Genomic DNA, 44,893 nt, shown 5'->3' on the forward strand with positions numbered 1-44,893 from the left:
GCCTCCTTCATGACGTCCGTCATGGTAGCCCAGTCCGGCACGACCAGTGTGAAGTCGCGTTCGCCGCGCTCGTAGGACGGCACCGGCCGGAAGCCCTGGGCCAGCAGCAGCGCCTCGGCGCCGGTGTTCCCGGCCTGCACGGTGGCGCGCACGGTCCAGCCCGGCCAGCGCCCGGACGCCCACAGCCACCGGCTCAGCGCGCTGGCGATCCCCTGCCGCTGCCACGCGTCGGCGACGAGGATCCCGACCTCCGCCTCTCCCGGGGTCACCGAGACGAAGTTGAGCAGCCCCACCGGAGCGCCGCCGCGCCAAGCCAGCAACGCGACACCGGATGGCGGTCCGGCGAGCAGAAACTGCTGGTAGCGCTGGAAAACGTCGGCCGGATGGGCGGGTCCGCCCATCATGAACCGGCGCCGGAGACTGTCCGGCGAGCAGGCCGCGACCAACGCGGCGACACACTCACGGTCCGCGACCTCTATGACAGTGGTCATAGATCCATGAGACCACAGCGACACGAAAAACACCATGACCGTCGTCATAGACCACCGCGGCGGTTCGCCCCGAAGGCGCGCGGGTAAGTTGCCGTGGCCGCGCTCCCTCCCGCGAAAGGCGTCCGATGATGCAGCTCTACGCCGAACGGCCGATCCGCCGCACCGCCCAGCTCGTCAGCGACCTGCTGGCCGTGCTGCTCGTCGTCCTCGCGGTGTGGCTGGGGACCTCGGTGTACGACCAGGTCATGAAGCTGCGCGCGCCCGGGGACGGGCTCGTCGACGCGGGCACCGGCCTGCGCGGCACGTTCGATTCGGCCGCGAACTCCGCCGACGGGATCCCGCTCGTCGGGGACGCGCTCGCGAGGGCCCTGCACGGCGGTTCGGACGTCGGGACCAAGCTCACGGACGCGGGCCGCTGGCAGATCGAGGCCGTCGAGAACCTCGCGTGGTGGATGGCGGCGATCATCATCGCGGTGCCGGTGCTCGCGCTCGTGGTCACCTGGCTGCCGCTGCGCTGGCACTACACCCGCCGCGCCACGGCGGCCGCGCGGCTGCGGGCCCTCGGCGACGAAGGACTGGACCTCCTGGCCCTGCGGGCACTGGCCACGCAGCCGTTGGGCCGCCTGGCTTCGGTGGGCGCGCCGGCCACCGGCTGGCGGGAGCGCGACCGGGACGTCATCGGGAAACTGGCGGGGCACGAACTGGCCCGCCACGGCCTCGCGTCCTGAGCCGGAGGTCGTCCCGCCGGAGCTCAGGACACCGGCGGGAAGACCTCCGCACTCCGTGGGCTGACGGACGTGGGACTCAGCCGACGGAGGGGCCCATCCCCAGGGACTGCGGCGTGCTGGCGTCGGGCGAAGGCTGGTGCAGACCTTCGTCCAGCGGGCCGAACTCGGTCATCAGCGCCGGGCTGCCGCCCCACGGGGTCTGTTCCTCGGCGATCAGCGAGTTCGTCGTGAGCAGCAGGCCCGCGACCGACGCGCCGTTCTGCACCGCCGAGCGGCACACCCGCAGCGGGTCGACGACGCCGAGCGCGATCATGTCCCCGTAGCGGTCGTGCAAGGCGTCGAAGCCCTCGTCGTCGCCGAGTTCCCGGGTGCGCGCGACGATTTCGTGGGCCGGGTGGCCCGCGTTGTGCGCGATCAGGAACGCCGGCTCGGCCAGCGCGCGCCGCACGATCTCGACCCCGATCGCCTGATCACCGGACAGCCCCAGGTCCTCCAGGGCTTTTTCGGCGTGCAGCAGCGCCGCTCCCCCGCCGGCCACGATGCCTTCGGCCATCGCCGCGCGGGTCGCCGACAACGCGTCTTCGACGCGGTGCTGCAGTTCCTTCAGCTCGGCCGGCGTGGCCGCGCCGACGCGGACGACCGCGACCTTGCCGGTCAGGGCGCCGATGCGTTCGGTCAGGACGTCCTCGTCGACGCCGAACTGCGCGCGTTCCAGCTCCGCTCGCAGCTGGCCGACCCGGAAGTCCACCGCCGCGGCGGACCCCGCGCCGCCGACGATCGTCGTCCGGTTCTCGGTGACCCGGACCTGCTTGGCCCGGCCGAGGTGCTCCAGCGTCATCGTTTCCATGGTGAACCCGGACTGCCGCGAGAGCACCGCGCCGCCGACGATCGCGGCCAGGTCCTCCAGCTTGTGCAGCCGCCGGTCGCCGAAGCCCGGCGCGCGGACCGCCACCGACTGGAAGGTGCCGTTCAGGTGGTTGTGCACCAGCATGGACAGCGCCGTGCCCTCGACCGTCTCGCCGATCACCACCAGCGGCCGGGGCGCGCGCATCACCTTGTCCAGCAACGGCATCAGCTGCTGCACCTTGGTGATCTTCTCCGCGCACATCAGGATGTACGGGTCGTCGAGCACCGCTTCCAGCCGCCCCGGGTCGGTGACCAGGTACGGCGAGAGATAGCCGTTGTCGAATTCGAACCCTTCGACGAACTCGACGTCCATCCCGATCGACGGTGACTCCTCGACCGTCACCACCCCGCCGTCGCCGACGGTGTGCAGGGCCTTGGCGATGACCGCGCCCACGGCGTCGTCGTCGTTGGCCGAGATCGCCGCGACCCGCGCGTAGTCCTGTTCGGACACCACCGGGTGCGCCCGCTTCTCCAGGTGCGCCACCAGCAGCCCGACGGCGTGGTCGATGCCGCGCTTGACCAGCACCGGGTTGCCGCCGGCCGTGATCGCCCGCATGCCTTCGCGGACGATCGCCTGGGCCAGCACGGTGGCCGTGGTGGTGCCGTCGCCGACGACGTCGTTGGTCTTGATCGCCGCTTCCTTGACCAGCTGCGCGCCCATGTTCTCGAACTGGTTCTTGAGGTGGATCTCGCGGGCGATGGTGACGCCGTCGTTGGTGACCACCGGCGAGCCGGTGATCTTCTCGATGATCACGTTGCGGCCTTTGGGGCCCAACGTGGACTTGACCGCTTCGGCCAGCTTGTCGACGCCCGCCAGCAGCAGGTCGCGGGCGTCCGGGCCGAACCGCAGTTCCTTCGCCATGTGCGGTGCTCCTAGGGGGTGAGGATGGCCCGGCCGCGCACGCGCCCGGCGTCGAGGTCGGCCAGCGCGTCGAGCGCGGCGTCCAGCGGGTACTTCTTCGTGTGGAGGGTGACCTTCCCGGCCTGCGCCAGGACCATCAGCTCGGCCAGGTCGTTGTAGGTGCCCACGAGGTTGCCGATGACGTTGCGCTCGGTGGAGATGATGTCGATCGTCGGGATTTCGATGTTCGAGCCGTAGCCGATGACGAAGTGCGACCCGGCGCGGCGGGTCATCGCGAAGGCGTCCTGCTGGGCGCCCTGCTCGGCGACGAAGTCAAGGACGACCTCGGCGCCGTTGCCGTCCGTCAGGTCGAGTACCGCCTCGACGTGTTTCCCGTCGGCCAGCACGGTGTCGTCGGCACCCAGGGTCGACGCCAGCTCGAGAGCGTCGGCGTTGCGGTCGACCACGATCACGCGGGCGGCGGTCAACGCGCGAAGCGACTGGATGCCGATGTGCCCGAGGCCGCCGGCGCCGTTGACGACGCAGGTCGTGCCCGGGTACAGCCGCGGGACGGCCTTGCGCACCGCGTGGTAGGCGGTAATGCCCGCGTCGGCCAGCGCGGCGACGTCGGACGGCTGCGTCGCCGGGTCGAGCTTGATGCACGCCCGCGCCGACGTCAGCAGGTACTCCGCCATCCCGCCGTCGGCGTTGATGCCCGGGAACGTGCTGTTCGGGCAGTGCATGTCGTCGCCGGCGCGGCAGGCGTGGCACAGCCCGCACGTCGGCGTCGGGTGCAGGATGACCGTGTCGCCGGGCTCGACGTTCGTCACCGCCGGACCGACCTCGTGCACCCAGCCCGCGTTCTCGTGCCCGATCGTGTAGGGCAGGGTGACGCCGGACTTCTCCGCCCACTGCTCTTCGATGATGTGCAGGTCGGTGCGGCACACGCCGGCGCCGCCGATCTTGACCACGACGTCGAAGGGCCCGGTGGCGCGCGGCTCCGGAACGTCCTCGAGCACCGGGTTCTTGTGGTACTCCTGCAGCCGCACGGCCTTCATCCCGTGCCCTCCTCGTCGCTGGTCAGGGCGTACCGCGCGCGCAGCATGCCGCGGCAGACGCCCGAGTTGGCCTCCATGCTCGTGCGGGTCAGCCGTGCGAAGGCGAGGTGCCGCTTCGCGTCGGCCGCGGACACCGCCGTCCCCGTCGCCGGGTCGAGCAGCAGCGGGTCGCCGTCCCCGGCGGGCAGGCCGAGCTCGCGGCGGCGGGCCCGCAGGCGGTCGAGGTCCGGGCCCGGCGGGACTTCGCCGAGCGTCAGCGATTGCGGGTCCCGGCCCAGGGCCCGGCAGACGCGGTCGGTACCGGCGAGCACGGCCTTGCGGACGAAGTCGTACCGCAGCGTGTCGAGCTCGTCGACGGCCTCACCCTCGAACGACGCGACGAACCCCTGCCGGGCCGCCACCCCGCGGTTGATGACGTCGGACGCGAAGTGGTCGTCGAGGCGGATGTCGAGCCCGGTCAGGCCCGGCACCCCGGCCACGGCGTCGTAGGCGTCCGCCACCATGAGGAACGCGAAGTTCGGCGCGCAGAAGTACGTCGGCAGCCGCAGCCGGACGACGGCGTGGCCCGCGTCGCCCACCTCGCAGCGGGCCACGAACCCGAGGTCGGTGAGGGGTTCGTCCAGCTCGGGATCCCGGACGGTACCCAGCGCCGCCCACACGGCGGCGCGGGCGCCGGTCGCCAGCGTGGTCACGGGTTCGGCACGCCGACGGGCTCGACGTCCTTCGGGTCCGCGAGCTTCAGCTCGTCCGGGACGTCGATGCCGTAGAGCCGCGCGGCGTTCAGCCCGAGGATCTTCTTCTTCTGGTCGACGGTCAGCGGCGGGAAGTCCGACAGCTCGTCGTCGGCGGGCATGTTCCAGTCGACGAAGCCCTCGACCTGCCACTTCGGCTCCCAGATCGCGTAGTCCGCGCCGAAGATCAGCTTGTCCTCGCCGAGCCAGAACATCAGCTCGCCCATGACTTTCGCGAAGAACTTCGGCCGGGCGTGCATCAGGCCGCCGACGACGACGGCGAGCCCCGCGTAGACGTTGCGCTCCTGGGTGGCCATGAAGCAGAAGTCCTCGATGCGCGGCAGGCCGACGTGCTCGACGATGAAGTTCAGTCCCTGGAAGCTCGTGGCCACCTGGTCCACATCGGACACGTCGAAGGCGTCCTTGTCCAGCGGCCAGATGGTCGGTCCCTTGTGGACGTGGACGTTGGTGACGCCGAGTTCTTCGCACTTCTCGAGATAGCGAGCCGCTTCGGGGTCCTTCAGGCTCCAGCCGCGGGAGTCGCCGAGCCACTCGGCCGTGTAGAGCTTGACGCCCTTGCAGTTGTAGCGCTTGACGCGTTCCTCGAAAGCCTTCATTCCCGCGTCGCCTTCCCGCGGGTCGAAGGTCGTGTTGACGAGGAACTGGCCCGGGTGCTTCTCGGCCAGCGCGCCGTCGTTCTCGGTCGTGTTGAAGCCCGTCTTGTACCACTGCCGCAGGTTGGTCGGCTGGAAGATGGCCTGGTCGACGTGCCCGGCCTCGAACAGGTCGTGCATCATCAGTTCCTCGGAGTACTTCTGGAACCGGTCGATCGGCCAGTGCGTCTCCTTCGGGCCGAGCCCCTGGTAGGCGTGGAAGCACTCAATCCAGCCCTTGGCGTATTCCTCCTGGCCCTCCACCCAGTTGTCCGGGCTCGCGTCCCAGAAGTGGGTGTGGGCGTCCACCACGAAGTATTTTTCGCCGTCTTTTTCGTACATCTTCTGATCCTCCTGAGCGGGATCGAGTGCTTTCGCTTACTTGATCGGCTTCAGATCGAAGTCGAGGTATTCGGCCGCGTCTTCGGGGTTGGCGAACATGATCGTGCGGTCGTCTTCGTGGATCATCCGCCCGTAGTGGGTGGACATGCTCTCCTCGAACTCGGCCGCGTTGAACCAGCCTTCTTCCTCGCCGGCGGCCTCGTCGACCTCGGCGTAGACCAGGTCCGTCCGGCCCTTCGCGTCGACGCGGATCATCGACGGCAACGGCGTCACGGTCACGTTGTCCTTGGTGGCCATGACTTCCGCGATGATCGCGCCGACCTGGTTGTTCATCAGGGTGAACCCGCACATGTTCGACGCGGTGTTGTCGGCCTTGAACGGGCTTTCCGCGGTTTTGAAGACAGTCACCGGCTCAGCTCCTCGGGTGCCTTGAGGCCCAATTCGGACAGGACGCCGGCGAACCGGCTCTTGACGCGGTCGAGACCGTCCTCGAACCGGATCGGCTTGGCGTCGGGCTGCGACCACAGCGGCTGCAGCGCCCGGGCAGCGGCGATGCACCGCGGCACCCAGTCCTCGAGCCACTTCTGCAGCAGCGCCTTGTTGTGGCCGGCGAACTCCTTGTCGTTGATCAGCAGGTGGTACAGCTGCTTGGTGTAGCGGAGGTCGCGTTCGGAGAAGTCGAACTCCTCGGCGCCGATCAGCGTCGGGGTGACGAAGTCGCCGTTGGCCGGCGCGGCCTGCTGCACCAGGTTGCTGCGGAACAGTTCGCCGACGAGTGGCTCGAAGACGACGTTCGCGGCGAAGATCGCTTCGCCCCAGTCCCAGATTCCGGTCAGCTGCTCGGCGGTCTCCCGCACGCCCTGCCAGGCCGGGTCCTCGTTCCAGGTCGACACGTGGGCGGTGCCGTCGAAGCCCTCGATCTCCTCGGTGAGCGTCAGGTTGTACAGCGCCAGGTCCTGCGCCGCGCGGATGCGGTGCATGCTGTTCACCGAGATCGCGTTGTTGTGCATGTTCGTCGGGCCGCGGCGGTTGGCGTTGGCGAACAGGTACAGGCCGAGCCCGTGGTCGACGTGCATCCAGGCGCCCACGTGCTTGGCGACGAAGTCGACCCAGTTCCGGTTCCACTGCTCGAACGCCTTGGCCTGGCGGGCCGCGTCGATGTTCTGGTTGAGCTGGCGCACGACGTTCGCGTTGTAGCGGTAGAGGGTGAGCTCCCACTCCTCGTTGGGGTCGCGGAACTCGTGCCAGCCGTGGGCGGGCCAGTCGTAGCCCTTGCCGCCGGAGCCCGGGCCGCGTTCGGGCAGCGGCCGGTCGGAGCCCCACGCCTTCAGCGCCGTCCACTCCAGCGGGTAGCCGCCCTGGCCGTCGGCGAAGGCGTAGAGCCAGCCCTGGGACAGGTAGTGCCGCGGGTCGGGCTGGACCTCGACGGTGACGTCCTCGTAGTGGCTCTGCTTGCGCTTGGCGGGGGTGAAGTAGTTGTACTGGCGGGCGGTGGAGTCCGGGAAGACCTTCGCGCCCGCTTCGGCGTCGGTGAACGCCGGCTTCGGCACGCTGCGTTCATGGGTGGCTGTCATGGGTTCCTTACCCTTCGCCCGTGGTGGTGAACTTGTCGTAGAAGACGCGCTTGCCGTCGACACCGAGCGCGGGCAGCAGCTCCAGCGCCGCCTCGACCATCGGCGGTGGCCCGCAGACGTAGGCATCGGCACCGGTGAAGTCGAGGCCGGCGCGGCGCAGGACGTCGGTCACGAACCCGGTTTCGCCGTCCCAGCCGTCGTCACCCGGCTCGGAAAGCGCCGGCACGTACCGGAAGCCGGGCAGCTTCGCTTCCAGCTCCCGCAGTTCCGCCTCGAAGCAGAGGTCGCGGCGGCGGCGGGCGCCGTAGTAGAAGGTCGCCTTCCGGTCGAGGCCGCGCTCGGCCATGGACCGCAGCAGCGACAGGATCGGCGCCATCCCGGCCCCGCCGCCGACGAAGACGAGGTCCTTGCCCGGGTTGTCCCGGAGGGTGAATACCCCGAACGGGCCGGTCACCCGGAGCCGGTCGCCGACCGCGACCCGCGTGTCGAGGAACCGGGAGAACAGCCCGTCCGGGTAGATCTTGATGACGAACTCCAGGAACCCGTCGCGGGCCGAGGTGTTGGCCATCGAGAACGACCGCGTCTCCTCGGTGCCCGGGATCGCGAAGTCCAGGTACTGGCCGGGGAAGAACTTCAAGTCCCGGTCCAGCCGCACGACCAGGTGCCGGAGGTCGTGCGTGACGTTTTCGTTCGCGACGACCTCGGCCGTGGCCTCCTGGATCGGCAGGCCGGACTGGATCATCTCCTCGTCGTAGTTGAGCAGCTCGATCGTCAGGTCTTCGTAGGCGTGGGCCCGGCACAGCAGCGTGAAGCCTTCCTCCTTCTCGTAGTCGGGGAGCGCGAAGGTCGAGTACCGGTCGTGTTCGACGTCGTCGCCGTCGAGGAGGAACGACTTGCAGGCCGCGCACTGTCCTTCCTTGCAGCCGTGCATGAGCATGACACCCTGCTCGGCGGCGGCGCGCAGGATCGTCTGGTCCTCGGCGACGTCGATTTCGATCCCGACCGGCTCGAACCGGACGCGGTGCTTTTCGCTCATGCCCGGCCCTTCCCGGGCACTTTCACGTGAAAGTGCCCACCTGGGGGCGGCACTTTCACGTGAAAGTGCCGCCCGTTCTCGTCAGGCCTGTGGTGCCGGGCGCCCGGCAGGGCCCTGGCGGTTGTAGTCGGCGACGAAGGCGGCGCGCTGCTCGGCGGTCATCCGGTTGAGCAGCACGTTCGGCGACTGCACCTCCGGCATCCGGCGCAGGTGGTCGAGCGTCCACATCTTCTTCGGGTCGAGGTCCAGGTGCGGCTGGGCGACCATGGTCTTGCCGTCGTCGCGGACGAAACCCATGTCGGAGACGACGTCGGCCCAGTTCCAGCCGTGGTAGAGCGTCTCCCACTCGCGGGCGCCGACCAGCTGGCCCATGTTCGGGGTGCTGCGGCCCTGGTAGGTGGGCCGGAACGCCTCGGCGTCGGTCCAGCGGCACGTCTCCGAGCAGTACGTCCGGTGCTGGCCGTCGACCTCGTCGACCACCATGTCCTCGCGGATGAGGCACGGCACCATGCAGGTCCAGCAGCGGTGCGGGTACACGTAATCGACGTCCTCGGCGACGATCGGGTGGTGCCCGTTCGGCGTCGCGAGGCGGTTGTAGTTCTCCCACCACTTGCCGTACTTGTCGTACCAGCCCGGGTACTTGTACTCGAACCACTCGAAGTCTTCGTCGGTCATCGGGTCGATGCGCCAGTAGTTGGCGAGCCACCCGGTGGCGAAGAACTGCGCGACTTCGTGGACGTAGCCCTTGTTCCAGATCCGGTTCCAGGCTTCTTCGATGAGGTCGTGCGGGATGACCAGGCCGTACTTCTCGAGCGGGACCAGGTACGAACGGTAGTAGTCGTCGTAGATCCAGCGGCGCCACATCTCCGCGTAGCTTTCGCGGTCCTTGCGGCGGTCCTTGGTGCCGTATTCGATGAACGTGCCGATCGCGGCGTCGACGACGGCGTGGTTGTTCCACCACGCGTACCGCAGGTCGCGTTCGAGCAGCTGGTGGTTGCTCTCGTCCGACAACGCCATCAGCAGGGTCGCGTAGCCGTTGCTGATGTGGCGGGATTCGTCGGACTGCACCGAGTGGAACACAGTGGGCAGCAGGTAGTCGCCGTTCGCGGCGGCTTCGGCGGGCATGGCGACGAACAGCGTGTTCGTGAACGCCGTTTCCGCCACGATGGTCAGGTAGATGCTCGCCGCCGTGATGGCGTCCCCGGTGATGAAGCCTTCGGCGAACTGGCGGCCGATCGTGCCGCAGTAGTCGTTCTGGAAGTTGCGCAGGCTCGAGTTGAAGCCGGCCGGGTCGATGTAGTTCTGCATGTACAGGCGCTTGAGGTTCTGCTGGATCGTCGAGTGCCGGACCTCGTCGATCATCTGGATCGCCTGGCCGTTGTGCAGTTCCGGGTTCGGGACCGTGCGGAACAGCAGCGGCATCGCCCGGGCCGCGGAGATCTCCGGCAGCGGGATGATGGACAGGAACAGTTTCTGCCACTCCAGCCAGCGTTCCTGGACCTGGCGGAACATGTTGCCGCGGATCGCGCCGTCTTCGGCGCCGTAGACCCGGTGGTCCTTTTCCTCCTGCATCGGGAAGTAGGAGCGGAGGACCTGCTTCAGCGGGTCCTTCTTCTTGGCCTTGCGGAAGGTGTAGTCGGTGCCGTAGTGCGAAACCGGGGTGTGGTAGGCCGGTTCCCACGAAAGTTCCTGGATCTTCTGGTGGGCTTTCGCCACACTCTGGCGACTCATGGATCACTCCTTATCTCCTGAGCTCGCCGCCCAGGGCGTCCTGCGTTCCCCATTAGGGGGGCACCGGCGCGCGGCGCGGGTCTCAATCTGAGACAGAACCGCTGTTCAGGGCGCTTCGCCGGCGTCGAGCATCCGGGCGCGCAGGCCGGCCAGCTCGTCGTGGATCCCCGCCTGCACGCGCGCGTCGCCCTCGACGGTGGGGACGATCCCGAAGGCGCGCAGCAGGGCGGCGGCGGGCTCGCCCGGGTGACCCTGCGCGCCCAGCGTCGGGTGCAGGCCCTGCTCGGCCAGGTGCGAGAAGACCAGGTTGACGATCGTCCAGGGGTTGTACGTCTCGGCGGCCATGACCTCATCGCACCGCCGCCGCGGCAGCGGGAACGTCTCAATTTGAGACACCGGCGCGGGCCCGGCGCGCTTACGCTGGAGGGGCGGCACAACGGGTGTGCCCGCACCCACGTGGGCCGCGGGGAACTGGAGGTCACGTGGACGAGATGGCGCCCGGCACCCTGCTCGCCGACGGCGAGCTCGCCCGCACCCGGGTGCGTTTCCTGACCGCCGAACCGGTGCCGGCGGGCGTGGTCCGGCAGACGATCCTCGCCTCGTGGCGGCGGTCGCGGGAGTTCCGGGTCGAAGCCGACCGCATCGACCCGCTCTACCTCGGCGGCCAGAACCCCGACAGCCCGCTGGTCCGCGGCGCCGAGCCGGTGCTGCACAAGCTGGCCGAGCAGTTCGAGGGCCAGCCGATCAGCCTCATCCTCACCGACGCGAGCGGCGTCGTGCTCACCCAGCAGACCGGCGACGCCGACCTGGCCCGGCACCTGGAGCGCGTCGAACTGGTCCCCGGATTCAGCTACGGCGAGCAGTCCGTCGGGACGAACGGCATCGGCACCGCGCTGGAGGACGGCCGCCCGACGACGGTGTTCGGCCACGAGCACTACGCCGAGCACCTGGAGAACCTGGCGTGCGCGGGTGTGCCGATCCACCACCCGATCTCGGGCAAGAAGGTCGGCGCGGTCGACCTCACCTGCTGGTACAAGGACGCGGGCGGCCTGCTCGTCGCGCTGGCCCGCTCGACGGCCGAGCAGATCCGCCAGGCCCTGCTGCGGCACAGCGACCTGCGGGAGATGATGCTCTTCCAGGCCTACCTGCAGACCTGCCGCCGGTGGACGGGCATCGTGCTGGCGTTCAACGAAGACATCGTGATGATGAACGACCGGGCCCGGCAGCTGCTCGATCCGGCCGACCAGTCCGTGCTGCTCGGCCACGCCACCGAAGCGCTGGCCGAAGGACGCCGGACCCCGGCGACGCTGTCCCTCTCCAGCGGGCTGCGCGTCCGGGTTCTCTGCCGCCGCGTCGCGGGCCGGCGCGAGACCGAGACCGCGGGCGGCGTGCTGTCGGTGAAGCTGATCGAAGCCGAAGAGACCCTCGCCGCACCGACGCCGATGCTGCCGATGTACCTGCCGGGCGTGGTCGGCTCGGCCCCGCTGTGGCTGCGCTGCGGGCACGACCTCGACACCGGCCACCGGCGCGGCGAGTGGGTCGCGCTGGAAGGCGAGCCCGGGACCGGCAAGCTGACCCTGGCGAAGGGCCTGCACCAGCGCCACCACCCGGCGGCCCGGCTGCTCACCGTCGACGCGGCGGTCGGCTCGGACTGGGCCGCGCTGCCGCGCGAACACGCCGAAGCCCCCATCCGGACGCTGGTGATCCGGCACGCCGACCGCCTGACGGCCCCGGCGGCGAACGCGCTGGCGGCGGTCCTGCGAACCCTGCGCGAGGACGCCGCCGCGCCGTGGGTGGTGCTCACGCTCGTCCCGGAGGCCGAGACCGAGCCGGCGCTGGCCGAGCTGCTGAAGTCCTTCCCCCGGACGGTGCGGGTGCCGCCGCTGCGCCACCACGTCGAGGACCTCGCGGAGCTGGTTCCGCTCGTGCTGAGCAAGCTCGGCTACGGCGGCAGGCTGACGTGTTCGGCCGCGGCGCTGCACCTGCTGATGCGGGCGGAGTGGCCGGGCAACACCGGCCAGCTGCACCAGGTGCTGCGCAAGGTGGCCCAGCGCCGCCGCGCGGGCACCATCCGTCCCGGCGACCTCCCGGCGGAGTTCCACGCGGTGACGCGGCGGCCGCTGAACCGCTTCGAGTCGATCGAGCGGGACGCCATCGTGCGGTGCCTGGAAGACGCGGACGGCAACAAGGTCCGGGCGGCGAAGCTGCTGGGCATCTCACGGGCGACGATCTACCGCAAGATCCACGAATACGGCATCGTGCCGCCGGCCCGCTAGGACCGTGTCACTTCGCCGGCGGGTTCACCGCCGCCGCGACGTCGGCGATCGTCTTCGCGTCGACCAGCCCGGTGTCCTCCAGGACCGTCATGTGGTCGAGGACGGTCTGGTTCGCCTGCGTCGCGTGCCGCCGGATGACGTCGTTCTGCGTGCCGGCGCGGACTTCGGCGATGGTCGCGAAGATCTTGCCGTGCGACTCCCGGAGCAGGTTCGCGAACAGCTTGTCGAACTCCAGGCCCTGGGCGTCGGTCAGCCGGCGGACCCAGCCCTGCTGCTCGGCGCTGGCCTGGTCCGGCAGCGTCACGCCCAGCATCTTCGCGTCCTCGCGAACGAGCTGGTCGAGGTGCGAGTGCCCGTCCAGCAGGTGCAGCCCGGCCCGCTTCACGGCCTCGCTGCTGGCCCGGGTCTGCGCCAGGTCGCCCGCGGGGATCTCCCAGAGCCCGGCTTGGCGGACCTTGACCAGGAACGTCTTGTCGAGCTCGGTGACCGGACCGGCGCCCGCCACGTCGTTCGTGGCCGCGGCCTGGGCGGCGGAACCCAGCTGCATGCCGGCCATGTTGTGTGCCGGGACCTGCGCCTGCGTCGAGCCGGGCGCGGTCTGGGCACTCGCGTTCAGCACCATGACCGAGCCCACGCCGACCACGGCGAGCGTGGCCACGACGACCAGTGCGGTCCGGGCCTTCGCCCGGCCCGTCATGCCACGGTGATCCGGCATGGTTCCTCCTTCTGACGACAGTCCGTACGGGGTACACGGACGCCGTCGCGGGGCGGTTCAGCGAAATCCGGAGGAATTTTCTTGTGCGGCAAGGGATTCAGCGGAAAAACACGCCGATGGCACACGAAAGAGGAGAAGGCGGCCGAGCCGGCCGGATACTCCGGCGAGGCCGGGGATGTCCATCTTGACCGATGCTCTTGCGGTTGGCAAGTATTGCGGCATGCAACCCCTCGAAGACGCGGTCCCGGGCGCCGACCCGGACGTGGCCGCCCTCGACGGCCTCACCGTGGTGCTGGTCGGGATCGCCTGGGAATGCGCGCACGCGGCGCCGCCGGAGGTGTCGTTCCCGCAGACGCGGCTGCTGCTGATCCTCGACCGTCTCGGCCGGGTCCCGAGTTCGCAGCTGGCGGCGGCGATGGGCGTCAACGCGTCGTCGGTGACGCGGCTGGCCGACCGCCTCGAAGCCCTCGGTTACGTGGCCCGCGGCCGCAGCCCCGGCAACCGCAGCGTCGTCACGCTCGAGGTGACCGGGGCCGGGCACGAGATCGTGGCGCGGATGCTCGAACAGCGGCACGCCGCACTGGGGGCGTTGCTGGACAAGCTGCCGCCGTCGCAGCGCAAGGCCGCGGGCAAGGCGGCCCGGCAGCTGCTGCACGCGGCCGCCACGATCCCCGCGCTCGGCCCGGCGGCGCTGTGAGTGCCACCCTGGACGGCATGCCGACCCGGTGGACGTGCCCGCGCTGCGACCGCGAGTTCGCGCGCGCCCGCCAAGGCCACACCTGCGTCCCCGGCGGCACGGTCGAGGAGACGTTCGCGGGCAAGCCGCCGTGGCAGCGCGAGGTCTACGACGCCGTCCTCGGGCACCTGCGCACCCTCGGCGACGTCCACGAAGACGCGGTCAAGGTCGGCGTGTTCCTCAAGCGGGAGCGCAAGTTCGCCGAACTGCGTCCCCGCTCCCGCGACGTGCTGGTGTACCTGTGGTTGCCCAGCCCCGTCGAAACGGCCCGCATCGCCCCGGCGAGCTGGGCGAGCGGGCCGCGCGTCGGGCACAAGCTGAGCCTGCGTGCCGTGTCCGATGTGGACGACGAAGTCCGCGGCTGGCTGACCGCGGCCTTCGCCGTCTCCTGAGCGCGGGTGGTCAGGCGGCCGGGCCCGTCCAGCCGTCGGGCACGTGGCCGAGGCGGACCCGCTGCGGGTGGTCGCCGACCGGCACCGAGAGGAGCTTGCGCCCGGTCGCGAAGTCGATCGCGGTCACCTGGTCGGCGCCGGCCTCCGAGATCACGCAGGCGCTGCCGTCACCGCTCACCGTCGCCCAGTACGGCTTCACCGCGGGCACCAGCGTGCCCTGCTGCAGCGACGCGCGGTCGACGACCGTGGCGTAGTCGTCCATGGTCCCGGCGACGCAGAGCTTGGTCCCCGCCGGGTTCATCGACATGCCGTGGTGGCGCGAGTCGTTGACGAAGGTCTTGCGGTCGTCGCTGGTGGCCGGGTTCTTCGGCAGTTCCTTGACCCGCGTGATCTTGTCGGTCGCGACGTCGTATTCGGCGAAACCGTTGAAGAACGACACCTGGAAGTACAGCTTCGACCCGTCCGGGGTGAACGCCACCGGCCGCACGGCGTCGGAGAGGTCGCTGCGCCCGAACGCGTCGAGCCGCTGCCGCATGTCGATCACCTTGACCTGGCGGAACGTGGCGGCGTCGACCACGGTGATCCGCCGGTCCCCCTTGGTGAAGTCCCAGCCCGGGTCGTCGAGGTCGGTGTTGACCTCGCCGATCGACATGTTCCACAGGTACCGGCCGCCGTCGGTGAACACGTTCTCGTGCGGCTTGTCCCCGGTCGCGAAGGAGCCGACCTGCTGGCCGGTGACGATGTCCAGCACGTGCACGGTGTTGGACGTCGAGGCGGAGACGGCGACGCGGCGCCCGTCCGGCGAGACCGCCATGTGGTCGGCGCGGAAGCCCGACACCGGGAAGCGCCAGTTGATCCGGCCGGTGGTGAGGTTGATCGAGACGACGTCGGCGAAGCTGGGCCGCGACGCCACCACCGAACCGCCGTCCGGCGTGGTGTACATGTCGTCGACGAACTGGTCGTGCCCTTCGCCGGGCCCGTTGCGGATGCCGAGGAAGAAGGCGAGCTTGATCGGGTTGAGGTAGATCTCCGTCAGGCGTGCATCCTTGTCGGGGATGATGTTCACCCGGCCGATGCGGGTGAAGGAGCCCCGGGACTGGATGACGTCCGCCGTGCCTTCCCAGTTGTTGCCGACGAACATCACCTCCCGCAGGGCCGCCGCGGCGCCGGTCGCCGGCACCGCGGCGCCGGTCGCCAGCAGGGCGACGGAGGCGGTGAGGCAGGCCAGGCGCGAGAGGTACGAGCGTTTCCGACGAACCGGGGAATTGCGCACGGGAGACACCTTTCGGCACTGAAGGGTGTGGCGATGGATTTCGCGGAGGAACGGGGTTACTGTCCGGTATCGTCACGATAACCGGCCACCGGAGCCGCTCCGGTAGGGCCGCTCGCCCAACACCGCGGCGCGGTGTTGTGGCGTTGCCACAACGGGGAGGGTGCCGTGCCGGCCTCGCCACTGCTCCGGCAGGTGCTCGACGCGATGGCCGCGGACGAGACCGTGCTGGACGAGCTGGTGAAGGCCGCGCGGAGCCAGTCGCCCGCCGTCGCGCGGCTGCCGGAGGCGGAGAACCGGCGGCACGTCCAGTTCCTGCTGTCGGCCGCGCTGCGCGCCACGACGAACCCCGACACCGCCGACTACACCACCGCCGAGGCGCTCGGCGCCGACCGCGCGGCGCAGGGCGTCCCGCTCACCGACCTGCTGCGCGGGGTCCAGGCCGGCCGCACGCTCGCGGCCCGCTTCGCCGTCGAACGCGCACGGGCCGCGGGCCTGGCCGACGACGTCATCCTCGAAACCGTCCTCGACGCCGAGCGCTACACCGGCGCGCTGGAACGGCACATCGTCAAGGGCTACCACGCGGCCGAGCTCCAGCTGTCGCGCACGGTGCGCGACGCCCGGACCCAGCTGCTGCGCACCCTGCTGCTCGCCGGGGACCCACCGGCACCGGACGAGGTGCGGCAGGCGGGGCTGCGTCCCGACGGCCGGTACTCGTGCGTGGTGTCCGACGTCAGCGACCCGGCGCGGGCGCGCACGCTCGAACAGGCGCTGCTGGAGTTCGGCGGGGTGTACGGGCTGGTCGAAGGCAGGCTCACCGGCCTGGCGGCGCGCCCGCCCGCCGGGATCGCGCTCGCCGACGGCGTCCGGCTGGTCGTCGCGCCCCCGGCCGCCCTGCCCCGGCTGCGGGAGGTGCACCGGCTCGGCACGGCGGCGGCGCGGATCGCCGGGCCCGGCTACCACGACCTCACCGAGCTGGCGGGCGAAATCGCGCTGGCAGCCCAGCCGCTGCTCGCCGAGCTGCTCACGACCGGCCTGCTCGGCGCGCTCGATCGCGGGAACGCGTTCCACCGCGAGCTGGCCGCGACGGCGCTGGCCTACCTCGACCACGGCCACCGCTTGCGCCCGACGGCCGAAGCGCTGCACCTGCACCCGAACACCGTCCGCTACCGCCTCGACCGGCTGGCCGAGCTCACCCCGGTGGCACTGGCCGAGAACAGCGGCGGCGGCGTGCTCGACTCCGTGCGGTCGTGGTGGGCGTTGCGCCACTGGCTCGACGGCACCTGACAACACCGCCGGTGATCGATAAGGTCACCCGCATGGCTGAACTCCGCCGCTTGCCCGCGACCACGTCCACGTCCACCGGAGAATGCGTTTTCTGCGCGATCGGGACGGGCCAGGCGCCGGCGGCCTTCGTCCACGAGGACGACGACTTCGTCGCGATCGTCGACCTGCGCCCGGTGACGACCGGTCACCTCCTGGTGCTCCCCCGCGCCCACCACGCGGACCTGGCTTCGCTCCCGTCCGCGGCGGGCGAGCGGATGTTCGCGATCGCCCAGCAACTGGCGGCGGCCCTGCGGCGCACGGACCTGAAGTGCGAAGGGATCAACCTGTTCCTGGCCGACGGCAAGGCGGCGGGCCAGGAGATCCCCCACGTCCACCTGCACGTGATCCCCCGGTTCGCCGGCGACGGCTTCGTGCTGGACGCCGACTGGCGGGTGCGATCGCGGGAGGAGCTGGTCGAGGTCGCGGCGAAGGTCCGGGCGGCGCTTTAGGCGCTGTTTCAGGCTTTGTGCAGCTTGTCCGGGTGGTGCACGGCGGTCTTCCCGGACTTCTCGCTGCGGACGAGGTACTGCGGGTTGTCGGGTGAGGCCTTGACGTCGCGCTTGCCCGCGTGCGTGTCCTCGGTGATCTTTTCCTCGACCGTGCCGACCGAGGATTGGTTGCCCGCGTCCCAGCGGACGCGGTCGCCCTTCTTGAATTCTTCGCTCATGGCGGCCCGAGTACCCGTGATCATCGCGGGTACGCGCCCCGGATGGACGACGACGAAACGCGCCGCGAATTCGGGCCGGCACAAGGACGGCGAATCGATCGGGCACCAATCCGGCCGGCACATCGCCGAGATCCTGCGGAAGAAGCCGGGCGCTAGGCGTAGTCCTTCAGCACCAACGCGTTAGCCGCTTCCCGGATCGGGCGGGCCATCTGCTCCAGCACGCGGTTGCGGCCCGGCAGGTACGGCATCAGCTTGATCATCCGGGTGTTGAACCACGCGAAGGCCCGTGACTGCGGGATGATCCCGCGCAACGCCGTCTTCGCCAGCGCCTGGTTCTTCTCGATGAACGGCCGCATCGAGGCTTCGTACCGGGACAACGCCGTGGCGAAGCCGTCCGAAGCGGCCAGTTCGCCCGCCAGGACGTACGCGCCCGCCAGGGCCAGGCTGGTGCCCTGCCCCGACGCCGGTGACGGGCAGTACCCCGCGTCGCCGAGCAATGTCACCCGGCCGGCCGACAAGTGCTCCATGACGATCTGGCAGACCGGGTCGAAGTAGAAGTCGTCCGCCTCGCGCATCGCCGCCAGCAGCGCGGGAATCTCCCAGCCCAGGCCCGCGAACCGGTCCGCCACCAAGGCCTTCTGGCCTTCGACGTCCCGCCGGTCGTACGACAACGGCGGCGCTGTGAACCAGAACGCCGCCTTCGCGTCGTCCGCGCGGGCCGTGCTGTAGACGTTGACCATCTTGCCCGGGGCCGCCGAGTGCAGCAGCTCCCAGCGGTCCAGCCGCTGCGTGTTGGGCACCGTCGAGATCGAGATGTAGGCGTCGAACCGGCGCAGGTGGTCCTCCTCCGGGCCGAACGCGAGCGCGCGGACGCCGGAGTGCAGGCCGTCGGCGCCGACGACCAGGTCGAACCGGCGGGGCGCGCCGTGGGCGAACGTCACCTCGACGCCGTCGGGACGCTGGTCGAGCCCGGTGATCCAGTCGCCGAAGACGTACTCGGTGTTCGCGCGGGTGGCGTCGTGGAGGATCCGGGCGAGGTCGCCGCGCAGGATCTCGGTGTCGTCGCCGTGGCGGAAGCCGAACGTGTCCGCGTCGAGGGTGGCCAGCTGCTTGCCGCGCTTGTTCACGAACGCCGCGCCCCGCATGTCGGTGGCCGCCGCGTGGACCGTCTCCAGCAGGCCCATCCGGCGGACGACGTCGACCGCGACCCCGCGGATGTCGACCTTGTAGCCGCCTTCGCGCAGGCTCGGGGCGCGCTCGACGACGGTGGCGCGGAAGCCGTGGTGGTGCAGCCACCAGGCAAGGGCGGGGCCGGCAATGCTAGCGCCCGAGATCAGGATGTGTTTTGTCATGCCCCGAAGCTTCGGCGCGGCCGCCGACCGTTCACGAACCGAGCGCGAACCGCCGCTGACCGGCCTCCTCGACGGCCTGCTCGGGCGGCAGTTCGCGGCCGCGGCCGAACGCCTCGGCGTAGGCCCCGGCGCCGAGACGCGCCCGGACGCGGTCCGCCACCCCGGCGACGTCGGCGTCGCCGGTGACGGGCGCCCCGCGCAGCCCGACCGCCACGCCGAGCAGGAACGCCGCCCGCTCGTCTTCGTCCCGCCCGGCGAGGACCCCGGCCAGTCCTTCGATCGCCTGGGCCGCACCGGGCAGGTTCGCGTGTTCGAGCGCCGTGGCGAGCGCTTCCTGGTGCAGCTCGGCCGCCTCGTCCAGGCGGCCCTCGGCGGCCGCCGTCCAGCCGGAGCCGGTGTGGAGCCGGATCCGCGTCTCGCCGCCGGTCACCGGGTCCGTGGCCAGGCCGAGTGCCGAGGAGTACCAGCGCCGCGCCGCGGCCAGGTCGCCGGCGCGCCGCGCGATCTCGCCCAGCCCGCCGCGGGCCCGGGCGACCGTCAGCGGCGTGCCCGCGGCGCGCGCCTGCGCGGCGGCGGCTTCGTAGTCGGCTTTGGCGGCTTCGGCGTCCCCGGCCCGGAGCACGCCGTCGGCGCGGCGGCAGAGCAGTTCGGCGGCGTCGCCGACGGCGCCGAGCTCGCCGGCCAGCCGCACGGATTCGTCCATCAGCTCGCGGAACCGCCCGTGGTCGCCGCGCCAGTCCGCGAACTCCGCGAGCTTCTCCAGCGTGCTCGCCTCGCCCCAGCGGTCGCCGAGGGCGCGGAACGCGGCCAGTGACGCCGAAAAGTGCGCTTCGGCTTCGGCGATCCGCCCGCGGTACTGCGCACCGAGGCCGTCGCCGATCCCCGCGAACGCCCGCGACCACGCGTCCTCGCCGATCAGCGCGGCCAGCCGTTCGCCGTCTTCGGCCTTGGTGCGGGGCGAAAACGCCCACAGCAGGAAGAGGTACGGGTACCGCAGCGGCCCGTCGAGCCGCCGCAGGATCGGCTCGATCGCCACGTCGGTGTCCGACGCCTGGATGGCGCACAGGACGTATTCCTCGGCCAGCCCCGGCGGCGGCTCGGGGCCGACGGCGGCGAGCACGGTGTCCGCGATCGGCGTCGCCTCGCTCCGCAGGCCGCGCAGCCACCAGTACCAGGACAGCGCGGCCATCAGCCGCAGCGCGGTTCCCGGGTCTTCGCCGGCGCTCCAGCGCAGGGCCGCGTGCAGGTCGGCGTGTTCGGCGGTCAGCTCGGCCAAGGCCGTCAGCTGATCGGCGCCGCGCAGCTTCGGCTCGTGCGCGCACGCGAAGTCCAGGAAGTACTTCGCGTGCGCCGCGCGCCGGTCGTCGCCCTGCTCGGCGCAGAACGCGCGGATGGTCTCCAGCATCCGGTAGCGGCCGCCGCCGAACTGGACGAAGGACTTCTCGACGAGGCCGGTGAGCACGGCGTCGGAGCCAGCGCAGACGCGTTCGACGGCGGCCGGTCGCGCGCCGCCGGCGAACACCGCGAACCGGCCGGCCAGCCGCTGTTCCGCCGGGTCCAGGAGGTCCCAGCTCCACTCGACCACGCCGCGCAGGGTCCGGTGCCGCGGCTCGGCGGTGCGGTCCCCGCGCGAGAGCAGGCCGAACCGGTCGCCGAGCCGGGCGGCGACGTCGTCCGCGGACAGCGACCGCAGCCGCGCGGCGGCGAGCTCGATGGCCAGCGGGAGGCCGTCGAGCGCGGCGCAGATCCGCGTGACGACGCCCGGCTCCGGGGCCGCGCCGGGCGCCACGGCCGCGGCCCGGTCGGTGAACAGCCGCGCCGCGGCGCCGGCGGGCAGCGCGCCGACCGGCACCAGCGTCTCGCCGGTCAGGCCCAGCGCCTCCCGGCTGGTGGCCAGCACGCGCAGGCCGGCGCACTCGCCCAGCAGGCGCCCCACCAGCCGCGCGGCCGCGGCGACGACGTGTTCGCAGTTGTCGAGGACCAGCAGCAGCGGCCGGTCGGCGAGCCCGGCGGCCAGCCGGTCGGCGGGGTCCGCGGGCGCTCCCGGCGCCAGCACGCCCTGTTCGCGCAGGCCCAGCGCGGCCAGGACCGCGCGCGGGACCTCGGTCGTCGTCGCGAGTTCCACAAAACAGACCTCGCCCGCCGCGCGGGCCGCGGCTTCGACCGCCAGCCGGGTCTTGCCCGCACCGCCGGGACCGGTGAGCGTGACGAGGCGGGCCTCGCGCAGGGCCGCGGTGAGCCGGTCGAGTTCGGCGCGGCCGACGAACCCGGCGAGCGGCACCGGCACCCGGCGGGCCGGAGCGGGCGCGGCGGCGCGCAGGACCGCGGCGTGGGCGTCCGCGAGCCCGGGCGACGGGTCGGCGCCGAGTTCGTCGGCCAGGCGCGCCCGGACCTCGGCGAACACGGCGAGGGCTTCGGCGGACCGGCCGCTGCCGTGCAGGGCCCGCACGAGCTGGGCGGCGAGCCGTTCGCGCAGCGGGTGCTCGCGGGTGAGCTCCCGCAGTTCGGCGACGAGCCGGTCGTGGTGGCCGAGCGCGAGCCCGGCTTCGACGCGGTCCTCCGTCGCGGCCAGGCGCAGCTCCGCCAGCCGGGCCGCGCGCGGCGGGTCGGCGAGCCCGTCGAGCGCCGGCCCCCGCCACAGCGCCAGTGCTTCGGTGAACAGCTCGATCTTCCCCGCCGGATCGGGGGTTTCCCGCGCCTGCCCGGTGAGCCGGTCGAAGCGGTGGACGTCGACGTCGGCGGGATCGACGGCCAGCCGATAACCGGCGGGGGTGAATTCGACGAGGCCGTCGGGCGCGCCGCCGTCCCGCAGCCGTCGCCGCAGCCGCGAAACCTGCGACTGCAGGGCTTCGGCGGCGCCTTCGGGCGGGTGCTCGCCGTGCAGGCCGTCGATCAGCCGCCCGGCGCTGACGACCCGCCCCGCGTCGAGGGCGAGCAAGGCGAGCAGCCCGCGCAGCTGCGGGCCGCCGAGGGCGACCGGGGTCCCGTCGGGGCGGCGGGCTTCGACCGGCCCGAGGATGGCGAACTGCACGCCCACGATTCTGGCCCACGCACCCCGGTCGTGAGTGGTAAAGCGGGTTAGAACCCTACTTACCACTCACGACGGCCACGGCAGACTGCTCCGCCTCGAGGAATTCCAGCAGCCGCGCGCCCTCCTCCTCGATCTCCGCCCGCTCCGCCGCCGTGAGCCGGTCGTGCGCGGTGACCTCCAGGCCGTGGGCGTGCAGCCGCCAGTCCGCGCGGTAGAACCCGTCCACCAGCAGCGTCCCCCGCGAAGCGCCGTTGCCCGGCGGCAGCGGGACCCGCCGCCCGGGCGGGAGCACCCGGGTCCGGTCGGCGTGCGCGAGCAGGACGTTGTCGTACTCCGGCAGGAACCGCGCCGGCGCCGGGGTGTCCGGGTCCGGGAGAAGGCCGTCTTCGACGTCGTAGAGCACCTCGCCGGACTCCGCGCGGACCGTCGGCAGCCCCATCCGCGCCACGACCTCCCGCAGTTTCGTCAGCCCCGACCAAGCCTGGACGTCGGCGACCGAAGCCGGGCCGAACGCCCGCAGGTAGCGCCGCACGACGTCCTCGAGGGACGGTCCGCCGGCCAGGGGACGGCCGAGCCAGCCCTCGAGGGTGGTCAGCGTGGCCGGGCCGGTCGACCCCCACACGCCGCGGGGCGTCACCTGCGCGGTCGGCACCAGGTAGCCGACCGCGTACGAAAGCGCTTCGGCGTCCGCACCCGGCCACCGCACGGCCAGCGCGTCCTGCAGCTGCCGCCGGGTGCGCGGCCGCTCCTCCAGGAGTTCCCGGCCGTACCGGGCCACCGCCTCGAGGTCGGCGTCGCCGACGCGGCGGCCGAAGTGCCCGGTGTAGCCGCCCGCGACGACCCGCTGGACCAGCGGCCGCAACGTCCGCGCGTCCTCGGCGAGGACCAGGTGGACGGTCCCGCGCATCAGCAGCCCGCGCACGGCGTCCCGCCCGGTGAGCAGGGCCGCCAGCTCGTGCGGCCGGAACCCGGAGATCCGGGTCCACAGCCCGACGTACGGCGCGAGCGGCGCCTGCGCCTGCATCCCGACGAGGTGCGCGAGCATCGCCGCGGCGGGCACCTCCCCGCGGTCGAGGAGGTGCTGCCGCGCGAGCAGCGCCCGGTTGAGCGCGCGGGGGTTCACGGCCGCAGGGTGCGGAAGAACGCCCGGACGTCGGCCACGAGCAGCTCCGGCTCTTCCATCGCGGCGAAATGGCCGCCCGAAGCGAACTCCGACCAGTGCGCGATCTTCTCCTCGGGATCCATGATCCGCCGGACCACCGGCGAGGTGTTGAACACCGCCCAGCCCGCCGGGACGGCCGAGGGCGCCAGCCAGCCGTGGGCCGCGTGGGCGGCCTCGTAGAGGAACCGGGCCGCGCTCGCGCCGCTGCGGGTGAACCAGTAGAGGCTGACGTTGGTCAGCAGCCGGTCGCGGCCGACGCCGTCCGCGCCGGTCCACGCCTCGAACTTCTCCGCGATCCAGGCCAGCTGCCCGATCGGGGAGTCGGTCAGCGCGGCCGCGATCGTCTCGGGCTTGTGCGACTGGAGGTCCAGGTAGCCGCGGCCCGCCCGCCACGCGGCCCGCGCCGCGTCCAATTCGGACTGTTCCGCCTCGGACAGGTTCTCCGGCAACGGGAGCTGTTCGCCGGCGAGCGCGATCGTGCCGCGGTCGCTGTTGACGTGGGTGCCGATGACCCGCTCCGGGTACAGCGCGGCGAGCCGCCCGGTGACGCCCGCGCCGATGTCGCCGCCCTGCGCAGCGAACCGGTCGTAGCCGAGCCGGGTCATCAGCTCGGCGAACGCGTCGGTCGTGCGGGCCAGCTCCCAGCCGGGTCCGCTCAACGGCGTCGAGAACCCGAAGCCCGGCACCGACGGGACGACGACGTGGAACGCGTCCGGGCCCGGCTCGGTCAGCGGGCCGATGACGTCGAGGAACTCGGCGACCGAGCTCGGATAGCCGTGGGTGAGCAGCAGCGGCAGCGCGTCGGCCTGCGGCGACCGGACGTGCAGGAAGTGGATGGTCTGCCCGTCGATCACGGTGGTGAACTGCGGGAACGCGTTGAGCGCCGCCTCCTGGGCCCGCCAGTCGTAGCCGTCGCGCCAGTACCCGGCGAGCTCCCGGACGGCCTCGGTGGGCATGCCGCGGGACCAGTCCGGCTCGTCGCCGGGCACGGGCTCGGCGAACCGGGCCGAGGCCAGGCGCCGGTCCAGGTCGGCCAGCTCGGCCTGCGGGATCTCGATGCGGAAGGGGCGGATTTCGTTTGTCATGAGAAGCACGCTAGGAGCCATTGCGGAAGACTTCCTTCCGCGATTCGTGCCATCCTCGAGAGATGTTGCAGACCTCCGCTCGCCTCCTCCGGCTGCTGTCGCTGCTCGAGACGCGGCGTGACTGGACCGGCGCCGACCTGGCCGACCGGCTCGGCGTCACCGCGCGCACCGTCCGCAGTGACATCGGCAAGCTGCGGGAACTCGGCTACCCGGTCGAAGCCGCCCCCGGCGTCCAGGGCGGCTACCGGCTCGGCGCGGGCGCGCAGCTCCCGCCGCTGCTGCTGGACGACGACGAAGCGGTCGCCGTCGCGGTCGGGCTGCGGACGGCGGCGGGCGTCGCCGGCATCGGCGAGACGTCGGTGCGCGCGCTCGCCAAGCTGGAACAGGTGCTGCCGTCCCGGCTGCGGCACCGGGTGCGGGCGCTGCAGACCGCGACGGTCGCGGTGCCCGGCACCGGCCCGGCCGTCGACGCGGACGTGCTGACCGCGATCGCGGCGGCGATCCGGGCGAGCGAGCGGCTGCGCTTCGACTACACGAGCCACCAGCGCACGCCGAGCCGCCGCGACGTCGAGCCGCACCGGCTGGTCAGCTGGGGACGGCGCTGGTACCTCGTCGCCTGGGACACCGCCCGCGACGACTGGCGCACCTTCCGCGTCGACCGGATGACGCCGAAGGTGCCGAACGGCCCGCGCTTCGCCCCGCGCGAGCCACCGGAGGGCGACGTCGCGCAGTTCGTCCAGCGCAGCGCGGGCGCGGCGACGTGGCGGTTCCACGCCCGGGTGCGGCTGCACGCACCGGTGGAGCACGTGCGGGCCCGGCTGCCGATCGCGGTGGACGTGACGCCCGAGGGCCCGGACCGCTGCGTCGCGGAGGTCGGGTCCGACAACGCGCAGATGCTGGGGCTGTACCTCGGAATGCTCGGAGTGGACTTCGAAGTGCTCGACGCGCCGGAGCTCGCCGCGGAACTGGCGAAGACGGGCGAGCGGTTCCTGCGCGCCGCTAGCGCAGGGAGTCCGCCAGTTCCTGGATGATCTCCATCTGCCCCCGCGCGCCGACCTCCATGCCGGACTGCAGGATCGTGTCGCGCAGTTCCTTGCTCACGGTTTCGGTCAGCAGCTCCAGGCGCGTGCGGTCGCCGTCGAGCGCGGTGAACGTGACGGTGTTGAGCGGGCCGTCCACGTCATCCGGGTCGACGCCGGGCAGCTCGAACACCTCGGTGTAGACGAGCCGCTCGTCCGGCACGACCTCGCGGTACTCGCCGTGGAAGCCGACCTCGGCGCCGTCGTCCGTCTTCAGCACGTACCGCCAGCGGCCGCCGGGCCGCAGGTCCATTTCGACCTCGGTGGTGGTCCCGCGGTGGCCGCTCCACCAGCGGCGCACCAGCTCCGGGGTGGTCCACACGCGGTAGACCAGGTGTCTCGGCGCGTCGAACTCGCGCGTGATGAGGATCCGGTCGTCGGCGGGGGTGGTGATCTCCACGTCAGTGCTCCTGTTCCTTGAGGTCCTCGAGGACGTCGTCCATCAGGTCGAACCGCTCCGCCCACGTCCGTTCGTAGCGCTTGACCCAGTCGTGGATGGGCTTGAGCGCAGGCCCGTTGAGCCGGTAGAGCCGCTGGCGGCCGTCGCCGCGCACGTCCACCGCGCCCACCTCGCGCAGCACCCGCAGGTGCTTGGACACCTGGGGCTGGGCGAGCCCGAGCAGGTCGACCAGGTCGCCGACCGACCGTTCGCCCGCCATGAGGACGTCGAGGATCTGCCGCCGCCGGGGTTCGGCGACCGCGTTGAACGTGTCCGCCGTCGTCGCTGCTCGTGCCACGCGGCTTATAATATGCCCATATGGGTATGCGTCAAGCCCGCATCCTGGGCACGCTGGGCGCACGCCGGTTCGTCTGTCACGATCGGACGATGACCAGCCGGGCGGTGAGTCCACAGAGGACGGACGAGCGCGGCGCCCGGCGCAGCGCCAGCGCGAGCGCCGTGCTGCGGGCCGTCCTCGACGGCGGCCCCATCGCGCGCAGCACCGTCGCGCGCCGCACCGGGCTGTCCGCGGCCGCCGTCACCGGGCACACCGCCGAGCTGCTCCAGCGCGGGCTGCTACGCGAACTCCCCGAAGCGGAGTCACGCAAAAGCGTCGGGCGGCCGCACGTACCAGTGGACCTCGACACCGGGCGGCACGTCGCCGGCGCGTTGCACCTGGCGGTGCACCACGCCACTGTCGCGCTGCTGGACCTGCGCGGCAAGGTGCTGGTCCAGCACGAGGAACCGCACGACGGCCTGGCCGCCGAAGACCTGCTGGCGCGGGCCGCCGAGATCTTCGACGACCTCCTGCTCGGACACGCCCCGGACCGCGAGCCGCTCGGCCTCGGCGTCGCCACCGGCGGCTGGGTCGACCGCGCGTCCGGCACCGTCGTCGAGCACCCGCTGCTCGGCTGGCGGGACGTGCCGGTCCGCGACCTCCTGACCGGCAGCACCGCGCTGGCCGTGGAGGTCGACGGGCACGCACGGGCGCTGGTGCACGCCGAACGGCTCTTCGGGCACCCGCGGGCCCGCGAAAGCGTCGTGCAGCTGTTCACCGGCAACGTCGTCGACGCCGCGTTCGCCACCGGGACGACCGTGCACCACGGGCCACGCTCGGCCGCGGGCGGTGTCGCGCACCTGCCGGTCGACGGCAGCACCGAGCCGTGCCGCTGCGGGCGCACCGGCTGCCTCGAGGCGGCCGTTTCGGAAGCAACCCTCGCCCGCCAAGCCGTGGAAAACGGATTGCTCGACGAGCCGGAATTTCCGGAATTGCTCGCGCTCGCCACCGCCGGCAATTCCGCGGCACTGCGGATGTTCGACGAACGCGCGCGGCTGATCGGCCGGGCGGCGGCCCTCCTGCTCGACGTCCTCAACCCGGCCGTGCTCGTGGTGGTCGACCGCAGTGTAGCCCGGCTACCGGACTGCCTTCCCATCATCCGGGAAGAGGTTCGCGACCGGGCCCGCGGCCCCGCACCGGCGGAAACCGTTGTAAGCAGCAGCTTCCCGGGCACCGAGCTGGCCACCGCCGGCGGCGCGGTGCTCCTGGAGGTGCTCTACGAGAACCCGCTCGGTCCGCTTCTCACCAGGTGGCCGCGCGCCTCGTGAACCGGCACCTCGTGAACCGCGCCTCTTGAACCGGCAGAGTTATTTCACTAACTCGCAAAATTGACCGTCCGCTCGTCGACAGCGAACAATTGCTGCATCCCCGCCGACTCCCGGAACGGACGAAACCACCGTGAAGAAAACCCTGCCTCTGTTCGCCGCCGCCGCGGTGCTGCTGGCCGGCTGCGCTTCGGCGACAGCCACCGGTGCACCCGGCCAACCGGAGAAGCCGGAACTGCGCTACCAGGGCAGCGCGAACGCCGTCACCCTGCCCGAACTCGCCGAAGACCTGGGCTACTTCGGCCCGGTCAAGCTGAAGTGGGTCGGCAACACGATCAGCGGCCCGCAGGACATCCAGTCGGCGGCCACCGACCAGACCGACTTCGGCGGCGCCTTCACCGGCGCGGTCGTCAAGCTCGTCGAAGCCGGGGCGCCGGTCAAGGCGGTCGTCAACTACTACGGCTCCGACGACAAGGCCTTCATCGGCTTCTACACCAAAGAGAACAGCCCGATCCGGACCGCCCGCGACCTGATCGGCAAGAAGGTCGGCGTCAACACCGCCGGCGCGAACCTCGAAGCCGCGCTCGACACCTGGCTCAAGGGGCAAGGCCTCTCCGACGACGAGATCAAGCAGGTGCAGCTCGTCGTCATCCCGCCGGTGAACGCCGAACAGGCCCTGCGCAACGGCCAGCTCGACGTCGCCGCGCTCCAGGGCATCCTGCAGGACCACGCCGTCGCGGCCGGCGGCGTGCGTCCGCTGTTCACCGACGTCGGCGCGTTCGGGCCCTACAACGGCGGCCCGTACGTCCTGCGCACCGACTTCATCAAGAAGTACCCGGAGACGGCGAAGATCTTCGTCTCCGCCGTGGCCCGGGCGATCGAGTGGGAACGCACGACTCCGCGCGACGAGGTGATCGCCCGCTTCACGAAGATCATCAAAGCCCGCGGCCGCAACGAAAGCACCGACACCCTGAAGTACTGGAAGAGCGTCGGCATCACCCGCGGCGGCCTCATCTCCGACGCCGACTACACCCGCTGGGAGCCGTGGCTGAAGCAGGAGGGCTACCTCGAGCACGACAAGATCGACACCGCGAAGCTCTACACCAACGAGTTCAACCCCTACCGCGACGGCGCTCCGGCGGTGACCAAGTGATCGGCATTCGCTCGGTGACCAAGACCTTCGGCGCGCTGACCGCGCTCGACGACGTCTCCCTCGACATCGCCGACGGCACTTTCCTGTCACTGGTCGGCCCCAGCGGTTCGGGCAAGTCGACGCTGCTCGACCTGCTGGCCGGGCTCACCACCCCGACGTCCGGCGAGGTGCTCATCGACGGCGATCCGGTGCGCGGCCCGGGGCTCGACCGCGGGGTCGTCTTCCAGCAGTACGCCCTGTTCCCGTGGCGCACCGCCCGCGCCAACGTCGAGTTCGGCCTGGAAGGCGGCCCCCTCGGGAAGCGGCAGCGGGCGGAGCGGGCGCGCGAATACCTCGCCCTGGTCGGGCTGTCCGGCTTCGAGGACCGCTACCCGCACGAGCTGTCCGGCGGGATGAAGCAGCGCGTCGCGATCGCCCGCAGCCTCGCCTACGACCCGGCCGTGCTGCTGATGGACGAGCCGTTCGCCGCGCTCGACGCGCAGACCCGCGAGCAGCTGCAGGAGGAGCTGCTGCGGATCTGGCGCCGCACCGGCAAGACGATCGTCTTCATCACCCACGGCATCGACGAGGCCGTCTACCTGGGACAGCAGGTGGCCGTGCTGACGTCGCGGCCCGGGCGGCTCAAGGCCGTGGTGGACGTCGACCTCGGCGACCGCACCGGTGACGTCCGGTCCGGGCCGGAGTTCGGGCGGCAGCGCCACCGGCTCTGGGAACTGCTGCACGACGAGGTCCGCAAGGCGGCCGAACACGAACGGAGCGCGGCCCGATGACCACCACTCTGGAAGCTCCCGCTGTCCACACCAGACCCGAGGATCCGCCGCCGAAACCGCGCCGGTTCACGAAGCAGCTCACCCGCGCGGTCCACGCGTCCGCCGCGGTCGTCCTGTTCGTGCTGCTCTGGGAGCTGGTCCCCCGGTTCGTCCTCGACGAGAGCACGCGGACGTTCCTCCCGCCGCTGTCGGAGGATCTGCAGGCCCTGTGGGAAATCGCCCTCGACGGCGAGCTCGCCGACCATCTGCTGGCCAGCGTCGGACGGTCCGCCGCCGGGTTCGCCGTGGCCGTCGCGGTGGCCGTGCCGCTCGGCTTGCTGATCGGCTGGTACCGCCCGGTGGCGCGGTTCCTGCAGCCGCTGCTGGAGCTGGCCCGCAACACCGCCGCGCTGGCGTTGCTGCCGGTGTTCACGCTGCTGCTGGGCATCGGCGAGCTGTCGAAGGTCAGCCTCGTGGTGTACGCCTGCGTGTGGCCGGTGCTGCTCAACACGATCGCCGGGGTCAACACGGTCGACCCGCTGCTGGTCAAGGCGGCCCGCTCGCTGGGCCTGTCGAGCCCGCGGCTGTTCCGGAAGGTGATCCTGCCCTCGGCCGTGCCGACGGTGTTCACCGGCATCCGGATGGCGGCGTCCTACTCGATCCTGGTGCTGGTGGCCGCGGAGATGGTCGGCGCCAAAGCGGGCCTCGGCTACCTGATCAACACGAGCCAGGTGAACTTCCAGATCCAGCAGATGTACGCCGGGATCATCGCGGTCTCACTGCTCGGTGTCCTCGTCAACTCCGGCTTCGTCGCCCTCGAACGGCGGTTTTCCACCTGGCGTCCCAAGGAGACCCCATGATGCACCTCAACGCGTTCGTGATGCCGAACGGCCACCACGAAGCCGCGTGGCGGCACCCGTCGACCGACCCGCACCGGGCACGGACGCTGCAGCACTACGTGGACATCGCGCGGACCGCCGAACGCGGGAAGCTCGACTCGATCTTCCTCGCCGACGGCGTCGCCCTGTGGGGCAACGTCAAGCACAATTCCCACAGCCACTTCGAGCCCCTGACGCTGCTGTCGGCACTCGCCGCGTCGACGGTCCACATCGGACTCATCGCGACGGCGTCGACGACCTACAACGAGCCCTACCACCTGGCGCGGAAGTTCGCCTCGCTCGACCACCTCTCCGGCGGCCGCGCGGGCTGGAACATCGTCACCTCGGCGGGCATCGACGAGGCCCGCAACTTCAACCTGGCCAAGCGCCCGTCGCACGACGCGCGGTACGACCGGGCCGAGGAGTTCGTCGAGGTCGTCAAGAAGCTCTGGGACAGCTGGGACGACGACGCCGCGGTCGTGGACCGCGCCCGCGGCGTGTACGCCGACACCGATCGCGTCCGCGCAATCTCCCACGACGGGCCCCATTTCCAGGTCCGCGGGCCGCTCAACATCGAACGGCCGGTGCAGGGGCACCCGCTGCTCGTGCAGGCCGGCTCGTCGGAGACCGGCAAGGAGTACGCGGCCCGGCACGCCGAGGCCGTGTTCACCGCGCAGCAGACCTACGCCGAAGGCAAGGCGTTCTACGACGACGTCAAAAGCCGGCTCGCGAAGTACGGCCGCACGCCGGACGAGCTCAAAATCCTGCCCGGGATCTCGCCGATCCTCGGCCGCACCGAGGCTGAAGCCCGGGCGCGGGAAGCCGAGCTGAACGCGCTGATCATCCCGGACTACGGGCTGCGGCAGCTGTCGAAGATGCTCGACCACGACGTCACGGGCTATCCGCTGGACGGTCCGCTGCCCGACGTCGGCAGCTTCACCGAAGGCGGGCAGAGCCGGTTCGACCTCGTCGTCGGCCTGGCCCGGCGCGAAGCTCTCACCATCCGGCAGCTCCTGGAACGGCTGGCCGGCGGGCGGGGGCACCGCGTGTTCGCCGGCACCCCGGTCCAGGTCGCCGACGAGCTGGAGGCCTGGTTCCTCGGCGGCGCCGCCGACGGCTTCAACGTCATGCCGCCCACCCTGCCCGGCGGGCTCGACGACTTCGTCGACCTCGTCGTCCCGGAACTGCAGCGGCGCGGGCTCTTCCGCACCGAGTACTCCGGCACCACCCTGCGCGAGCACTACGGCCTCGCGCGGCCCGTCAACCGCAACCGAGTGAAGGAGCCCGCATGACCACCATCGGCACTGACGTCCGCAAGATCACCGGGAGGATCGGCGCCGAGATCGTCGGCTTCGACCCTTCCGGCGACCTCGACGGTTCGCAGGTGGCGTTCCTGACCGATGCCCTGCACGAGCACAAGGCGCTGGTCTTCCGGAACGTCCGGCTCGACGACGAGGGCCAGCAGCGGTTCGCCGCGCACTTCGGCGAACTGACCAAAGCGCACCCGACCGTGCCCGCCGTCGAGGGAGCGCCGACGATCCTGCCCGTCGACAGCGAGCAGGGCAGCGCGAACCACTGGCACACCGACGTCACCTTCGTGCTCAACCCGCCGAAGGCCAGCACGCTGCGCAGCCTGGTCGTGCCGCCCTACGGTGGCGAGACGCTGATCGCGAACGCCGCGGCGGCCTACCGCGACCTGCCGGAACCGTTGCGGGCCTTCGCCGACACGCTGCGGGCGGTGCACACCAACGACTACGACTACGTCCAGCCGCCGGAGACGGTGGACGAGCGGGAGCGGGAGCGGCGGGCCCGGTTCGTCTCGCGGAAGTACCGGACTGTGCACCCGGTCGTGCGGGTGCACCCGGTGACCGGCGAGCGCGGCCTGTTCATCGGCGGGTTCGCGCAGCGGATCGAAGGGCTTTCGGTGGGCGAGTCGCGGGATCTGCTGCGACTGCTGCAGTCCTACGTCACGCGGCCGGAGAACGTCGTGCGGGTCGCGTGGGAGCCGGATCAGCTGGTGCTGTTCGACAACCGGATCACGCAGCACTACGCGATCGCCAACTACGACGGCCTGCCGCGGCGGCTGAACCGCGTCACGGTCGCCGGGGACGTCCCCGTGGGCGTCGACGGGCGGTCCAGTGAGTCGCTGGAAGGTGACGCCTCGCACTACACGACGGTGGCGTGAGCCGGGGCGCGCCGGTACCGGGGCCGCACCGGCGCGCCGCCCGGTCAGCGGCCGTTCCGGGCCAGGTCGCGGAAGCAGTCCCACGCGCGGCTGACCAGCGCCGGGTGCGTGCGCAGGTCGATCACCGTACGGGCCAAAGCTGCCGCGGAGGCCAGCATCGCGACCCGGCCCCGTGGGCTCGCCGCCGCGGCCGCGAACTCCGGCGTGTGGTCCGACATCTCCTCCGCCGTGATCGCCACGAACGGGTGGATCGCCGGCACGCGGACGCTGACGTCGCCGATGTCCGACGACCCGAGGTAGACCCCCGGCACCGGCGGGGTCGCGTGGATCCCGCACGCCGCGAGGTGCTCGGTGAACCGCTCCGACAGCACGGAGTTGTCGCGGAAGTGCGCGTACCCGCGCCCGAGGCGTTCGACGTCGGCCTTCGCCCCGGTTGCCAGCGCCGCGCCCTGAGCGCACGTCGAGACGTCCTCGACGAGCCGGTCCAGCGCGTCGGTGGTCAGCGCGCGCAGGCCGAAGCGGCCTTCGGCCCGGTCGGGGACGATGTTCGTCGCCTCGCCGCCCTGGGTGATGATCCCCTGAACGTGCGAGCCCGCGGGCAGCCGCTGGCGCAGGGCCGAGACCGCTCCGAACGCCTGGATGAGCGCGGCGAGGGCGTCGATGCCGTGCTCCGGGTCGCCGGTCGGGTGGGCGGCCCGGCCGTGGAAGGTCACCTTCAGCTCCACCTGCGCGGTCAGCGGCGCCCACGACCACGAGTGGACACCCGGGTGGACCATCAGGGCCGCGTCGACGTCGTCGAACACGCCCGCCTCGGCCATGGCGACCTTGCCGCCGCCGCGTTCTTCGGCCGGGGTGCCCACCGCGAGCAGGGAGCCGGGGCCGTCCCCCAGGACGTCCTTGGCGGCCAGCGCGGCGCCCAGGCCGGCCGCGGCGATCAGGTTGTGCCCGCACGCGTGGCCGAGGCCGGGCAGGGCGTCGTATTCCAGCAGCAGCGCGACGCACGGCCGTCCGTGGCCGGCGCGGGCGACGAACGCCGTGGGGAGCCCGGCGACCCCGGTTTCCACCTCGAAGCCGTCGGCGGCCAGTTCGCCGGTGAGCCGCTCGGCGGCGGCGTGCTCCTCATAGGACAGTTCCGGGCGCTCGTGCAGCGCGGTGGCGACGGCCCACAGCCGCTCGTCCAGGTGCGCGATCCGTTCGTCGGCCTGCTCGTGCAGCTCCTCGTGCCACTCCATGCCTTCCGGGATACCCCAACCCCGCGCGGTCATGCCACCGGGGTGTTTCGCGCGGGGCGGCTCCGGTTACGTTCCGTACCACACCACGAAGGGGCGGCACTTTCACGTGAAAGTGCCGCCCCTCGGACGTCGGGGGTCAGGCTTTGGCGCTCTTGAGTTCCAGGGGGTTCTTGGGGGCGTCGGAGCGGGCGTCCATCATCCGCTGCCCCAGTTCCTGCAGCTGCTTGCGGCCCATCGCCGAGCGGACCTCGGGGAACCACTCGTCCTCTTCTTCTTCGACGTGGTGGCGGACGTTCTCGGTGAGCACGGTGACCTTCGCGTCGAAGGTCTCGTCCTTCGGGTCCATGGCCATCAGCTCGGACAGCATCCACACCACGACGTGGTGCTCCTCCACGCTCTCCAGGACGTGGTCCTTCGTCTCCGGCACGGCTTCCCGCGCCGCCGGGTAGAAGATCTCTTCCTCGATGTAGGCGTGGACGGTCAGCTCTTCGATGATCGAGTCGGCGATCCGGCGCTTCTCGTCGTAGGCGTCCTCCCCCGCCTTTTCGAATTGCTTGAAGAGCTTCTCCACGGTCTTGTGGTCGTTCTTGAGCAGCACGATCGCGTCGGTCGACATCGGTGTCCTCACGGTGTGGCCAGGTCCCGCAGGGCGACCTGGGAGTTCTCCAGTTCCTTCATCATCAGCAGCGCCACGGTCCCGGCGTGCGCCAGGGCCCGCCCGACCTCCCCCACCGAATCCCACGTCGCGGCGACCGCGTCGGTGCCCGGGTGGACCACCCGGCCGGACAGCAGCCCGTCCTCCAGCCGCCCCTGCAGGGCGGGCAGCAGGTGGGTGAGGTCGTCGGCCAGCAACCGCAGGGCGCCGAGCACGCGGTACATCTCGGCCGGGGAGTCGAGCTCGCCGTCGCCGACGCAGCGCGACAACCGGCGCACGGTCGCACCGGCGTCGGCGGCCAGCAGCGACGGCGAGGAGGCGGCGCTCGGGTTCATGACCGGCCGGATACCCGCTCACGGCGCGGGAAAACGCCGTTTGCCGGATCGCCCATTCGGGTATTCAGGCGGTCCCCGACCTCCAGGAGCGCACTGGTGAACGACCTGACGGGCGACGTGCTGACGTTCGGCATCGAAGAGGAGTTCTTCGTCGTCGACCGCCGTGGCCACCTGTCCCATGCCGGCGACGACGTCGTCGACGCCGCGGAAGCCGCCGGCGACGACCAAGGCGAGCTGCAGCACGAGCTCACCCGGTCACAGGCCGAGGCGGCCACCGATGTCTGCCGGACCCACGCCGAAGCGTTGCGCCAGCTGCGCGGGCTGCGCAACGACCTCTCCGGAGCCGCACTGCGGCGCGGGTACCGCGTGCTGCCGGCCGCATCCCCGGTGCTGTTCGAGGCGAACCCGCCCGTCATCACGCCGAACCCGCGCTACGAACGGATGGCCGAGCACTTCGGCGCCACCGCGCGGACGTCGCTCACGTGCGGCTGTCACGTGCACGTGGCGATCCCGGACAAGGAGACCGGCGTCCAGGTGCTGAACCGAATCCGGCCGTGGCTGCCCGCCCTGCTCACCATGACCGCCAACTCGGCGATCTCCGACGGCTACGACACCGGCTACTGCAGCTGGCGCTACCAGCAGTGGAGCCGGTGGCCCTCGGCGGGCCCGCCGCCGCGGTTCGCGTCGCTCGACGAGTACGAAAGCATCGTCGACGGCTGGCTGCGCGCCGGCTCGATCCTCGACCGCGGGATGATCTACTGGGACGTGCGGCTGTCGGACAAACAGCCGACGCTGGAATTCCGCATCGCCGACGTCGCGGCGACCCCGGAAGACGCGGTGCTGCTGGGCGTGCTGGCGCGCGGCCTGGTCGCCACCGCGCTGGCCGACGACGCTCCCGCACCGCACCTGTCGAACGAGGTGCTGCGCGCCCAGCTCTGGCGCGCCTCGCGGGAAGGGGTCACCGGCTGCTGCCCGCACCCGAAGAGCGGCGACCTCGAACCGACCAAGGCGGTGCTCGACGACCTGGTCGCGTTGACGGCGCCGGCGCTCGAAGCGGCCGGGGACCTCGACTTCGCGCGGGAAGGAACGGCCCGGCTGGCCGCGGAAGGCGGCGGCGCCGACCGGCAGCGGCGCCGGTTCGCGGAACGGCACCGCGCCGAGGACGTCGTCGACCTGCTGACGGGCAGCTAGCGCACCGGGAGGCGGTCGAGCAGTTCGAGGGCGCGGACCGCAGCGCGCGACCCGCCGGGGTCGACGACCAAGTGGACTCCGGCGGCTTCGGCGTGGCGCTGGGCCCGCAGCAGCACGCGGATGCCCGCGGCGCCGAAGAACCAGACCTGGCCCAGGTCGACGCGCAGCACGCCGGGGCGGGCGCGCAGGTGCTCGTCGAGCAGCGCCGCCAGCCCGGCCACCGTGCACAGGTCGACTTCGCCCGCGACCTCGACGACGACCGCGTCGGGGCTCTTCCACCGGATCCGGCTGTCGAAGTCGCCGTCGGACGGGGCGCGGGGTGCGGGCAGGCGGTCTCCCGCCGGCAGATCCACCCCGGCCACCCGCAGCCGCTCGTGAGTCGTCATGGGTGCGAAGTACCCCTGGCGAGCTCACCGCGAAACAAGCCCGGGGTCCGGGCGCATTTCCGTGCCCGGAACGGGTAACCCCGCCGGACGCCTGTTCGTCCGGAAGGAGCCCGACCATGTCCGACGGCCCGCCCACGATGGGTGTCGAAGAGGAGTTCCTCCTCGTCAATCCCCGCACCGGGCACGCGTCGCCGTGCGCGGAACCGGTGCTGGCCCGCTACCGCCACCACGGACCGCTGCCCGACGGCGTCCGGGTGCACCGCGAACTGCGGCTCACCCAGCTGGAGGCGGCCAGCGGCGTCTGCACCACCGCGGCCGAGCTCCGCCACCAGCTGACCGCCGCGCGCCGCGTGCTGGCCGGCGCCGCGGCGGCCGAGGACTGCGCACTGCTGGCCACCGGCACGCCGGTCGGCCCCGGCCCGGCCACGCCGCCGCCCGCGAGCACCGGCCGCTACGCCGAGATCGACGCCGCCTACGGCGCGGTCGTCGCCGACTACGAGGCCAGCGGGTGTCACGTCCACGTCGGGGTGCCCGATCCCGACACGGCGGTCGCCGTGGTCAACCACCTGGGCCGGTGGCTGCCGACCCTGCTCGCCCTGTCGGCCAATTCGCCGTTCGACCACGGGCGCGACACCGGCTACGACAGCTGGCGGATGGTCCTGCAGTCCCGCTTCCCCGGCTCCGGCGTCGCACCGCACCTGAGTGGGCACGCCGAATACCGCCGGGCTGTGGAAACGCTGGTCGACTGCGGTGCGCTGGTCGACCCCGACCAGACGTTCTGGCTGGCCCGCCCGTCCGGCCGGTTCCCGACCGTGGAGTTCCGGGTCGCCGACACCGCCCTGACCGTGGACCACGCCGTGCTGCAGGCCCTGCTGAGCCGGGCCCTGGTGCAGCGGGCCCTCACCGACCTCGCCGCCGGCCGGGAGGCCGCGCCGCTCTCCCCGCAGGTGGCCGCGGCGGCCGTGTGGACCGCGGCGCGCCACGGCCTCGGCGGGCAGCTCGTGGACGCCGCCGAGGAGACGCGGCGGCCGGCGTGGACACTGGTCGAAGAGCTCCTGACGCACGTCCGTGCGCCGCTGGAAGAGAGCGGCGACCTGGCCGAAGCCCGGAAACTCGTGGAGGCGGTGCGCGAGGACGGCACCGGGGCCGCGCAGCAGCGCGGGGTCGCCGATCTCGGGACGGCGGCCGCGGTGCGGTGGCTCACCGCGGCGACCGTGCCCGCCGCGCATGGAACGCTGCTGACGGGGTAGCCGGGATCATGACGACTTCCACCACCGCGGCGGCCACCCTGCCCGCCGTGCGGGGCCCGCTTTCGGCTTCGGTGCTGGGCCTCCTCCTGCGCGAGCAGACGCGCGCGGACCTGGACTTCGACGGGCTCGCGGACGCCGACCCGCTCGGCGACGACCTCCAGCTGGCCCTGCACCTGTGCTACGAACTGCACTACCAGGGCCTGCCGGGCGTGTCACCCGACTGGGAGTGGGACCCCGAGCTGCTGCGCCTGCGCGGCGCGCTGGAGGCGCGGTTCCTCGCGGCCCTCCGCGAAAACGTGGCCGGCGGCGACGACGTCGCGGGTGAACTCGACGCCCTGCTGGTCGAGCCGATCGACGCCGAAGGCGTCTCGCACTACCTGCGCGATCACGGCGACTGGACGCAGCTGCGTGAGTACTTCACCCACCGCTCGATCTACCACCACAAGGAAGCCGACCCGCACGCGTGGGTGATCCCGCGGCTGCGCGGCCGCGCCAAGGCCGCGCTGGTCGCGGTGGAGTTCGACGAGTTCGGCGGTGGCCGCGCGGAGTTCGTGCACGCGCGCCTCTACGCCGACCTCCTGGGCGCGGCCGGCCTGCCCGACGGCTACCTGGAGCTGATCGACCAGGTCCCCGGCGCGATGCTGGCGGTGGTCAACATGATGTCGCTGTTCGGCCTGCACCGGTCGCTGCGGGGCGCGCTGTGCGGGCACTTCGCGGCGGCGGAGATCACGACGGCGCCGTCCGCGCAGCGGATGGACCAGGCCCTGCAGCGGCTGGACGCGCCGGAAGCGTGCCGGTTCTTCTACACCGAGCACATCGAAGCGGACGCCGTCCACGAACAAGTCATGCGCCACGACGTGCTCGGCGACCTCCTGGACCAGGAGCCCGAGCTGGCGGCGGACGTCGTGTTCGGCATCCAGGCCACCGAATTCCTGGAAGGCCGCTTCGGCGAGCAGCTGCTGAGCAGCTGGAAGGCCGGGAAGTCCTCGTTGCGGAGCTGAACCGGGAACGGCCTCCCGGTTTCCGCCGGGAGGCCACCTGCGTCAGCTGTCGTCGTTCGCCTGCGTGCGGATCCGCTTGCGGTGGCTGGTGTCGCAGAAGGGGAACCGCTTGCTCCGCCGGCACGCGCACACCGCGACCAGGAACCGGTCGGACCGCACGAGCTCGCCGTCGGGGGTGCTCAGCTCGACGGGTCCTTCGACGAGAACCGGGCCGCCGGGGACGACGGTCACGCGGCGGGGCCCGCGCTCAGCGGTCGGCACGGAGCACCACCAGCTCTTCCATCCGCTGACCGGGTTCGATCAGCCCGGCCGCCTCGAGGAACTCCGTCCGTCCGGAAAGGACCGGACCGAACGGGATCCGCGCGCGCTGCACCACCGACGTGCGCAATCCCTGCGCGGCCAGCTGTTCCCGCGACTTGTCCACATCGGCCATGGCGGACTGCACGAGCAGCATCGTCCCGCCCGGGCGCAGCAGCGTGCCCGCGGCGGCGCACAGCGGGTCCAGCAGCGCGCGGCCGTCCGGGCCCGCGTCCCAGCCCCGGGTCGACCGGACGGTCGGCGCCGGGGACGGCACGTACGGCGGGTTCGCGACGACGACGTCGAACGGGCCCTCCCGCAACGCTCGGGCGAGGCCGCCCCGGCACGGGCGCACGGCGAGCTGCCGGATCAGCGCGTTGAGCCGCGCCGAGGCCAGCGCCCGGCGCGAAAGGTCCACCGCCAGCACGGTGCCCGCACCGCGGCGGGCCAGGGTGATCGCCTGCGCGCCGGTCCCCGTGCACAGGTCGAGGGCGTGCGCACCGGCCGGGATCGTCAGCTCGGCGATCGCCGAGGCGAGCAGGGCGGTGTCTTCCTGGGGGCGGTAGACGCCGGGCAGCCGCAGCATCCGCGGGGCGGGCGGCACGGGCGGGTGGACGACGGACCGGGCGGCCAAGGGGCCCGGGCGGACGGGTTCCGCCGACGTGGTCATCTGGGTCTCCTTCACTCGCCGCGGTCCCGGCGCGATCGCCGGTGGGACAACCGCGTCGCCCCCGGCTACCCGGCGATCATCGCGGCAAACCCCGGCGGTTGAGCCCTGCGCGGCCGGGTATCCGGTGCGGAAAGGACCGTGAAGGAGGCAGGGAATGACCGACGACCGCACGCAGCACCCGACCGATCCCGCCGAAGGCGCCCGCGGCGACGACCCGCACGGCAACACCCCGGAGGCCCAGCGCGAGACCCTCCGCGGCGAGCAAGGCACCTCGGGTGGGGACGAGCACGACGACAGCGACCCGCAGTCCGGCTGAGCGGCCGGTGCCGAAGCGGGGGTCGCGTTCGGACTGTCCGAACGCGACCCCCGCTTTCCACGCCCGGGTTCAGGCTCCGGCGAAATCGAAGGGCAGCGCGTCCACGCACGCCTGGTACTTCTGCACCATCTCGTGCTCGGTGTGCGCCGCGACGAACAGCTGTGCCAGCTCGAAGCTGCAGCTGTCCTGCGCCGGCAGCTCCGACAGCCGCTGCCCCACCCGCGGCACGATTTCGATCCGGGTGCCGTCGATGCGCTCCTGCACCGCCGCGACCTCCTCGGCGCTCGGCACGCGCGTCACCACACCGTCTTCGAAGCGGCGCAGGTACCACTTGCCCGCGATCTGGTAGGTGCCCCTGGTGGGACGGCGGGCGGGGTCCTGGCCCAGGCCGAGGCGCACCATGATCTCGTGGTTGGCGACGCCGTCGACGAACTCGAAGAGCTCGGCGTGCGACTGCGAGTGCCGCGGGTTGATCTCCAGCAGGGCCACCTGGCCGGATTCCGGGTCGCAGAAGAATTCGATGCCGAAGGTGGCGTTGTCGAAGCCGATCTGCTTCGTCACCCGCTCGGCCACCTCCCGCATCCGCTGGACCGGCTCCTCCCCCAGCTGCGACGGGTACTGGTGGCGCAGGAACGACGAGCTGTCCGGGTAGTTGACCGAGTCGAGGGCGCCGTAGACGACGACCTCGCCCTGGTGGACGTACCCTTCCACGGCCGCCTGGACGCCGTGCAGCGCCTCTTCGGCCAGGCACGCGGCGCCGCCGACCCGGGCGACCTCGGCCGGGAGTTCGACCTGTTCGAGCACGTCACCGAACGTCTCCCCCACGCGGCCGACGCCGGCCCGGATCTCGGCCACGGCCGCGGCGAACTCGGTGTCGTTCCCGGCCTTGAAGGCGAGCTCGGAGGAGAACGACTCGACCGGCTTGAGCCACATCGGGTAGCCGACGCCCTCCGGCGGGGCGGGGGGCTCGCCGTCGAGGTCGACGATGCCGAAGTTCGGCAGCTCGTCGATGACCTTCCGCTGCTCGAGCCGGCTCCAGTACTTGTGCTCGCACTTCAGCACCGCCTCCAGCGAAACGCCGGGCAGGCCGTACCGGGCGCACAGGATGGGCACCAGCGACGCGGCCGGGAAGTCCCAGTAGCCGACGATCGCGTCGACGTCGCCGTCGAACGCGTCGAGTTCGTGCTGCGCCGTCTTCAACAGCGCTTCGAAGTCGCTCTCGCCGTGCTGCAGCTCTTCGGGGGTCAGCAGGCCGTGGAAACGGTAGCCGGAAGCCCACGGCAGGCGGTCGAGAACGCGCCGGTTCTCTTCGTCCAGGCCGATCACGAAGATGTTCTCACCCATGCGCAAGGGCTACCCGAGGCGCCGAACGGGCGAAACGGGCCGGATGGCCGGTTTCACCAGGCCGGCAGCGGGCATCCGCAGGTATGACAGCCCTGCCCGAACCGCTTTCGCTGTGGGTCGAAACCGCTCCTGCCCCGGACCGCACCGGCGTGCCGGTGCCGGAGTCCGCCGACGTCGCGGTGCTCGGCGCGGGCATCGCCGGCCTCACCACCGCGCTGCTGCTGGCGCGCGCCGGCCGGTCGGTGGTCGTGCTGGAGGCCGAGCGGGTCGCGGCCGGGGTGTCCGGCCACACCACCGCGAAGGTCAGCGCGCAGCACGGGGCGAAGTACGCCGAGCTGACGTCCCGCCACGGCGCGGGCGCCGCGAAGGCCTACGCCGGCACCCAGGCGGCGGCGTGCGAGTGGATCGCCGCCACCGCGGCCGAGCTCGGCATCGACTGCGGCTTCACCCGCGCGGACAGCTACGTCTACACGACGCGGGAAAGCACCGTGGACTCCCTGAAGCGGGAGGCGGACGCGGCCGCCGCGGCGGGCCTGCCGGCGTCCTTCACCGACGACGTCGCGCTCGACGTGCCGGCGCTCGGGGCCGTGCGGACCACCGGGCAGGCGCACTTCCACCCGCGGCGGTGGCTCCTCGGCCTGGCCGCCGAAATCGAGCGGGCGGGCGGCACCATCGTCGAGCACGCCAGGGCGACCGCCCTCAACGGGCAGACCGTCCGCACTTCGCGGGGCGACGTCGTGGCGGACGAAGTCGTCGTCGCCACCCACTACCCCGTGCTCGACCGCGGCCTGTACTTCGCCCGGCTCGACCCCGTGCGCGATCTCGTGGTCGCCGGCCCGGCGGCCGGGAACAGCGCGCCCGAGGGCATGTTCCTCGACGCCGACACGCACCACTCCGTGCGCGGGTACACCGAGCAGGGCACGCCGATGGTGATCGCCGGCGGCGAGCACTACCGCGTGGGCGCGCACGTCAACGTCGAACGCCGGTACCGGCGGCTCGCGGACTGGGCGGACGCGCACGCCGGTCTGCACCGCGTGACCCACCGCTGGTCGGCCCACGACATGTCCACGCCCGACCTGCTGCCCTACATCGGCCGTTACCTGCCCGGGACGAAGAACCTGTGGGTGGCCACCGGGTTCGGCCAGTGGGGCATGACCGGCGGCACAGCCGCGGGCCACGTGCTGGCGGCGCGGATCCTCGGCGAGCCGCACCCGGCCGCGGACCTGTTCGACCCCAACCGCTTCGACGCCCGGTCCGTGCTCGGCGTGGCCCAGGACAACCTGACCGTCGCCAAGTACCTCGTCGGCGACCACGTCGCCGCGCTGTGGCGGTCGGAGAAGCTCGACGACCTCCAGCCCGGCGAAGCCGAGGTCGTCCGCGTCGGCGGCGAGCTCGTCGCCGCTCACCGCGACGAGGCCGGAAAGCTGCACACCGTCGGCGCCCACTGCACCCACCTGGGCTGCCTGGTTTCGTTCAACGACGCGGAGCGGACCTGGGACTGCCCCTGCCACGGCTCGCGGTTCGGCGTCGACGGCGAAGTGGTACAGGGCCCGGCCGTCCGCCCGCTGCGCCGCGGCCCGGAGTGAGCTCCGGCGGAGTGCGCAGCGGGCGGACCGGCTAACCGGACGCCAGTTTCTTGCCCGCGTCGTAGAGCAGGTGCAGGGCGTCCGCCACGCCCACGGCGGTCAGCACCGTGGCCGCCAGGCGCGTGGCCCGCGGCGCGATCACCAGCCCCGCGGTCAGCCCGGTGCCGATCCAGACGTTCAGGCAGAACGGGCACGACAGCAGCTCGCCGGCGGCGTGCTCGACATGCCCCTTCCCGGGCACGGACTCGTTCAGCTCGGTGGCGCCCGCGGACTCCTCGTACCGGGTGAACGGGGCCCGCAACGGGCTCGTGACGGCCGCCTTCCCGAGCATGCGGCTGGCTTTGAACGTCGCCGTGCCCAGCAGGACGGTGTCGCCGAGGCCGAACCGCTGCGGCAGCCGGGCGCCGAGCGCGCGGCCGAGCACCGTCAGCCCGCCCACCAGCACGCCGTAGGCGCCCATCGCGCCGACGTAGCCGGCCAGCGGGCGGTCCTCGTCGCCGGCGTAACTGCGTTGGACCTGCTTCGCCTTCTCGGTGATGTCCTCGACCATGCTGGTCATCCGTGCTCCTTCCGGGTGCTCGTCCGCTGGCTACCCACCGCCGCGCACGGCAATCATGGTTTCCCGGTACACCGGGCGGGTATTTCGCGGCGGTGGGACGCATCAGACTCCGGCGCAGTGACCTGCGCGGCCCCGGCATCAAGCGGATCCGGCGGGGCCGCGGGTTCTCCTACGCCCAGCCCGACGGCTCGCCGGTGACCGACCCCGAGCTCCTCGAGCGGATCAAGGGGCTCGTCATCCCGCCCGCGTGGCGGAACGTGTGGATCTGCCCGTACCCGAATGGGCACGTCCAGGCGGTCGGCACCGACGACGCCGGCCGGCGCCAGTACCTCTACCACGAGCAGTGGCGACGCGACCGCGACGAGGAGAAGCACGACCGCGTGCTGCAGATGGCCCGCCGGCTCCCCCGGTGGCGCGAGGCGGTCGCGGCCGACCTGGCCGGGTCGGGTATCACCCGGAAGCGGGTCCTCGCGGCGGCGCTGCGGATGCTCGACCGGGGCATCTTCCGCACCGGCGGCGAGGAATACGCGGAGGAGAACGGCACCCACGGCGTCGCGACGCTGCTGCGGGAGCACGTCGCGGTCCGCGGGGACGAATGCCGGTTCTGCTACGTGGCCAAGGGCGGCCTGGACCGCGAGGTGGCCATCTGCGACGCCGAGCTCGCTTCGGTGATGAAGTCGCTGCTGCGCAGCCGGTCGGGCAGCGACCGGCTGCTCGTCTACCGCGAGGGCGGCACCTGGCACGAGGTGCACGCCGCCGACATCAACGAGCGGTTCAAGGAACTGGCCGGCGAGGACTGCACGGCCAAGGACATGCGGACCTGGAACGCGACGGTCCTGGCGGCGGCCGCGTTCGCCGCGGCGGACCCCCCGACGTCGGAGACCGCCCGCAAGCGCGCGGAGGCGAAGGTGATGAAGGAGGTCTCGACGGCGCTCGGCAACACCCCGGCGGTCTGCCGCTCGTCCTATGTGGACCCCCGGCTGGTGGAGGCCTACCGCGCCGAGCGCACGATCGCCCCGGCCCTGAAGCGCGCGGCCCGGCTCGACGGCGACGAGGCACGGGCGGTGCTGGAGAAGGCCTGCGCCCGGCTGCTCAACGCGTCGTGACGAACTGACTATCCGACTATCCGACTACCCGACGAGGAGGCACGGTGAGTGAGCGTCAATCCATCCGAACGTGTACTGGCCCGCGACCGTGCTTGTCGGGGAACCTGGAGAGGATGACATCCGAAGCCTCCCCCGTGCGCTGGCGCGCGTCGATCGGCCTCGCCGTCGGCGGCGACGGCCCGGTCTCGAGCATCGTCGAGTCCGACCACGGCAGCGAGGGCTCGGCGCGGGAGTGGATCGAACAGAAGCTCCCGGGAACCCGGTTCCCGGCGTGGATCCCGGCGGCGCGGCGGCGCGACGGGGTGGAGTTGTTCGGCCGGGTGGCGCGGGGCCGGGTCCTGACGGACCGGCTGGTCCCGACATGGGAGTCGGAAGCGACGCCGGTGTGGCACGCGGATCGGGCCGGGGACCGGGTTCAGTGGCGCCGGTGCGCCGCTGACGACCACTGAGGGTTCGGTCGGAGCCGCTGGGCCGCCGAGCCGACGTCGGCGAGCCCGAGCGGAGTTCAGCGCCCCAACGTGGCCTTCGGTGCGCCCAAGCGCCCCAATGCGGCGTTCGGTGCGCCCAACGCACCCAATGTGGCGTTCGGTGCGTCCAACGCACCCAATGCGGCGTTCGGTGCACCCAACGCACCCAAAGTGGCGTTCGGTGCACCCAACGCACCCAACGCGGCGTTCGGTGCACCCAACGCAACCAATGCGGGGCGGATTCATGCGGTCGTCGCAACATGCTCTATTTAGGACAGTAACATTGTGAGCTTCTTTGCAGGGCTGATCC

At 71.9% G+C, this 44,893-nt stretch carries 48 protein-coding genes (1 of these 48 running past the window's edge); 21 read left to right on the forward strand and 27 right to left on the reverse strand.

All coding sequences use genetic code 11. The features are described from left to right. Nucleotides 1-404: the 5' portion of a GNAT family N-acetyltransferase gene (locus Q5425_RS45445; protein ID WP_308678683.1), read on the reverse strand. 151 nt of this gene lie to the left of the window's left edge; the window shows 404 of its 555 coding nt (coding positions 1-404); it begins with the start codon at nucleotides 402-404; its stop codon lies off the left edge, out of view. A gap of 215 nt (nucleotides 405-619) precedes the next feature. Between Q5425_RS45445 and Q5425_RS45450 the strand changes: the two genes are divergently transcribed. After that, nucleotides 620-1,219 (forward strand): hypothetical protein, encoded by a 600-nt coding sequence (locus Q5425_RS45450; RefSeq protein WP_308678743.1) that lies wholly within the window; start codon nucleotides 620-622, stop codon nucleotides 1,217-1,219. 76 nt (nucleotides 1,220-1,295) lie between these two features. Here Q5425_RS45450 and groL read toward each other — a convergent pair whose 3' ends face one another. The 9 genes from groL to Q5425_RS45495 all read right to left on the reverse strand — a co-directional run bounded on the left by groL (nucleotide 1,296) and on the right by Q5425_RS45495 (nucleotide 10,436). Continuing rightward, a complete protein-coding gene (groL, locus tag Q5425_RS45455; RefSeq protein WP_308678684.1) occupies nucleotides 1,296-2,987 on the reverse strand; it encodes a chaperonin GroEL in 1,692 nt (563 codons plus the stop codon). Between the two features lie 11 nt (nucleotides 2,988-2,998). Continuing rightward, on the reverse strand, nucleotides 2,999-4,024 hold the full coding sequence (locus Q5425_RS45460) for an NAD(P)-dependent alcohol dehydrogenase (protein WP_308678685.1): 1,026 nt from the start codon (nucleotides 4,022-4,024) through the stop codon (nucleotides 2,999-3,001). Then, nucleotides 4,021-4,716, reverse strand: a complete 696-nt coding sequence (locus Q5425_RS45465; RefSeq protein ID WP_308678686.1) for an iron-sulfur cluster assembly protein — start codon at nucleotides 4,714-4,716, stop codon at nucleotides 4,021-4,023. The genes Q5425_RS45460 and Q5425_RS45465 overlap by 4 nt, the downstream gene beginning before the upstream one ends. After that, nucleotides 4,713-5,750 (reverse strand): amidohydrolase family protein, encoded by a 1,038-nt coding sequence (locus tag Q5425_RS45470; RefSeq protein WP_308678687.1) that lies wholly within the window; start codon nucleotides 5,748-5,750, stop codon nucleotides 4,713-4,715. The genes Q5425_RS45465 and Q5425_RS45470 overlap by 4 nt, the downstream gene beginning before the upstream one ends. A 36-nt stretch (nucleotides 5,751-5,786) precedes the next feature. Further along, the gene (gene mimD, locus Q5425_RS45475) at nucleotides 5,787-6,158 is read right to left on the reverse strand and encodes a propane 2-monooxygenase effector subunit MimD (RefSeq protein WP_308678688.1); all 372 of its coding nucleotides are present in this window, start codon (nucleotides 6,156-6,158) and stop codon (nucleotides 5,787-5,789) included. After that, complete coding sequence (locus Q5425_RS45480) at nucleotides 6,155-7,324, reverse strand: toluene hydroxylase (RefSeq protein ID WP_308678689.1); 1,170 nt, start codon at nucleotides 7,322-7,324, stop codon at nucleotides 6,155-6,157. Before Q5425_RS45480 ends, mimD begins: the two co-directional genes overlap by 4 nt. 7 nt (nucleotides 7,325-7,331) lie before the next feature. Next, nucleotides 7,332-8,360 carry a 2Fe-2S iron-sulfur cluster binding domain-containing protein gene (locus Q5425_RS45485; protein WP_308678690.1) on the reverse strand — a complete coding sequence of 343 codons (1,029 nt, stop codon included), beginning with the start codon at nucleotides 8,358-8,360 and terminating at the stop codon, nucleotides 7,332-7,334. 81 nt (nucleotides 8,361-8,441) lie between these two features. Beyond that, nucleotides 8,442-10,091, reverse strand: a complete 1,650-nt coding sequence (locus Q5425_RS45490; RefSeq protein WP_308678691.1) for a methane monooxygenase — start codon at nucleotides 10,089-10,091, stop codon at nucleotides 8,442-8,444. Nucleotides 10,092-10,196: 105 nt separating this feature from the next. Next, nucleotides 10,197-10,436: a hypothetical protein gene (locus Q5425_RS45495; RefSeq protein WP_308678692.1), complete on the reverse strand. Its 240-nt coding sequence runs from the start codon at nucleotides 10,434-10,436 to the stop codon at nucleotides 10,197-10,199. 137 nt (nucleotides 10,437-10,573) lie between these two features. Here Q5425_RS45495 and Q5425_RS45500 point away from each other — a divergent pair, with 137 nt between their 5' ends. Continuing rightward, the gene (locus tag Q5425_RS45500; protein WP_308678693.1) at nucleotides 10,574-12,367 is read left to right on the forward strand and encodes a helix-turn-helix domain-containing protein; all 1,794 of its coding nucleotides are present in this window, start codon (nucleotides 10,574-10,576) and stop codon (nucleotides 12,365-12,367) included. A gap of 7 nt (nucleotides 12,368-12,374) precedes the next feature. Here Q5425_RS45500 and Q5425_RS45505 read toward each other — a convergent pair whose 3' ends face one another. Continuing rightward, on the reverse strand, nucleotides 12,375-13,082 hold the full coding sequence (locus tag Q5425_RS45505) for a DUF4142 domain-containing protein (protein ID WP_308678694.1): 708 nt from the start codon (nucleotides 13,080-13,082) through the stop codon (nucleotides 12,375-12,377). Nucleotides 13,083-13,302: 220 nt separating this feature from the next. Between Q5425_RS45505 and Q5425_RS45510 the strand changes: the two genes are divergently transcribed. Next, nucleotides 13,303-13,779 (forward strand): MarR family transcriptional regulator, encoded by a 477-nt coding sequence (locus tag Q5425_RS45510; protein WP_308678695.1) that lies wholly within the window; start codon nucleotides 13,303-13,305, stop codon nucleotides 13,777-13,779. A gap of 17 nt (nucleotides 13,780-13,796) precedes the next feature. Further along, the gene (locus Q5425_RS45515) at nucleotides 13,797-14,210 is read left to right on the forward strand and encodes a DUF5655 domain-containing protein (protein ID WP_308678696.1); all 414 of its coding nucleotides are present in this window, start codon (nucleotides 13,797-13,799) and stop codon (nucleotides 14,208-14,210) included. Nucleotides 14,211-14,220: 10 nt separating this feature from the next. On the opposite strand, the gene Q5425_RS45520 is transcribed toward Q5425_RS45515, so the two are convergent. After that, nucleotides 14,221-15,483, reverse strand: a complete 1,263-nt coding sequence (locus Q5425_RS45520; RefSeq protein ID WP_308678697.1) for a YncE family protein — start codon at nucleotides 15,481-15,483, stop codon at nucleotides 14,221-14,223. 165 nt (nucleotides 15,484-15,648) lie between these two features. Here Q5425_RS45520 and Q5425_RS45525 point away from each other — a divergent pair, with 165 nt between their 5' ends. Both Q5425_RS45525 and Q5425_RS45530 read left to right on the forward strand, forming a co-directional pair. Continuing rightward, nucleotides 15,649-16,767: a helix-turn-helix domain-containing protein gene (locus Q5425_RS45525; protein WP_308678698.1), complete on the forward strand. Its 1,119-nt coding sequence runs from the start codon at nucleotides 15,649-15,651 to the stop codon at nucleotides 16,765-16,767. Between the two features lie 32 nt (nucleotides 16,768-16,799). Beyond that, nucleotides 16,800-17,255, forward strand: a complete 456-nt coding sequence (locus tag Q5425_RS45530; RefSeq protein WP_308678699.1) for an HIT family protein — start codon at nucleotides 16,800-16,802, stop codon at nucleotides 17,253-17,255. A gap of 8 nt (nucleotides 17,256-17,263) precedes the next feature. On the opposite strand, the gene Q5425_RS45535 is transcribed toward Q5425_RS45530, so the two are convergent. Then, complete coding sequence (locus Q5425_RS45535) at nucleotides 17,264-17,473, reverse strand: DUF2945 domain-containing protein (RefSeq protein ID WP_308678700.1); 210 nt, start codon at nucleotides 17,471-17,473, stop codon at nucleotides 17,264-17,266. On the opposite strand from Q5425_RS45535, the gene Q5425_RS46000 reads away from it, so the two are divergent. Then, nucleotides 17,472-17,657: a DUF3140 domain-containing protein gene (locus Q5425_RS46000; protein ID WP_396135380.1), complete on the forward strand. Its 186-nt coding sequence runs from the start codon at nucleotides 17,472-17,474 to the stop codon at nucleotides 17,655-17,657. The genes Q5425_RS45535 and Q5425_RS46000 overlap by 2 nt on opposite strands. Here the strand turns inward: Q5425_RS46000 and Q5425_RS45540 are convergent. From Q5425_RS45540 to Q5425_RS45555, 4 genes are read right to left on the reverse strand one after another with little or no spacing between them, the layout of a single operon-like run. Then, nucleotides 17,626-18,825: an FAD-dependent monooxygenase gene (locus Q5425_RS45540; RefSeq protein WP_308678701.1), complete on the reverse strand. Its 1,200-nt coding sequence runs from the start codon at nucleotides 18,823-18,825 to the stop codon at nucleotides 17,626-17,628. The two genes, Q5425_RS46000 and Q5425_RS45540, sit on opposite strands and share 32 nt — an antisense overlap. A gap of 31 nt (nucleotides 18,826-18,856) precedes the next feature. Further along, nucleotides 18,857-21,856 (reverse strand): BTAD domain-containing putative transcriptional regulator, encoded by a 3,000-nt coding sequence (locus tag Q5425_RS45545; protein WP_308678702.1) that lies wholly within the window; start codon nucleotides 21,854-21,856, stop codon nucleotides 18,857-18,859. 55 nt (nucleotides 21,857-21,911) lie between these two features. Then, a complete protein-coding gene (locus Q5425_RS45550; protein ID WP_308678703.1) occupies nucleotides 21,912-22,979 on the reverse strand; it encodes a winged helix DNA-binding domain-containing protein in 1,068 nt (355 codons plus the stop codon). After that, complete coding sequence (locus tag Q5425_RS45555; protein WP_308678704.1) at nucleotides 22,976-24,103, reverse strand: epoxide hydrolase; 1,128 nt, start codon at nucleotides 24,101-24,103, stop codon at nucleotides 22,976-22,978. The genes Q5425_RS45550 and Q5425_RS45555 overlap by 4 nt, the downstream gene beginning before the upstream one ends. Nucleotides 24,104-24,165: 62 nt before the next feature. On the opposite strand from Q5425_RS45555, the gene Q5425_RS45560 reads away from it, so the two are divergent. Further along, nucleotides 24,166-25,134, forward strand: coding sequence for a YafY family protein (locus Q5425_RS45560; protein WP_308678705.1), 969 nt, complete (start codon nucleotides 24,166-24,168; stop codon nucleotides 25,132-25,134). Here the strand turns inward: Q5425_RS45560 and Q5425_RS45565 are convergent. Together Q5425_RS45565 and Q5425_RS45570 are read right to left on the reverse strand one after the other, a co-directional pair. Beyond that, nucleotides 25,103-25,582 carry an SRPBCC family protein gene (locus tag Q5425_RS45565; protein ID WP_308678706.1) on the reverse strand — a complete coding sequence of 160 codons (480 nt, stop codon included), beginning with the start codon at nucleotides 25,580-25,582 and terminating at the stop codon, nucleotides 25,103-25,105. The two genes, Q5425_RS45560 and Q5425_RS45565, sit on opposite strands and share 32 nt — an antisense overlap. Nucleotide 25,583: 1 nt before the next feature. After that, a complete protein-coding gene (locus Q5425_RS45570; protein ID WP_308678707.1) occupies nucleotides 25,584-25,919 on the reverse strand; it encodes a metalloregulator ArsR/SmtB family transcription factor in 336 nt (111 codons plus the stop codon). Between the two features lie 89 nt (nucleotides 25,920-26,008). Here Q5425_RS45570 and Q5425_RS45575 point away from each other — a divergent pair, with 89 nt between their 5' ends. The 6 genes from Q5425_RS45575 to Q5425_RS45600 all read left to right on the forward strand — a co-directional run bounded on the left by Q5425_RS45575 (nucleotide 26,009) and on the right by Q5425_RS45600 (nucleotide 32,188). Then, nucleotides 26,009-27,226: an ROK family transcriptional regulator gene (locus Q5425_RS45575; protein ID WP_308678744.1), complete on the forward strand. Its 1,218-nt coding sequence runs from the start codon at nucleotides 26,009-26,011 to the stop codon at nucleotides 27,224-27,226. A 130-nt stretch (nucleotides 27,227-27,356) separates the two neighbouring features. Then, a complete protein-coding gene (locus tag Q5425_RS45580; RefSeq protein ID WP_308678708.1) occupies nucleotides 27,357-28,376 on the forward strand; it encodes an ABC transporter substrate-binding protein in 1,020 nt (339 codons plus the stop codon). Further along, nucleotides 28,373-29,146, forward strand: a complete 774-nt coding sequence (locus tag Q5425_RS45585) for an ABC transporter ATP-binding protein (protein WP_308678709.1) — start codon at nucleotides 28,373-28,375, stop codon at nucleotides 29,144-29,146. Before Q5425_RS45580 ends, Q5425_RS45585 begins: the two co-directional genes overlap by 4 nt. Beyond that, nucleotides 29,143-29,985, forward strand: coding sequence for an ABC transporter permease (locus tag Q5425_RS45590; RefSeq protein ID WP_308678710.1), 843 nt, complete (start codon nucleotides 29,143-29,145; stop codon nucleotides 29,983-29,985). The genes Q5425_RS45585 and Q5425_RS45590 overlap by 4 nt, the downstream gene beginning before the upstream one ends. Beyond that, nucleotides 29,982-31,295 carry an LLM class flavin-dependent oxidoreductase gene (locus Q5425_RS45595; protein ID WP_308678711.1) on the forward strand — a complete coding sequence of 438 codons (1,314 nt, stop codon included), beginning with the start codon at nucleotides 29,982-29,984 and terminating at the stop codon, nucleotides 31,293-31,295. Before Q5425_RS45590 ends, Q5425_RS45595 begins: the two co-directional genes overlap by 4 nt. Beyond that, complete coding sequence (locus Q5425_RS45600) at nucleotides 31,292-32,188, forward strand: TauD/TfdA family dioxygenase (RefSeq protein ID WP_308678712.1); 897 nt, start codon at nucleotides 31,292-31,294, stop codon at nucleotides 32,186-32,188. The genes Q5425_RS45595 and Q5425_RS45600 overlap by 4 nt, the downstream gene beginning before the upstream one ends. Before the next feature lie 44 nt (nucleotides 32,189-32,232). On the opposite strand, the gene Q5425_RS45605 is transcribed toward Q5425_RS45600, so the two are convergent. From Q5425_RS45605 to Q5425_RS45615, 3 genes are all read right to left on the reverse strand, one after another. After that, complete coding sequence (locus Q5425_RS45605; RefSeq protein ID WP_308678713.1) at nucleotides 32,233-33,453, reverse strand: amidohydrolase; 1,221 nt, start codon at nucleotides 33,451-33,453, stop codon at nucleotides 32,233-32,235. Between the two features lie 103 nt (nucleotides 33,454-33,556). After that, nucleotides 33,557-34,036, reverse strand: a complete 480-nt coding sequence (locus Q5425_RS45610) for a hemerythrin domain-containing protein (protein WP_308678714.1) — start codon at nucleotides 34,034-34,036, stop codon at nucleotides 33,557-33,559. Between the two features lie 8 nt (nucleotides 34,037-34,044). Next, nucleotides 34,045-34,410, reverse strand: coding sequence for a hypothetical protein (locus Q5425_RS45615; protein WP_308678715.1), 366 nt, complete (start codon nucleotides 34,408-34,410; stop codon nucleotides 34,045-34,047). A 96-nt stretch (nucleotides 34,411-34,506) separates the two neighbouring features. Here Q5425_RS45615 and Q5425_RS45620 point away from each other — a divergent pair, with 96 nt between their 5' ends. Next, on the forward strand, nucleotides 34,507-35,601 hold the full coding sequence (locus Q5425_RS45620) for a glutamate--cysteine ligase (protein WP_308678716.1): 1,095 nt from the start codon (nucleotides 34,507-34,509) through the stop codon (nucleotides 35,599-35,601). On the opposite strand, the gene Q5425_RS45625 is transcribed toward Q5425_RS45620, so the two are convergent. Next, nucleotides 35,598-35,987, reverse strand: a complete 390-nt coding sequence (locus tag Q5425_RS45625) for an STAS domain-containing protein (RefSeq protein WP_308678717.1) — start codon at nucleotides 35,985-35,987, stop codon at nucleotides 35,598-35,600. The two genes, Q5425_RS45620 and Q5425_RS45625, sit on opposite strands and share 4 nt — an antisense overlap. Nucleotides 35,988-36,103: 116 nt before the next feature. Here Q5425_RS45625 and Q5425_RS45630 point away from each other — a divergent pair, with 116 nt between their 5' ends. Together Q5425_RS45630 and Q5425_RS45635 are read left to right on the forward strand one after the other, a co-directional pair. Further along, a complete protein-coding gene (locus Q5425_RS45630) occupies nucleotides 36,104-37,237 on the forward strand; it encodes a glutamate--cysteine ligase (RefSeq protein ID WP_308678718.1) in 1,134 nt (377 codons plus the stop codon). 8 nt (nucleotides 37,238-37,245) lie between these two features. Next, the gene (locus Q5425_RS45635; protein ID WP_308678719.1) at nucleotides 37,246-38,238 is read left to right on the forward strand and encodes an iron-containing redox enzyme family protein; all 993 of its coding nucleotides are present in this window, start codon (nucleotides 37,246-37,248) and stop codon (nucleotides 38,236-38,238) included. Between the two features lie 42 nt (nucleotides 38,239-38,280). On the opposite strand, the gene Q5425_RS45640 is transcribed toward Q5425_RS45635, so the two are convergent. Continuing rightward, nucleotides 38,281-38,499, reverse strand: coding sequence for a CDGSH iron-sulfur domain-containing protein (locus Q5425_RS45640; protein WP_308678720.1), 219 nt, complete (start codon nucleotides 38,497-38,499; stop codon nucleotides 38,281-38,283). After that, on the reverse strand, nucleotides 38,486-39,205 hold the full coding sequence (locus Q5425_RS45645; protein ID WP_308678721.1) for a methyltransferase: 720 nt from the start codon (nucleotides 39,203-39,205) through the stop codon (nucleotides 38,486-38,488). The genes Q5425_RS45640 and Q5425_RS45645 overlap by 14 nt, the downstream gene beginning before the upstream one ends. Nucleotides 39,206-39,359: 154 nt before the next feature. Between Q5425_RS45645 and Q5425_RS45650 the strand changes: the two genes are divergently transcribed. Beyond that, the gene (locus Q5425_RS45650) at nucleotides 39,360-39,521 is read left to right on the forward strand and encodes a hypothetical protein (protein WP_308678722.1); all 162 of its coding nucleotides are present in this window, start codon (nucleotides 39,360-39,362) and stop codon (nucleotides 39,519-39,521) included. Nucleotides 39,522-39,590: 69 nt separating this feature from the next. On the opposite strand, the gene Q5425_RS45655 is transcribed toward Q5425_RS45650, so the two are convergent. Beyond that, on the reverse strand, nucleotides 39,591-40,865 hold the full coding sequence (locus Q5425_RS45655) for an ATP-grasp domain-containing protein (RefSeq protein WP_308678723.1): 1,275 nt from the start codon (nucleotides 40,863-40,865) through the stop codon (nucleotides 39,591-39,593). Nucleotides 40,866-40,948: 83 nt separating this feature from the next. Here Q5425_RS45655 and Q5425_RS45660 point away from each other — a divergent pair, with 83 nt between their 5' ends. Next, nucleotides 40,949-42,451: an FAD-dependent oxidoreductase gene (locus tag Q5425_RS45660; protein WP_308678724.1), complete on the forward strand. Its 1,503-nt coding sequence runs from the start codon at nucleotides 40,949-40,951 to the stop codon at nucleotides 42,449-42,451. Between the two features lie 31 nt (nucleotides 42,452-42,482). On the opposite strand, the gene Q5425_RS45665 is transcribed toward Q5425_RS45660, so the two are convergent. Then, nucleotides 42,483-43,010, reverse strand: a complete 528-nt coding sequence (locus Q5425_RS45665; protein ID WP_308678725.1) for a DUF1360 domain-containing protein — start codon at nucleotides 43,008-43,010, stop codon at nucleotides 42,483-42,485. Between the two features lie 92 nt (nucleotides 43,011-43,102). Here Q5425_RS45665 and Q5425_RS45670 point away from each other — a divergent pair, with 92 nt between their 5' ends. Both Q5425_RS45670 and Q5425_RS45675 read left to right on the forward strand, forming a co-directional pair. Further along, a complete protein-coding gene (locus Q5425_RS45670; protein WP_308678726.1) occupies nucleotides 43,103-44,116 on the forward strand; it encodes a DNA topoisomerase IB in 1,014 nt (337 codons plus the stop codon). Between the two features lie 113 nt (nucleotides 44,117-44,229). Then, on the forward strand, nucleotides 44,230-44,565 hold the full coding sequence (locus Q5425_RS45675) for a hypothetical protein (protein WP_308678727.1): 336 nt from the start codon (nucleotides 44,230-44,232) through the stop codon (nucleotides 44,563-44,565). Nucleotides 44,566-44,893 lie beyond the last annotated feature (328 nt).

The organism is Amycolatopsis sp. A133 (assembly GCF_031082405.1).
Taxonomy (GTDB): domain Bacteria; phylum Actinomycetota; class Actinomycetes; order Mycobacteriales; family Pseudonocardiaceae; genus Amycolatopsis.

Bases quoted from the DNA above. Each gene is read 5' to 3' on its own strand.
- Q5425_RS45450 (WP_308678743.1), top strand. From the start codon at position 620: ATGCAGCTCTACGCCGAACGGCCGATCCGCCGCACCGCCCAGCTCGTC.
- groL (WP_308678684.1), bottom strand. From the start codon at position 2,987: ATGGCGAAGGAACTGCGGTTCGGCCCGGACGCCCGCGACCTGCTGCTG.
- Q5425_RS45460 (WP_308678685.1), bottom strand. From the start codon at position 4,024: ATGAAGGCCGTGCGGCTGCAGGAGTACCACAAGAACCCGGTGCTCGAG.
- Q5425_RS45470 (WP_308678687.1), bottom strand. From the start codon at position 5,750: ATGTACGAAAAAGACGGCGAAAAATACTTCGTGGTGGACGCCCACACC.
- Q5425_RS45480 (WP_308678689.1), bottom strand. From the start codon at position 7,324: ATGACAGCCACCCATGAACGCAGCGTGCCGAAGCCGGCGTTCACCGAC.
- Q5425_RS45485 (WP_308678690.1), bottom strand. From the start codon at position 8,360: ATGAGCGAAAAGCACCGCGTCCGGTTCGAGCCGGTCGGGATCGAAATC.
- Q5425_RS45490 (WP_308678691.1), bottom strand. From the start codon at position 10,091: ATGAGTCGCCAGAGTGTGGCGAAAGCCCACCAGAAGATCCAGGAACTT.
- Q5425_RS45495 (WP_308678692.1), bottom strand. From the start codon at position 10,436: ATGGCCGCCGAGACGTACAACCCCTGGACGATCGTCAACCTGGTCTTC.
- Q5425_RS45505 (WP_308678694.1), bottom strand. From the start codon at position 13,082: ATGCCGGATCACCGTGGCATGACGGGCCGGGCGAAGGCCCGGACCGCA.
- Q5425_RS45510 (WP_308678695.1), top strand. From the start codon at position 13,303: ATGCAACCCCTCGAAGACGCGGTCCCGGGCGCCGACCCGGACGTGGCC.
- Q5425_RS45515 (WP_308678696.1), top strand. From the start codon at position 13,797: ATGCCGACCCGGTGGACGTGCCCGCGCTGCGACCGCGAGTTCGCGCGC.
- Q5425_RS45530 (WP_308678699.1), top strand. From the start codon at position 16,800: ATGGCTGAACTCCGCCGCTTGCCCGCGACCACGTCCACGTCCACCGGA.
- Q5425_RS46000 (WP_396135380.1), top strand. From the start codon at position 17,472: ATGGCGGCCCGAGTACCCGTGATCATCGCGGGTACGCGCCCCGGATGG.
- Q5425_RS45535 (WP_308678700.1), bottom strand. From the start codon at position 17,473: ATGAGCGAAGAATTCAAGAAGGGCGACCGCGTCCGCTGGGACGCGGGC.
- Q5425_RS45540 (WP_308678701.1), bottom strand. From the start codon at position 18,825: ATGACAAAACACATCCTGATCTCGGGCGCTAGCATTGCCGGCCCCGCC.
- Q5425_RS45555 (WP_308678704.1), bottom strand. From the start codon at position 24,103: ATGACAAACGAAATCCGCCCCTTCCGCATCGAGATCCCGCAGGCCGAG.
- Q5425_RS45560 (WP_308678705.1), top strand. From the start codon at position 24,166: ATGTTGCAGACCTCCGCTCGCCTCCTCCGGCTGCTGTCGCTGCTCGAG.
- Q5425_RS45575 (WP_308678744.1), top strand. From the start codon at position 26,009: ATGACCAGCCGGGCGGTGAGTCCACAGAGGACGGACGAGCGCGGCGCC.
- Q5425_RS45590 (WP_308678710.1), top strand. From the start codon at position 29,143: ATGACCACCACTCTGGAAGCTCCCGCTGTCCACACCAGACCCGAGGAT.
- Q5425_RS45595 (WP_308678711.1), top strand. From the start codon at position 29,982: ATGATGCACCTCAACGCGTTCGTGATGCCGAACGGCCACCACGAAGCC.
- Q5425_RS45600 (WP_308678712.1), top strand. From the start codon at position 31,292: ATGACCACCATCGGCACTGACGTCCGCAAGATCACCGGGAGGATCGGC.
- Q5425_RS45605 (WP_308678713.1), bottom strand. From the start codon at position 33,453: ATGACCGCGCGGGGTTGGGGTATCCCGGAAGGCATGGAGTGGCACGAG.
- Q5425_RS45610 (WP_308678714.1), bottom strand. From the start codon at position 34,036: ATGTCGACCGACGCGATCGTGCTGCTCAAGAACGACCACAAGACCGTG.
- Q5425_RS45615 (WP_308678715.1), bottom strand. From the start codon at position 34,410: ATGAACCCGAGCGCCGCCTCCTCGCCGTCGCTGCTGGCCGCCGACGCC.
- Q5425_RS45625 (WP_308678717.1), bottom strand. From the start codon at position 35,987: ATGACGACTCACGAGCGGCTGCGGGTGGCCGGGGTGGATCTGCCGGCG.
- Q5425_RS45630 (WP_308678718.1), top strand. From the start codon at position 36,104: ATGTCCGACGGCCCGCCCACGATGGGTGTCGAAGAGGAGTTCCTCCTC.
- Q5425_RS45635 (WP_308678719.1), top strand. From the start codon at position 37,246: ATGACGACTTCCACCACCGCGGCGGCCACCCTGCCCGCCGTGCGGGGC.
- Q5425_RS45645 (WP_308678721.1), bottom strand. From the start codon at position 39,205: ATGACCACGTCGGCGGAACCCGTCCGCCCGGGCCCCTTGGCCGCCCGG.
- Q5425_RS45650 (WP_308678722.1), top strand. From the start codon at position 39,360: ATGACCGACGACCGCACGCAGCACCCGACCGATCCCGCCGAAGGCGCC.
- Q5425_RS45655 (WP_308678723.1), bottom strand. From the start codon at position 40,865: ATGGGTGAGAACATCTTCGTGATCGGCCTGGACGAAGAGAACCGGCGC.
- Q5425_RS45660 (WP_308678724.1), top strand. From the start codon at position 40,949: ATGACAGCCCTGCCCGAACCGCTTTCGCTGTGGGTCGAAACCGCTCCT.
- Q5425_RS45665 (WP_308678725.1), bottom strand. From the start codon at position 43,010: ATGACCAGCATGGTCGAGGACATCACCGAGAAGGCGAAGCAGGTCCAA.
- Q5425_RS45675 (WP_308678727.1), top strand. From the start codon at position 44,230: ATGACATCCGAAGCCTCCCCCGTGCGCTGGCGCGCGTCGATCGGCCTC.